This is a genomic window from Arthrobacter alpinus (assembly GCF_001294625.1).
GTDB classification, from domain to species: Bacteria; Actinomycetota; Actinomycetes; order Actinomycetales; family Micrococcaceae; genus Specibacter; species Specibacter alpinus_A.
Genome location: NZ_CP012677.1, coordinates 3,909,681 through 3,967,039 on the forward strand (window position 1 = coordinate 3,909,681; position 57,359 = coordinate 3,967,039).

The 57,359-nt window shown below is 58.8% G+C and carries 57 protein-coding genes and 2 pseudogenes (2 of these 59 cut by a window edge); 30 read left to right on the plus strand and 29 right to left on the minus strand.

Annotation, left to right across the window (positions count from 1 at the left end; genetic code table 11):
- On the minus strand, positions 1–373 hold the 5' portion of the coding sequence (locus AOC05_RS17900) for a response regulator transcription factor (RefSeq protein WP_154604865.1). The gene continues 365 nt to the left of window position 1, outside the view; only the first 373 of its 738 coding nucleotides appear in the window; it begins with the start codon at positions 371–373; its stop codon lies off the left edge, out of view.
- A gap of 131 nt (positions 374–504) precedes the next feature.
- Here AOC05_RS17900 and AOC05_RS20280 point away from each other — a divergent pair, with 131 nt between their 5' ends.
- Positions 505–1,353: an excalibur calcium-binding domain-containing protein gene (locus AOC05_RS20280; RefSeq protein WP_231687144.1), complete on the plus strand. Its 849-nt coding sequence runs from the start codon at positions 505–507 to the stop codon at positions 1,351–1,353.
- Positions 1,354–1,840: 487 nt separating this feature from the next.
- Here the strand turns inward: AOC05_RS20280 and AOC05_RS17910 are convergent, their stop codons facing one another.
- On the minus strand, positions 1,841–2,983 hold the full coding sequence (locus tag AOC05_RS17910; protein WP_082358068.1) for a tyrosine-type recombinase/integrase: 1,143 nt from the start codon (positions 2,981–2,983) through the stop codon (positions 1,841–1,843).
- A 192-nt stretch (positions 2,984–3,175) separates the two neighbouring features.
- Here AOC05_RS17910 and AOC05_RS19890 point away from each other — a divergent pair, with 192 nt between their 5' ends.
- From AOC05_RS19890 to AOC05_RS17935, 5 genes are all read left to right on the plus strand, one after another.
- Complete coding sequence (locus tag AOC05_RS19890; RefSeq protein ID WP_197277852.1) at positions 3,176–3,448, plus strand: helix-turn-helix transcriptional regulator; 273 nt, start codon at positions 3,176–3,178, stop codon at positions 3,446–3,448.
- A complete protein-coding gene (locus tag AOC05_RS17920) occupies positions 3,448–5,388 on the plus strand; it encodes a DNA primase family protein (protein ID WP_062008926.1) in 1,941 nt (646 codons plus the stop codon). The genes AOC05_RS19890 and AOC05_RS17920 overlap by 1 nt, the downstream gene beginning before the upstream one ends.
- Before the next feature lie 163 nt (positions 5,389–5,551).
- Positions 5,552–5,800 (plus strand): hypothetical protein, encoded by a 249-nt coding sequence (locus AOC05_RS17925; protein WP_157375023.1) that lies wholly within the window; start codon positions 5,552–5,554, stop codon positions 5,798–5,800.
- 397 nt (positions 5,801–6,197) lie between these two features.
- Positions 6,198–6,683 (plus strand): hypothetical protein, encoded by a 486-nt coding sequence (locus AOC05_RS17930; protein WP_197277853.1) that lies wholly within the window; start codon positions 6,198–6,200, stop codon positions 6,681–6,683.
- A 278-nt stretch (positions 6,684–6,961) separates the two neighbouring features.
- Positions 6,962–8,599 (plus strand): hypothetical protein, encoded by a 1,638-nt coding sequence (locus AOC05_RS17935; protein ID WP_157375025.1) that lies wholly within the window; start codon positions 6,962–6,964, stop codon positions 8,597–8,599.
- A gap of 1,457 nt (positions 8,600–10,056) precedes the next feature.
- Here the strand turns inward: AOC05_RS17935 and AOC05_RS17940 are convergent.
- The 3 genes from AOC05_RS17940 to relB form a co-directional block, all read right to left on the minus strand.
- On the minus strand, positions 10,057–10,989 hold the full coding sequence (locus tag AOC05_RS17940; protein ID WP_062008933.1) for a metallophosphoesterase: 933 nt from the start codon (positions 10,987–10,989) through the stop codon (positions 10,057–10,059).
- A 2,112-nt stretch (positions 10,990–13,101) separates the two neighbouring features.
- Positions 13,102–13,365, minus strand: a complete 264-nt coding sequence (locus AOC05_RS17945; RefSeq protein WP_062008935.1) for a type II toxin-antitoxin system RelE family toxin — start codon at positions 13,363–13,365, stop codon at positions 13,102–13,104.
- Positions 13,349–13,576 carry a ribbon-helix-helix protein, CopG family gene (relB, locus tag AOC05_RS17950; protein ID WP_062008937.1) on the minus strand — a complete coding sequence of 76 codons (228 nt, stop codon included), beginning with the start codon at positions 13,574–13,576 and terminating at the stop codon, positions 13,349–13,351. Before relB ends, AOC05_RS17945 begins: the two co-directional genes overlap by 17 nt.
- Before the next feature lie 266 nt (positions 13,577–13,842).
- On the opposite strand from relB, the gene AOC05_RS17955 reads away from it, so the two are divergent.
- Complete coding sequence (locus AOC05_RS17955; protein ID WP_062008940.1) at positions 13,843–15,024, plus strand: Fic family protein; 1,182 nt, start codon at positions 13,843–13,845, stop codon at positions 15,022–15,024.
- Between the two features lie 101 nt (positions 15,025–15,125).
- On the opposite strand, the gene AOC05_RS17960 is transcribed toward AOC05_RS17955, so the two are convergent.
- The 12 genes from AOC05_RS17960 to AOC05_RS20890 form a co-directional block, all read right to left on the minus strand.
- A complete protein-coding gene (locus AOC05_RS17960; RefSeq protein WP_062008942.1) occupies positions 15,126–15,692 on the minus strand; it encodes an AAA family ATPase in 567 nt (188 codons plus the stop codon).
- Between the two features lie 3 nt (positions 15,693–15,695).
- On the minus strand, positions 15,696–16,073 hold the full coding sequence (locus tag AOC05_RS17965; RefSeq protein WP_062008943.1) for a TA system antitoxin ParD family protein: 378 nt from the start codon (positions 16,071–16,073) through the stop codon (positions 15,696–15,698).
- Positions 16,074–16,203: 130 nt separating this feature from the next.
- Positions 16,204–16,518, minus strand: coding sequence for a hypothetical protein (locus AOC05_RS17970; protein ID WP_062008945.1), 315 nt, complete (start codon positions 16,516–16,518; stop codon positions 16,204–16,206).
- A 78-nt stretch (positions 16,519–16,596) separates the two neighbouring features.
- A complete protein-coding gene (locus tag AOC05_RS17975) occupies positions 16,597–17,799 on the minus strand; it encodes a Fic family protein (RefSeq protein WP_062008947.1) in 1,203 nt (400 codons plus the stop codon).
- 60 nt (positions 17,800–17,859) lie between these two features.
- On the minus strand, positions 17,860–18,042 hold the full coding sequence (locus tag AOC05_RS17980) for a hypothetical protein (protein ID WP_062008949.1): 183 nt from the start codon (positions 18,040–18,042) through the stop codon (positions 17,860–17,862).
- The gene (locus AOC05_RS17985; protein WP_062008951.1) at positions 18,039–18,290 is read right to left on the minus strand and encodes a hypothetical protein; all 252 of its coding nucleotides are present in this window, start codon (positions 18,288–18,290) and stop codon (positions 18,039–18,041) included. Before AOC05_RS17985 ends, AOC05_RS17980 begins: the two co-directional genes overlap by 4 nt.
- A 200-nt stretch (positions 18,291–18,490) precedes the next feature.
- Positions 18,491–18,910 (minus strand): hypothetical protein, encoded by a 420-nt coding sequence (locus AOC05_RS17990; RefSeq protein WP_062008953.1) that lies wholly within the window; start codon positions 18,908–18,910, stop codon positions 18,491–18,493.
- Between the two features lie 134 nt (positions 18,911–19,044).
- Positions 19,045–19,611 (minus strand): primase-like DNA-binding domain-containing protein, encoded by a 567-nt coding sequence (locus AOC05_RS17995; RefSeq protein ID WP_062008955.1) that lies wholly within the window; start codon positions 19,609–19,611, stop codon positions 19,045–19,047.
- 669 nt (positions 19,612–20,280) lie between these two features.
- Positions 20,281–21,174, minus strand: coding sequence for a Fic/DOC family protein (locus AOC05_RS18000; protein WP_062008958.1), 894 nt, complete (start codon positions 21,172–21,174; stop codon positions 20,281–20,283).
- Positions 21,171–21,443, minus strand: a complete 273-nt coding sequence (locus AOC05_RS18005; protein ID WP_062008961.1) for an antitoxin VbhA family protein — start codon at positions 21,441–21,443, stop codon at positions 21,171–21,173. Before AOC05_RS18005 ends, AOC05_RS18000 begins: the two co-directional genes overlap by 4 nt.
- A 260-nt stretch (positions 21,444–21,703) precedes the next feature.
- Entirely contained in the window at positions 21,704–22,609 is a 906-nt protein-coding gene (locus tag AOC05_RS18010) for a hypothetical protein (protein WP_157375026.1), read from the minus strand.
- 411 nt (positions 22,610–23,020) lie between these two features.
- Complete coding sequence (locus AOC05_RS20890; protein WP_157375027.1) at positions 23,021–23,194, minus strand: type II toxin-antitoxin system prevent-host-death family antitoxin; 174 nt, start codon at positions 23,192–23,194, stop codon at positions 23,021–23,023.
- A 677-nt stretch (positions 23,195–23,871) separates the two neighbouring features.
- Here AOC05_RS20890 and AOC05_RS18015 point away from each other — a divergent pair.
- Both AOC05_RS18015 and AOC05_RS18020 read left to right on the plus strand, forming a co-directional pair.
- Positions 23,872–24,309: a LexA family protein gene (locus AOC05_RS18015; protein WP_062008965.1), complete on the plus strand. Its 438-nt coding sequence runs from the start codon at positions 23,872–23,874 to the stop codon at positions 24,307–24,309.
- Positions 24,310–24,322: 13 nt separating this feature from the next.
- Complete coding sequence (locus AOC05_RS18020) at positions 24,323–25,642, plus strand: Y-family DNA polymerase (RefSeq protein WP_420480371.1); 1,320 nt, start codon at positions 24,323–24,325, stop codon at positions 25,640–25,642.
- Here the strand turns inward: AOC05_RS18020 and AOC05_RS18025 are convergent.
- On the minus strand, positions 25,637–26,341 hold the full coding sequence (locus AOC05_RS18025; RefSeq protein WP_231687145.1) for an SOS response-associated peptidase: 705 nt from the start codon (positions 26,339–26,341) through the stop codon (positions 25,637–25,639). The genes AOC05_RS18020 and AOC05_RS18025 overlap by 6 nt on opposite strands.
- A 1,733-nt stretch (positions 26,342–28,074) precedes the next feature.
- Between AOC05_RS18025 and AOC05_RS18035 the strand changes: the two are divergent.
- The 3 genes and pseudogenes from AOC05_RS18035 to AOC05_RS18040 form a co-directional block, all read left to right on the plus strand.
- A pseudogene (locus tag AOC05_RS18035) lies at positions 28,075–28,335 on the plus strand (DUF4113 domain-containing protein); the annotation flags it as partial.
- A 17-nt stretch (positions 28,336–28,352) separates the two neighbouring features.
- Positions 28,353–28,505 carry a hypothetical protein gene (locus AOC05_RS19625; RefSeq protein WP_157375029.1) on the plus strand — a complete coding sequence of 51 codons (153 nt, stop codon included), beginning with the start codon at positions 28,353–28,355 and terminating at the stop codon, positions 28,503–28,505.
- 363 nt (positions 28,506–28,868) lie between these two features.
- The gene (locus AOC05_RS18040; RefSeq protein ID WP_231687146.1) at positions 28,869–29,042 is read left to right on the plus strand and encodes a glutaredoxin family protein; all 174 of its coding nucleotides are present in this window, start codon (positions 28,869–28,871) and stop codon (positions 29,040–29,042) included.
- 142 nt (positions 29,043–29,184) lie between these two features.
- Here AOC05_RS18040 and AOC05_RS18045 read toward each other — a convergent pair whose 3' ends face one another.
- From AOC05_RS18045 to AOC05_RS18065, 4 genes are all read right to left on the minus strand, one after another.
- On the minus strand, positions 29,185–29,811 hold the full coding sequence (locus AOC05_RS18045; RefSeq protein WP_062008973.1) for a hypothetical protein: 627 nt from the start codon (positions 29,809–29,811) through the stop codon (positions 29,185–29,187).
- Positions 29,812–30,251: 440 nt separating this feature from the next.
- Complete coding sequence (locus tag AOC05_RS18055; protein ID WP_062008975.1) at positions 30,252–30,824, minus strand: DUF6262 family protein; 573 nt, start codon at positions 30,822–30,824, stop codon at positions 30,252–30,254.
- Positions 30,821–32,866 carry a tyrosine-type recombinase/integrase gene (locus tag AOC05_RS18060; RefSeq protein WP_062008977.1) on the minus strand — a complete coding sequence of 682 codons (2,046 nt, stop codon included), beginning with the start codon at positions 32,864–32,866 and terminating at the stop codon, positions 30,821–30,823. The genes AOC05_RS18055 and AOC05_RS18060 overlap by 4 nt, the downstream gene beginning before the upstream one ends.
- A 407-nt stretch (positions 32,867–33,273) precedes the next feature.
- Positions 33,274–34,440 (minus strand): tyrosine-type recombinase/integrase, encoded by a 1,167-nt coding sequence (locus AOC05_RS18065; RefSeq protein WP_062008979.1) that lies wholly within the window; start codon positions 34,438–34,440, stop codon positions 33,274–33,276.
- A gap of 83 nt (positions 34,441–34,523) precedes the next feature.
- Here AOC05_RS18065 and AOC05_RS19630 point away from each other — a divergent pair, with 83 nt between their 5' ends.
- From AOC05_RS19630 to AOC05_RS18105, 9 genes are all read left to right on the plus strand, one after another.
- A complete protein-coding gene (locus tag AOC05_RS19630; protein WP_157375030.1) occupies positions 34,524–34,667 on the plus strand; it encodes a hypothetical protein in 144 nt (47 codons plus the stop codon).
- Between the two features lie 9 nt (positions 34,668–34,676).
- Entirely contained in the window at positions 34,677–34,973 is a 297-nt protein-coding gene (locus AOC05_RS18070) for a hypothetical protein (protein WP_062008981.1), read from the plus strand.
- On the plus strand, positions 34,966–35,232 hold the full coding sequence (locus tag AOC05_RS18075; protein WP_062008983.1) for a ParB family protein: 267 nt from the start codon (positions 34,966–34,968) through the stop codon (positions 35,230–35,232). Before AOC05_RS18070 ends, AOC05_RS18075 begins: the two co-directional genes overlap by 8 nt.
- Entirely contained in the window at positions 35,229–35,774 is a 546-nt protein-coding gene (locus tag AOC05_RS18080) for a hypothetical protein (protein WP_062008985.1), read from the plus strand. Before AOC05_RS18075 ends, AOC05_RS18080 begins: the two co-directional genes overlap by 4 nt.
- A gap of 149 nt (positions 35,775–35,923) precedes the next feature.
- On the plus strand, positions 35,924–36,550 hold the full coding sequence (locus tag AOC05_RS18085; RefSeq protein WP_062008987.1) for a DNA-binding protein: 627 nt from the start codon (positions 35,924–35,926) through the stop codon (positions 36,548–36,550).
- 165 nt (positions 36,551–36,715) lie between these two features.
- Positions 36,716–36,853 carry a hypothetical protein gene (locus AOC05_RS19635; protein WP_157375031.1) on the plus strand — a complete coding sequence of 46 codons (138 nt, stop codon included), beginning with the start codon at positions 36,716–36,718 and terminating at the stop codon, positions 36,851–36,853.
- Between the two features lie 758 nt (positions 36,854–37,611).
- Positions 37,612–38,082: a DUF4760 domain-containing protein gene (locus AOC05_RS18090; protein WP_062008989.1), complete on the plus strand. Its 471-nt coding sequence runs from the start codon at positions 37,612–37,614 to the stop codon at positions 38,080–38,082.
- Positions 38,083–38,715: 633 nt separating this feature from the next.
- Positions 38,716–39,633: a hypothetical protein gene (locus tag AOC05_RS18095; RefSeq protein ID WP_157375033.1), complete on the plus strand. Its 918-nt coding sequence runs from the start codon at positions 38,716–38,718 to the stop codon at positions 39,631–39,633.
- A gap of 673 nt (positions 39,634–40,306) precedes the next feature.
- The gene (locus tag AOC05_RS18105; protein ID WP_157375034.1) at positions 40,307–40,513 is read left to right on the plus strand and encodes a hypothetical protein; all 207 of its coding nucleotides are present in this window, start codon (positions 40,307–40,309) and stop codon (positions 40,511–40,513) included.
- A 158-nt stretch (positions 40,514–40,671) separates the two neighbouring features.
- On the opposite strand, the gene AOC05_RS18110 is transcribed toward AOC05_RS18105, so the two are convergent.
- Positions 40,672–41,253: a recombinase family protein gene (locus tag AOC05_RS18110; protein ID WP_062008997.1), complete on the minus strand. Its 582-nt coding sequence runs from the start codon at positions 41,251–41,253 to the stop codon at positions 40,672–40,674.
- Positions 41,254–41,748: 495 nt separating this feature from the next.
- Here AOC05_RS18110 and AOC05_RS18115 point away from each other — a divergent pair, with 495 nt between their 5' ends.
- Positions 41,749–42,387, plus strand: coding sequence for a ferritin-like domain-containing protein (locus AOC05_RS18115; RefSeq protein ID WP_157375035.1), 639 nt, complete (start codon positions 41,749–41,751; stop codon positions 42,385–42,387).
- A gap of 385 nt (positions 42,388–42,772) precedes the next feature.
- Here AOC05_RS18115 and ligD (AOC05_RS20605) read toward each other — a convergent pair whose 3' ends face one another.
- Complete coding sequence (ligD, locus tag AOC05_RS20605) at positions 42,773–44,356, minus strand: non-homologous end-joining DNA ligase (RefSeq protein ID WP_335337602.1); 1,584 nt, start codon at positions 44,354–44,356, stop codon at positions 42,773–42,775.
- 36 nt (positions 44,357–44,392) lie between these two features.
- Positions 44,393–45,349, minus strand: a pseudogene (gene ligD / locus AOC05_RS20610) (non-homologous end-joining DNA ligase).
- Between the two features lie 110 nt (positions 45,350–45,459).
- Between ligD (AOC05_RS20610) and AOC05_RS20615 the strand changes: the two are divergent.
- From AOC05_RS20615 to AOC05_RS18135, 4 genes are all read left to right on the plus strand, one after another.
- On the plus strand, positions 45,460–46,116 hold the full coding sequence (locus tag AOC05_RS20615) for a Ku protein (RefSeq protein WP_335337603.1): 657 nt from the start codon (positions 45,460–45,462) through the stop codon (positions 46,114–46,116).
- 106 nt (positions 46,117–46,222) lie between these two features.
- Positions 46,223–46,609, plus strand: coding sequence for a hypothetical protein (locus AOC05_RS20620; protein ID WP_335337604.1), 387 nt, complete (start codon positions 46,223–46,225; stop codon positions 46,607–46,609).
- A 123-nt stretch (positions 46,610–46,732) separates the two neighbouring features.
- Positions 46,733–47,176, plus strand: a complete 444-nt coding sequence (locus AOC05_RS18130; RefSeq protein ID WP_062010018.1) for a hypothetical protein — start codon at positions 46,733–46,735, stop codon at positions 47,174–47,176.
- A 481-nt stretch (positions 47,177–47,657) separates the two neighbouring features.
- A complete protein-coding gene (locus AOC05_RS18135) occupies positions 47,658–48,830 on the plus strand; it encodes a zinc-dependent alcohol dehydrogenase (RefSeq protein ID WP_062009001.1) in 1,173 nt (390 codons plus the stop codon).
- 513 nt (positions 48,831–49,343) lie between these two features.
- Here AOC05_RS18135 and AOC05_RS18140 read toward each other — a convergent pair.
- Complete coding sequence (locus AOC05_RS18140) at positions 49,344–49,826, minus strand: pyridoxamine 5'-phosphate oxidase family protein (RefSeq protein ID WP_062009003.1); 483 nt, start codon at positions 49,824–49,826, stop codon at positions 49,344–49,346.
- A 571-nt stretch (positions 49,827–50,397) separates the two neighbouring features.
- On the opposite strand from AOC05_RS18140, the gene AOC05_RS18145 reads away from it, so the two are divergent.
- From AOC05_RS18145 to AOC05_RS18155, 3 genes are all read left to right on the plus strand, one after another.
- The gene (locus AOC05_RS18145; protein ID WP_157375036.1) at positions 50,398–51,498 is read left to right on the plus strand and encodes an FUSC family protein; all 1,101 of its coding nucleotides are present in this window, start codon (positions 50,398–50,400) and stop codon (positions 51,496–51,498) included.
- A gap of 333 nt (positions 51,499–51,831) precedes the next feature.
- Positions 51,832–52,077, plus strand: coding sequence for a DUF4235 domain-containing protein (locus tag AOC05_RS18150; RefSeq protein ID WP_062009007.1), 246 nt, complete (start codon positions 51,832–51,834; stop codon positions 52,075–52,077).
- A 70-nt stretch (positions 52,078–52,147) separates the two neighbouring features.
- The gene (locus tag AOC05_RS18155; protein ID WP_231687147.1) at positions 52,148–53,059 is read left to right on the plus strand and encodes a Rieske 2Fe-2S domain-containing protein; all 912 of its coding nucleotides are present in this window, start codon (positions 52,148–52,150) and stop codon (positions 53,057–53,059) included.
- An 89-nt stretch (positions 53,060–53,148) separates the two neighbouring features.
- Here the strand turns inward: AOC05_RS18155 and AOC05_RS18160 are convergent, their stop codons facing one another.
- The 3 genes from AOC05_RS18160 to AOC05_RS18170 all read right to left on the minus strand — a co-directional run bounded on the left by AOC05_RS18160 (position 53,149) and on the right by AOC05_RS18170 (position 54,932).
- Positions 53,149–53,343, minus strand: coding sequence for a hypothetical protein (locus tag AOC05_RS18160; RefSeq protein ID WP_062009009.1), 195 nt, complete (start codon positions 53,341–53,343; stop codon positions 53,149–53,151).
- A gap of 99 nt (positions 53,344–53,442) precedes the next feature.
- Positions 53,443–54,021 (minus strand): HAD-IA family hydrolase, encoded by a 579-nt coding sequence (locus AOC05_RS18165; RefSeq protein WP_335337605.1) that lies wholly within the window; start codon positions 54,019–54,021, stop codon positions 53,443–53,445.
- A 440-nt stretch (positions 54,022–54,461) separates the two neighbouring features.
- Positions 54,462–54,932, minus strand: coding sequence for a hypothetical protein (locus AOC05_RS18170; RefSeq protein ID WP_062009011.1), 471 nt, complete (start codon positions 54,930–54,932; stop codon positions 54,462–54,464).
- Between the two features lie 1,918 nt (positions 54,933–56,850).
- On the opposite strand from AOC05_RS18170, the gene AOC05_RS18175 reads away from it, so the two are divergent.
- Positions 56,851–57,359 carry the 5' portion of a catalase gene (locus tag AOC05_RS18175; RefSeq protein ID WP_062009014.1) on the plus strand. The gene runs 1,663 nt beyond the window's last position, so only the first 509 of its 2,172 coding nucleotides appear in the window; its start codon is at positions 56,851–56,853; its stop codon lies beyond the right edge, outside the window.

The following is a 57,359-nucleotide window of genomic DNA, read 5'->3' on the forward strand; positions in this document are numbered from 1 at the left end:
TGCTGAACGGCTTGGTCACGTAGTCGTCGCCGCCGGCGTGCAGGCCCGTAAGCCGGTCCGCCACGGCGTCCTTTGCTGTCAGGAACAGGGCTGGGATGTCCGGGTAGATGGTGCGCAGTCGGCCCAGCAGCTCCACGCCGTCCATGCCGGGCATCATCACGTCCAGGACCACTACGTCGGGGTGAAAGGCACGCGCAATCTTGAGGGCGCTTTGGCCGTCGTGGGCCACGGCGATCTTCCAACCTGTCAGTTCAAGACCCATGCGCATCAGGTCAGCCAGCGCCGGTTCGTCATCGACTACTAGGGCGCGAATGGGCTCGCCGCCTGGGCGGGTGAGCTTGGTGAGCGCTGATGCAGGAAGTGGAAAGGACATAGAGCCATGCTCTGACACTTGTCCTGAGAGTTACTGGAGGGTTCCTGAGTGTTGTCTGTGTCTTAGGATATTCGTGTGCGGGCCTATCACGCCGCCGATTTCATCACTCACAAAGAACATTGGGGAAAATCTTGTCCGACACGAAGGCAGCACGGCCACACAAGTCCACGTGGCAACCAGCAAAGTCCTTTTGGATCACGGCAGCAATCTGGCTTTTGATCCTCATTATCTGTATTGCCACCGGAGGTTTGGGAGTCTGGATTGTCCTCTTTGCCTTGTTTGCCATCTTGACCGCCCTCTATACGTTGGTGTCCGGACGTAGGTCGTGGCTGGGGCTGCCCAACCGCAAGGCGGGCGGAACGGCCGTGGGGGCCGGCGTTGCCGCGCTGGTACTCGGGTCCGTGGTCATGTCAGCAACAATGCCAGCTACCGAGCCGGTGGCGGAGGTTGCCGCAACGACGACGGCGACGACTACAGCGACTGCGACGAAGACGCCCAGCCCCTCCGCCAAGAGCGCACTCTACACCAAGTGCACCACGGCGGCGGAGTCAAAGAAGGAATCTGGCACCGCGCTGACATGCACGCTCGGGGATGACGGCACGCTGGTCTGGCTGACGGAAAGCCGGTCCAAGGAAATGGTGGCGGAGCGTGCTGTGGTCACGGCCAAGGAGGAAGCAGCCAAGGCAGCGGCCAAGAAAGTCGAGGATGACAAGGCGGCAGCTGTGGCCGCGGAGGCGACCAAGGTTGCTGCCGTCAACGCAGCGGCGCAGCAGGCCGCATCCGATGATGCTGCCCGTGTTGCCGCCCAACAAGCCGCGCAGAAGGCCCCGGCCCCGCCCGTTCAGGCGCCCCCGGCGGCTGTCTACTATGCGAACTGCGCGGCTGTCAGGGCGGCCGGAGCTGCCCCGATTTACCGAGGGCAGCCAGGTTACAGCAGCACGCTGGACCGTGACGGTGACGGTATCGCCTGCGAAAAGTAGGCGCCCCGCGTTTACCACTTGGTTCCCGTCGAAGCAGCCGGTCCGCGCCGAGACTCGCCCTGCGCTGGGCGCAATCTCGGTGCGGACCGGCTACCTCGGTGAAATGTTTAAAGACAGAAGGCGTCCACATCGCTGTAAATTCTTACGATGTGGACGCCTTCTGCAGTGGCGGTGACGGTGGGATTTGAACCCATTACGCAGGCTATGCAACCGCTGGAGACATTGGATGTGACCCCGTATTTACGGTGTTTTCGACCCGTTTGCTCACATCTGAAAACAACGATTCACAGGCATTCCTGCACCAAAATGCACCACGATCCTCTGGTGATCATTGTCCGGATTCGGTCGAATCAGATCGGTTAGAGACCTTCCGTAGGGGGTATCGGTGACCTACCCAGTTTCCTCTTCGATAAAGACCCTGGCTGGAGCTCAGGGATTCATTGGTTCGATTTCACGGGCGTTTGGTGACGCTGCGATGTACTCATCTTTAGGGCCCCTTGCTCGCCTCTTCGTCGTTCGAAAAAGGCATCGGTTTGCTCTCCAAGTACTCATCGCGCTGCCTGCTGAGGGCATCCACCACGTTGTCTAAGTCGTCGGGGAAAAGAGCCGCATAGGTGTCGAGAGTGACTTTCGCCGACTTGTGCCCTAGCATCCGTTGCACGACTTTGACGTTGGCTCCAGCGCTGATCGCGAGCGACGCGGCTGTATGCCGCAGGTCATGGGGTGTTACTCGCCGGAACGTCTTGTCTGCCGCCTGAGCGCGTTTCACCGCCCCGGCGAACCATCCCGAAGCGGCATTACCGGGCCTGAGGTAGCCGCCCTCCTCGGAGTTCCAGAGGCGGTCCTCCTGGCCTTTGCCTTTACACGCAGCCGTAGCCGCGGCGTCGAGGAAGTCCGGATATGCCACGGTTCGTCTCTCGTGGCTCTTGACGCTCCCTAGAATGGCCTTGCCGTTCACCTCGGCCACGGCTTCGCGAATATTTATGCGGCGCGCCTTGGGGTCCACGTTTCGCACCCGCAGGGCGGTCGCCTCCCCCCACCGCATGCCGGTGTAGGCGAGGAACCGAACGAGATCAGGGTGTCGCGATGTGAGAGCCAGCGCCTCGACCTGGGCATGGGATAGGAAGACCTCGTCAGGGAGCGGTTTCTTTTTAATCGTTAGATCACGCGCCGGGTTCTTCGTGATTCTATTGTCTTCTACGGCGTGGTCGAGGATTCCCGCCAAGAGGTCGCGAACGCGGGCAACGGTTGTGTGGGAACGTCCCTCACCGAGTTCGTTCAGCCAAGCCTGCACCTCTCGCTTCGTGATTGTTCCGACAGCATAGTTGCCCCACTTCGGTTTGACGTGAATGCGCCAGGCGCTTTCGACCGAGTGGTAGCTCGACGCTGTGATCTTCGGCTTGTGCTGTTCAAGCCACTGGATTCCCAGCTCCGAAACGGTGACTTTCGCGTCGGTGCGGTTGACATATGCACCCTTTAGTTTTGAAACCTCGACGGTGGCGAGGTGCGCCTCCGCGTCGCGCTTCAACTTGAAACCCCGGTCGTGCCCACGAGCGCCGTCCGGCTTGGTGTACCAGACCTCGTACAGTCTGCCCTTTGTTTTAGTGCTGTACGCCTTAACTGTGCCCATGTCGCCCCCGTGGGTATGGCTGCTATTGATCAATTGTGAGTATATGTGGCAAAGCGTGTGTAGAATGTATCCAAGTCTGACTACAGTAAAAGGGCCAGAGCCGTTCGGCTCGACAAGTGGAAACGCCAAGCAACTGCTAATGGGTTCGGCTACAAGGTCCTCTTGAAAGCAAAGCTTTCGAGAGGTTTTTTTATGCCCACATCTACCGTCATCAGCACCGCATTGCTCGACTCGCTCGTCACTCCATTCACGGTCATCAGCACCGCACTGCTCGACTCGCTCGTCGCTCCCGCCACCTTGGCTGAGCGCCTCGGTACTACCGAGCGCAGTTTGAGCGAATGGCGCATCAAGGGCCGAGGCCCGAAGTTCATCCGAGTAGGTCGCGGCGTTCGTTATCGGCCAGAGGCCGTCGACGCCTGGCTTCTCGCGCGAGAGCACACGAGCACCTCTGAGGAGGTGCGCTAATGGGAACTGACGAGATCAACGAGTCTAACTCTTCCACGCTTACCGCCGAAGAAACTCCCGTTTTTCCCTTTGCGGCTTCGCAGACGCCGGAAAAGCCATACGAATCCACCCCGTCGCAATCGGCATCCTCCTCGAATTCAGATATGTCGCTTTACGCCCTTGAGATTCAAACGGCAATTGAGGCTCAGCACGGAGCGTTGACCGCTGATGATCGGTGTGAGGTCGTGATGAACAGACCCCTTTCCTACGAGGGCCGTGAGCACTACGCCACGGCCCGTGGAGAGACGGGTGTCCCAATGATTGAAGACGAAGACCGTCACAGCGAGACGAGCACGGAGACGGTGACGACGTTTGATGGCATTGAGAGCGCCATTGCAGCAATGGAACGCGAAATGCTGATCAGTCGGCAGGCCGATTCACTGCGCCGGAAAGCGAAAAAGCACCGTCTCCAAATGCGCCTTGCGTACGAGGTGGCTGCCGACAACCAGTTGAAGCTGATGCGTGTCACCGGGCTTGGCTGGTTCAAATACGACCGCAATCGCTGGGTCGAGGACATAGGCGACAAGGCGGCGACAAACGCCGTCATGAAGACGATTCGCCGTCTGGCGGCGGACGCCATGAGTGACAGGGACCTTCACAGTGATCTGGTGAAGGCACAGACGGCCAGCGGCGCGAGAGGGGTGCTCACGCTGACAGCAAGCCTCCCTGGCATAGCCGTGCAGGCGTCCGAGCTGGACGCCGACCCATATGTGCTGAATACCCCAACCGGCTCGCTCGATCTTAAGACGTTCGAGCTGCGCCCGCACGACCCGGCAGATTGCCTCACCAAGATCACCCGTGGTGCACATGACAAGTCGGCTTGCAGCGTGAGATGGGAAGCTTTCCTGGAACGAATTCTTCCAGACGCCGAGGTACGCGCATATGTACAAAGGGTCTTCGGACTGTCCCTCGTAGGCAAGCAACTTGAGCACATCCTGCTCGTCGCGATCGGTACCGGCCGGAACGGCAAGGGCGTCGCGTACGAGTCCGTCGGATATTCGTTTGGCGACTACACGCACTTCGCGCCTTCGACCCTGTTCGAACAGACCAAAGCCAACGTTAATGGGGCAAGTCCTGCACTGTTCGACCTCCGCGGAGCCCGGTTCGTTGCGCTCTCGGAAACGGAGAAGACTGCGCGGATTGCCTCTTCCCTCCTTAAGAGCCTAACGGGTGGCGATCCCGTGACTGCGCGGAAGCTCTACGGGGATCCCGTAACCTTCCTTCCGTCGTGGCTCATACTTCTTGTGACGAACCACCTCCCCACGTTCCCGGCCAATGATCCGGCCGTGTTTGAGCGCGTCCGCGTGGTTCCGTTCGACGTCTACATCCCAGAGGGCGACCGTGACAGGCAGCTCACTGCCAAGCTCGAGGAGGAAGCCGACGGCATTCTGACGTGGGCGGCGCAAGGCCTGGCCGACTACTGGGAGGGCGGTCTCTGCGAACCCGATGCGGTGAAGCTGGCCACGAGCAATTACGCAGCTGATCAGGACAACGTTTCGCGTTTCATGGAGGTGATGTGCACGGATGCCCCGGTCCACGGTGGCTCCACAACCAAAGAACTCCACGATGCGTACGCGGAGTGGGCGATTGCCGAGGGGATTTTCCGTGAGCACCGTCTGGGACGTACCGACTTTGGGCGCGCGCTCGACAAGCTTGGGTTCGCTGCAGTGAAGAAGAGCCGCGGAATGGTGCGTGAGGGCCTCGAGCTGGAAGCTAGCGGCAGCGTTGTGATGATCGCTTCGCCCGCTGGTCCCGACACGTCTACCTCAGCGCCGGCTACGGACACGTCGATCAGTTCGACGGCTAGTAGCGGCGTCGTCCCTGTGGCGTCATCCAACCCTAATCCCAATCTGTGGGACGGATTCGAAGCGGAGCCGGCGGACCAAACATGGGTCGGATGAACGACTTCCATATTGAATGCCTAGCGGCGCCTTGGACCATCGACAAAGACACGACAGTGAGGATCACACAATGAGTGAACACTACGAGGATCAAATGTCGCTGACGGAGTACTCAGCGTCAGTCAATACAGCTACTCTGTACACGCCCTCGAGGGCTTCGTCCGTGTCTGCAACGCGTCGACGGCCGAAGACCCAGAAAGAGCTTTACGCGGAGGCGGAGGCGCGCGCCAAGTCGTTGAAGGAAAAGCTTCTGGCGCGGCGAGTGAAGAATCGCGATCGACTGATCGAAGACTTGTATCGCGAGCTCGGGGTTGAGGCGATCGACGGCGACCTTGACGAAGCCGATCGGCTGAGTGAGCTGCGTTCGCTTCTCGGCGAGCAGCTGGGTTCCGGCGCTCGGGGGCTGCGGTAGTGCGGCGGTTCGTCTCACTGCGAAGCTTGTGCCCGTTTCCCGGCGGAGCGGGGTGGCCGCGTCCCCGGGGGTGGATCGAAGGAGGGGGCGCAGCCCTCTCCTCGCAAGCAAAGGACAGGGTGAGGAGCGACAGCGACGATTCCTGTCCGACCCGACCGTGTGTTCGAGCGAAGCGAGGAACGTATACGGTCGGGTTGCTTGCCAGTTGGCTGGTACCTGAGGGTTTCATCAATGGGACCAAGACTCCGGTCCTCAGGTACCAGCCAACCTGGAGGGCCCAGTGAGCGAGGCACGAGCGAACAGCGGGTGCCCGACCAGCGAGGTGTCCGTAGCGCTAGCGGAGGATGCCACGCTTCCGCCGGTGAGCCGTCGCGCTGGCGACGGCGAGAGGGCCGAAGTGCGAAGCACGTCGAGCACGGGCGCGAGCGAGGTCGTCACGGTGCGGATGCACCGTGACGGAATCGCCGCGCTCACCGAGGTGCAGCGTCAACTTGGTGGCAGCAGGTCTGACGGCGTACGTCAGGCGGTGCAAATCGTCGCGGATGCCCTCTCCGATGCGACGTCGATCAATGCGGCGCAGAAGTCGCTGTCGAAGCGAATTGCGGCCCGCAGGCCTGTCGTGGTCAAAGCTGACGAAAGCGTGCTCGCCGATCTCCGGGACTCGTTGCGCGAGGTCGCTGAACGGTACTCGCGGCAGGCGTTCCTGTTCCAGAAGATTGGAAACAACTGGAACCAGATCGTCATGGTTGCCAACTCCGGTGGCCGCGTGGATGCAGATGCGATCCGTGGGGTGGAGCGCGCCCTTGACCGGCTTGCGGTGGTGATGGAACGTGACGCAAAGCGGGACGCGACGGTCTCCGTGAAGCTATTGGAGGCGCTCTGATGCCGGTCGAATACGCAGGGACCACTGCTGTTGCATCGCGCTTACTCCGCTACACAGTGAAGCCAAAACCGGGCCAGACTGCCAAGGAGCGGGTACTGCACATTGCCGGCCAAAACTGCCGCCCGGTGACTGCAGAGCGCGAGTTCGCTGCTACTCGGCGCCGGCACGGCACGCAAGGGGCAACGCGGAAGTCTCCTGCCACATACGCGCTACCCGAACCAGGGGATGTCGCCACATATGTGCGCCTCACACGCCCGAACGGGCGTAGATACTGGGCCGTGGCGAAGAACGGCGATGAGGCGACTCACGTTCGGCACGAAGGTGAAGTCGTCCGGCAGGCTGAGGCGCGTCATCTGATCACATCATTCGGCCGCGACGAGGTGAACCCATTGGATCCGGAGCAGGTCGCGAAAGCGTTTGAGTACGTCGTCGCGCGGCACGCAGTTCTGTATCCGGGAGAGCAGGCCACGTTCGTCGGGCAGGCCGAGGGTATCGGTGGGAAGTTCCATGTGCACACGACGCGCAACGCCACGTTGTACCTGGACATGGAGGTGGACGGGAAGCGCTACGGCGCCGGCCGCAAACTTGCCGGTGATCTCACCGATATCGACCAGATGCGTGAGCGTGCCGACCGGTTCCTTGCCGAGCACGGCCACGAGTACGACCTGGTTCCGCAGCGCCTGCCGTCAGTTTCTGAGAGGAAGAAGGAGATGCGCAACCAGCGCGATCGCCGGATGGCGGCGAACGGCGCACTTTCGAACCACGACCAGATCCGGAAGGCCTTCGAAGTTTCGATGGACGACCCAAGGGCCATGGATTTCGAAACCTGGAAGGTTGTAATGGCCGAGTATGATGTCACCGTCACCGAGCCCGGCTGGAGGCGCGGCAAGCCCCCAAAGGTGCCACGGCTGAGCTATCAGTTGGCCAGCATGGCGACGGCGGTGCGAGCGAAGACTCTGGGTGAGCACTATGATCATGCCAGTGCGCTCGGGCAGCTCGATGCGAAGGCGCGCGGCCAGCCTCGAGGACGCCGTCCAGCGTTCGTGAAGGCCGGGAACCCTCGGCCCGCTTCGCAGGCATCGGCAGCGGATCTGGCAGCCGCCCAGAAGGCCATGGCGTACATGGCGCGCGAAGAGCGTGAGCTGCGTGCGGCTGAGGATGAGATGTACGACTGGGTTGCCGCGCGGGCCCATGACCAGGGGGTTGCCTTCGGCGACATCCTGAACCGACTCCCTGAATCCTATGAGGCCCAGAAGCGTGTTATGCATCGGTGGAACCGACTCGCCGAAGCAAGTGAGGCCCAGACGAAAGTAGCGCCAGGCTTGCCGGAAGAACACGGGCCGGGTGCGCCGGTTGAGGACACGACCATGGCCGAGTCAACGTCGTATCGGCCAGGACCAGTGGCTTTCGAACCAGGGCCGGAGGCTCCAGATCACGACCTCTTCGACCATGTGATCGTCGACGAGGCCCTAGTTCAATACGGAATTTACCAGGCTGACTTTGCGGCAATGTACAAGGCTGGAATCGAGCCGCGAAGAATCGGCGTTGCAAGAGAGCTCTGGGCGTCCCTCTCCGAGGACGAGCAGCGTGAGAGGTACTTAGAGCGGAAGAAGGACCTTCAAACCCTCCATCAGGGCGAGGAAGTCACTCCAACTCCCCGAGACCAGGATGAGATGCAATCGCCTCAGAGACTAGCCCCGGGCCTACTGGAGGATATGTCCGTCGAAGAAGGTCTTTCACAGCACACTGGGCTGTCAGGGCGCCACTTGCGTACTGAGGCACCGGAGAGCGAGGAGGGTGCTCACGCGGCAGCAGCCCGCATCGAGCGCAGGCGTCGCGATGCCTTACGCCGTTGGGTGTTGCGCGGTACTGACGAGCCTGTACCCAACGAGGATGAGCGCGAGTTCGGCGCTTAGGTGTCTTATTCGTAAGACTGGCGCTTCTTCTACCCAGGAGCAACGCGCCCGGCAAACGACGGCACGCGCTCAAGGCCGATGACATTTCCTCCGTTCGGGGAGCTCGGCCACGGCCTGTGTCATGCCGTCCATGCAGTTGTGCAATCCAGGAACCAAAGTTCCTATACACACGCGTGCATAGGAACTCTTTGGTCAGAACTTCACAACTGCATGGTGCGTTCCGTTGGACGCATCGCTCCGCCCCATCGAGCCGACGATTTCCATACGATTCTGGCCTTAGATTGGCCATCTTCTGGACAAACGCTGGCCACTGGTGGCCGCGATGTGGGCGTCTTCTGTCCTCGCTCGGGCCGGGACGGGGCCAGCTGGTGGTCCTCAGTTGTCACAGGTCATTTTTTACTGGCGGTGGGCAGGAACTGTCCAGCTCGCGGACTAGTTCTGGCCCCTCGGCGCCCACGATCGTCAGGACGGTGTCCCACAGCGCATCTTCCGCTTCGTTGTGGGCGAGAGTTGACCAGGCCCGGGCCAGAACCTGGACAGCAGTTGTTCCGAGATCATGATCTGGAACAATGGGTCTGCCAAAGCTCGTTTACGAGCACATCGGCGGAGACAATGTGAAGCGCAGATTGTGCGAATCATTTCCTGTAATGAGAGCAAGGCACAGTGAGGACCCCGAAGCCGTCTCCTTGGCCACTCTGGTAAAGCGGGCAAGAATCGGGGAATGGCGATGCAGCGCTACGCCCGCATTGTCCTGCGCTACGTGTCGCCGATACGATCCTGCACCGCCCTGTTCAAGAGATCCGGCGACGCGGCGGGGTACCTTTCCGGCTGCGCAGGGCGGCCAAACTTCCGAACTGTTCAGCCTAATTGCGCTCGTAAACGAGAGGACTACTGTCAGGTTGCACCAGGCGATAAAATCGCTATTACAGGAAAAAGGAACTTCTCCGCTAATAGTTTCCTCGATTTTGTGGGGCCGCGTAAGTTCATACAAAAAGACGGTCTAAACCTGAGCGTAGTCTGGACAAAAAGCGCCGTCCTTTGCCCAGGTTGTGCAGCCTCGAATTCCTCAACGAGAGAGATAGGTAAAGATGATCGCCAAGGATGACGCTGGCATGCGAAATTCTCGTGGTGGACGTCCGTCAAAAGGTCGACGAGTGCAGATTGCCACGCGGACCCTGGTACCTCTTGCTGAGGCAGCCCGTGCCAGGGCCGAGGATCTCAGCATGACCGTGAGTGACTACCTCGCGATGTTGATCGCCCAGGACACCAATCTGCCCCAGTTTGCACCTTGCCAAACTGATCGAACAAAGTGAGGTTGCCTATCAGCCGGGTGTCCCAGCAGAAGAAGTCTGCTGCTTCCCCGACGGGCTTCTTCTGCTTCGTAGCTCAAACTATTGTGCTTTGCCGGCTCTTGGGTTCAAGCTAATCAAGATCAACTGCCGTCAGGTTGGTATTCTCTACGCCTGAGTGCCTAGCTGATTCTGTGCGGGTCTATTCGATACTTTTCTTGGCCCGTCCCCTAATGCCGCGTCCACTCCAGTGATCTCCATCCTTGACATGATTTCTGTGGGAAAGCGTGAGAGGGAATCGTCCATCCCAGCGGATGCCTGATGTTGGGTCTGCACTGTCGCCGTGAGGTATTCGTAGTGGCTAGTGGCGGCCGTGTACTTCAGGATATTCAGGGTGTCTGTCCGCTCAATGGAACCGTCGATATAGTAGTGGCTTGCTCCGTCAAAGAACACTCCGTGACTGCCATCAGGGTGCATCGAGGATGTTCCGATGTGTCCGGCAATGATCGTCTTCGAAAAGGTGCCCACCGAAGCAGGAAACTTGTGGGTGAAGGTTAGGTCTGGTGTCTGACTGCGCCAGTTTTCTCCGGCTTGCTCGTTTACCCCTGCGTGCACGAAGATCTGCTCACTCGTTTCGTAGTACAGCGGCAGACGATTCAGCCAAGCGAGGAGTGCTGGGTGATTCATCTTGATGGCGTCTTTCACAGCACGATTGATCATCGTGAGCCCGTCAACGTCAGTCGGTAACTCGACCCTGTTTCCAAGGATCCGCTGCATCTGATCCGTCGTTAGGAGTGAGCCGATCGTGACGAATCCGAGGTCCTGGAGCGGCCAAAACACATCCTCGTCGTTGCCGGACATCCAGTCGAGGAAGTCCACCTCGTGGTTACCAAGCAAAGCAATGACCCTATTCGGCCACTGATCCGCGACTGCCTTGATCGTATAGAGGACCTCAGCGCTTTGCGCGCCACGGTCAATGTAGTCGCCGAGGAGGATCAGGCTTGCACCTTCGTCGGAGTCGATGTCGATCATCTCGAGCGCGGTGAGTAGACACGGCAAATGTCCGTGAACATCGCTGAGCACGTAGGCGGTATTGGGCAATGACTTCTCCTTGATCTGCCTGCAGACGGTTGGGTTCCCTACTTGGTAGAACGAATGCGATCGGCCTCAATTCCCTAAGGTGCGCGAGAGTCGGATGTCACGAGCGGCAGTAAGGAGAATTGGGAATACGCGAATCGAATTAGGTCAGCTCACTCTGGTCTGCACCAGCCGTCGCCCTTATTGCGAGACGGTCGCCCTCACGCTGAGGCAGTCTGAAGAAGGCTGAAGACATAGTGAATCTAATGGGTGAGACCCTTCAGCGTCTTCCAGTAGATTGGGCCAGAAGATAGCGCTGCGTCGAATTTGATTCAGTGAATCCGGACGCCACTGAAGAGCTTAGTCGGGGGGCTCATGAATTCGTCGAGTAACCCGGCGATGAGTCAGTGGTGATAGCTCATCGACGGTTTCCTCGGGGCGAACATCAACGGCGCTGGCTGGCGAGAATTTCGAGGAATCGATGGAGTGGGGCAGCGCGTCGCTGCCGCTATTTATTAACTCCGCCATGATGCGAACACGCACCTTGTTTCCCGCCGCTCTGGGACACTGTCCCGTCGCGACAGGTAGCAGAATATCCGGAACTGGCACCTTCAAGCAGTGGCCTGAGTGAGGAAATATCCACACCATATGTTTTTCCGTATTGGACGATTTCCCGATCGTAATTGAGGATCCGTTGTCGGTACGCATTGTCAGCTGACTGTCGTTCTGAAGACTCTGAGTAGGCCAAAGAGGCGGAAAGTGGCGATCCGAAATAGCTAGACTTCCATTCCGGTAGTCCCTTCGCATCGGGACAATCGGAGAGGATCGCACCGTCCAGATTCAAATCTGCGAGTTTTTGTTGGTTTTCCGGTGATAGAACTCTGGCGGCATTCGGGGTCCACCGGCCTGTTCCGCCCTTGGATAGATCGCCACAAATGTATTCGCTCAGATTATGCCACTCAACGGAAGTGATCTTGACGCCGATGCTTGCGGATTTTTCGAGAACTAGTTCTTCAACTCGCTCCGCCCGGGTTCTTGTACTTGGTCGGGCCGGCGGAGAGGGAAGTGGGGGCAAAGCGACCTTTGCGGGCTGTGCGGTAACGCGGGTCCTAGCAGTCGGATCAACACCCAATCTGCTGGTGGAGCTACAACCGGTCAACGCCATGGCCATCAGAAGAACCCCAGCACCAATGGTCCTGAACGATTTATGCATTGCATTCCCCCAGCTCGGACATCTTCAATGAAAAATTGGTAATCGAACAACCACGACTTTGGCAGCGACCAACGTGCAAAGCCACTCAGCTATGAAAAATGAAGAGGACCTGCCCGTTCCGCCAAGAGGCCAGTTCGCTCATCCCCAGAGAGTTTAAATGGCTCCAGTGTTTGGATCACCATCTAGGAAGCGACTCCAGCCGGGTTGCCCACCGCGGAGTTGAGTTTACCTCAACACCGCGGTGGGCAACCTAGCTGGCGCATATTCCCCAAGGTCTTCGACTGCTATTCGTTTCGGTCAACAAAGGGACTTGTGCCTTACGTCTTCCTAGACGCAGGCAGGCGCTCAGTCCTATATTTCGTCCCCAAAACCCGAAAAAGACCCTGCTCGCCGATAGTGGGGATAACTGTGATTATCGTGGGTAAAAAACCACACCCTTGAAGTGAGATGGGGCTGAGTTGAAAAAACGGGTTGTGAGCGCGTTGAACCGCGCAGTTACGGGGGATTGGGGCCGCTGCATCGCAGCTTGACGCTTGGCGAATCGTGGCGCATCCTCCGCCTGGAGCCTCGCAGTGGCAGCGTGGTCCGTCTTGACGAACTATTCACCGGCGGATACTGCAAGGCCGCGGTAGGGCCGTGATTGGTGGCGAGCTGCCGGGAGCAGCGTCCAAGCCCGATGTTGCGACAGCAGGGGGTCCCTACTGTTTACTTTTTCAGGCGCTGTCGTGTCGTTTTGGGGATTCTGGTTCGACCACCTTGGCTTCGAACCGCTCGCCGCAGATGCAGCGGTGAGATCCGTCATGCTGGGGCGTGAGCGTGCAGTCGTGCCCGTACCATTCGGAGCCCATGCGGCCTGAGCAGCGAGGCGTTGCCATGGTTTTCGCGGTGTTCATCTGGGATACTTCATTAGTCTGTGAGGAGAATTAGCCGTAAATATCGGAACGGTGGCCCAGATCTACTGCCACGATCACGAGCTGGTCCTCAATTAGGTCGCAAATTACTCGGTAGTTACCAATCCGGTAGCGCCACAGACCAGCAAGGTTTCCGGTGAGAGCCTTTCCCTGGGTGCGGGGGTCCTCCAGCAAAGCCACATCATCGAGGTAGTTGATGATCTTGGCTGCAACGGGTTTATCAAGCTTTTTGAGCGCCTTGAGGGCGTCTCGGTCATACTCAACCGCCCAGGCCAAGTTCAACCTTCACGTCGTCGCTGGAGACGGTCTCGCGGCGACCAGCACGAATGTCAGTCGCCTTCTGGGCCACTGAATATTCCCACTCCAGCTTGTCAAGGCCGTTGGTGATCAGTTCGCGCAAGTAGAACGACTTGGGCCGGCCAGTGCTGGCCGCCAGTCTGTCCAGGCGCTCTTCGGTTTCATGGGGTAGTCGAACGGTGGTTGGCATCCGGGGCGCTCCTGGGTTGAATACATGTATTCACAATATTACGCTGGCAATTGGCGTACGTCGAGGCGTTGCTCCCTTTTGGTGATGGGATGGACCTGTTGGCATCCTCCCTCCCTTTCGGAAGGGGTCTGCGCGAGCAAAATTCGGTCAGCCGACGACCAGCTATGGTCAGCCAGAAATTCAGTAGTAAGGCAACCACTATTACGATTTGTACCCATAGAATCGTAATAGGACGATGCTTACTACTGATTGCGAGGAGAGGTGCGATGGAAAACTGGCCGGCCCATACTTCCGAGGAACGAGCATGGAAGAGTTCTGGACGGGCCCCCCGCGAAGACCGGGAGCTATCCAAGATCGACGTGTCGATCCCTCCTCACATCGCTGAGCTAAGTTATTACCCGTCCCACGACACGATGGTCCTTCTTGAGACTGCCGCCATCAAGATCGCAGCCCTGGATGCCACGGCCGGCGCCCAAATGGCCGCCATTAGCGGATTCCTTCTCCGGAGTGAATCTGTCTCTTCGTCCAAGATCGAGCACGTCGAAGCCAATCGTGAGGACTATGCCAAGGCCATGATTGGCATCAAATCCAGTGCAAACGCCCGCTCCATGGTGGCTGCGACGGATGCAATCCAAGCCATGATTACGGCTGCGGGTAAGACGGGGGCCGTAGGCCAAGACGCCATGTTGGTCGCCCACGGGATTCTGATGAAGGATGATCCTACCCACGCGCATTACGCCGGACGCATCCGCGATGTTCAGAATTGGATCAAGGGCAGTGACTACTCACCTCGCGGCGCCATTCACATTCCGCCGCCACCGGACTTGGTTCCAGCCCTGCTCGATGACCTCTTTGCCTTCGCCAACCGGACGAACATCCCGGTCCTGGCACAGGCGGCTATCACCCATGCGCAATTCGAATCTATCCACCCGTTTACTGACGGCAACGGACGCATTGGCAGGGCGCTCATTGGAGCTGTTTCACGCCGTCGCGGACTGACCTCGACCACTGTTACGCCCATTGCTTCAGCCATGGTAGCCGATGTGAAGCAGTACTTTAGCCTGGTGAACAACTACCGTGCGGGGGAGGTTGACGCGTTCGTGGGTTATCTGGCTGAATCGGCAATTCGGGCCACAGACGCAGCGAAGGTGTCTATCGCCGCGCTGCAGGAGCTACCTGATATGTGGACCGATATGGCCCGGCCTCGGAGAAACAGCGCCGATGAGAAAATCATTGCCCGGCTTCTGGAACGTCCCGTTTTCGAAGCTCACACAGCCGCCCATTTTGCCGGCGTTAAGGAAAACTCGATCTACGCTGCCCTGGACCGACTAGTGGATTCAGGGGTGCTGAGCCTGGTCTCGTCGGCAAAACGTAATAGGGCCTGGGCCGCGACTGAGGTGCTGGACGAGGTGGACCGTCTCAACAAGCGGCTCGGGTTCGTCGAATAATCGTAAGTGCCGTCGGGCCGCCGCCGTGCAATTTACAGTTCGGGCGCAATGCCCAGATCGGGTGGGATGTCGGTAGGCCAGCATGGAAGCCGAAGCGCCCGTCAGGCGGTGAGTATCCTCGGCGTCCATTTCGGCCAGGCGGGGTCTCCCACTAGCTGACCGTGCTGGTATTCAGCGACATGTCGGAAAGGGGTTTTGGCGGTGCTGTTGTCAAAGAAATCCGTGCGGTCTGCAACCGAGCGTGCGCTGACGATCAGATCCCACAACCGCGCGTAGCGGTCTCGAATCTTCTGTTCAGGCACATCATGGCCGCCGTCCTGCACGCGTTCGGCAACGCGGTTCACGGTCGCATCGACAGGGAGGAGCATGACGTGCAGATGCACAAGGTAGCCGCGGGAAACAGCTTCGTGGACCAGGTCAACCTTGCTGGGGTGGCTGAACACGGTCTCGGTGATGAATGAGCTTCGGGCCGCCAGTAACTTTGCGCGTTCCGCAGCGGCGGCAAGTGAAGCATCGTAGGCGTGTTCGACCTGGGAGTTCGGCCAGCGTTCGGCAGCAATCACATCCGCGTTCACAAAGGGAAGGTGAGTCACTGGTTGCAGGATGCGTTGGACATAGGTGGATTTACCGGAACCATTTGGCCCAGCAAGGAGGTGGAGGATCGGCACCGGCTAGGCGTCCGCGCTGCTGCTGTGTTCGGCTCCGCCATGCACGACTGTGTGGCCATGCGCATCAGCCTCGGTCCAGGAACGTCCCGCCTTCGTGAATTCAGCCGCGAGATCCAGGCTGGCCAGACGTTCGGCTACTCGCTCATCCCAACCCACTCGCACTACAGCCTGGCTGACTTCATTGAGGTTATCGTAGGTTTTGTCTCCGGCGAGCACGCGCTGAATATCGCGCGGGCTTATACGAGGGTCCGCTTCGAGCTCGCGTCCGATTCGGGCCCAGTGGTTGAGCTGCTGGGTCGCGCTTCGACTAACGATCGAGCCGACCGATTTGGCGGCCTCGAACAGTTCTACCTCTACCCGCATCGGAATCGTGTTGCTCATACCTCGATTGTAGCAACTTGCTACAGATGGGGATAGGCGCTGATGGGTACCAGGGAAATGAGAGGTTTTTGCCAGTGTTTCGGTCATGTCAGAGGGCTTCCTGTCGAAGGTTATTGGTTGGTCCAGACGCTTAGCTGTACCCCAGTGCCTGGTCGTCGCAGAACAGGTCAGCGACCTGGTAATCCGATCCAAGCCGGCGCAGCACCTCAGTGATGGCACGTGCATGAAAGCCCGCCAGTTCACCGTTTATCGTTTCGGAAAGCACCTCCACGGGGTCGGTGATGTCGGCCTCCAGGCCGGTGCCGTCTAGATCGCTCACCCAGGTGCGGACCACTGTGGCCTTGAACCGGACACCTATTCTCCAAGAGGTGAGAACAACGATCTCCTGACCGGTGGACGGCGCACAGCTGGGATCGAGTTGCCAGATGGTTTCCATGCGCTCCATGGGGACATCCTGCACCCGCGGGTTGACATGGCGCTAGAGGTCGAGAGTGCGGCACACCCGTTGTCAGCGCAGTTGGTCTCAGCCGCGGCGGCGTCTGGCCCTTGCTCCGAACGCATCGAGGGCTGTGAGGATCTCCGGCGCCTGCCAGATGCGGTTCCGGCGACCGGTGCTGCTCTGCGTGAGTATTCCAGCGTTGACGAGGCGGTCAATGGCGTTCTGTGAGGCAACTTCGCTGATCTGCAGCTCACCCGCGATAGTCCTGGTGTTCACCACCGGTTGGCCGAGCAGGTACTTCTTGACCAGGTGTACTGAGGAGTCGCTTCGGGCGACGACCGCGCTGTCCCAACGCGCAGCGGCAGCCTGGATGTCCGTCACGAGCTCACGGCCGTTCCGGATCGCAGCGAAGGAGGCTTCAGCCACGGCAGTGACGATGGCTTCGGCCCTTCCTGCCCGGTACTCGGTCAGCGCACGGAAATATGCCTCAGTGTCGTGCAGGAGCCCCGCTGACACGGGAACAGTGACATTGCGCGTCAGGCCGCCGTGGCGGAGCATGCCTTGCAGGAGTGCCCGTCCGGTCCTGCCGTTGCCGTCTGGGAACGGGTGAATAGTTTCAAATTGCGCGTGTGCGATTGCTGCCTGGATAAGTACGGGCACGTCAGTGCGCCCGGCGAATGCGACAACGTCGGCCATGAGGTTGGGAACGCGCGCGTGGTGGGGCGGCACAAATGACGCGGAGTGCGGCGAGATACTGCCGCCGCCGATCCAGACTTGTTCGTTGCGCCAATGGCCCACATATTCCGGGGCACTATCCCGCAGCAGCGCATCGTGCATCGCGATGATCGAGTGCTCATCCAGTTGGTCTGAGAGCGCGATGGCCGCAGTCATAGCGCGGACGTTCGCGACCACTAGGCGTGCGTTCCCTGACTTCGATTCGCCGATCTCTGCCAGGGCCACCTGCTTGGCGCTGGAGGTTAGGTTCTCCACCTCCGAGCTGGAGGCAGACTCGCTGCGCAGCAGGATCGACGCGAAAGGCGCAGCGATCATTCCGGCTTCGGCGTCGAAGCGGGCGAGCTCCTGGCTCGCATCATCGGCCAGGGCAATCGTCTCTGCGGGCAGCACGAGCTGCGCAGCGGCAATGAACGGTGGGACGGCAGCCTGGTAGTCGCCGCGGGCTTGGAGCAAAGCCCTGCGAGAGGCAATTTCGTCGCCGGTACGCACCCAGGGGTGCACTTCGTAGCTGGTTGCTGGCCAGGCGTTAGGCTGGCGTCTAACTGTCGTCATTGGTCGAGTATACCAAAGGCTATGCGCTTAGCCTTTGGTATGGCGGGGTTACATTCCCATCTAGTGGATAGCCTGCGCAATCTCCAGAACGCCTTCACTCCGAAAGCGGCTGTCGCCATCTGTCACCAAAGTGAAGGTCCCGTAAACACCCGAGAAACTGTCTGAGACCAGAGTGCCGGTGGTCCGCATCTTGTAGTTGGGATCCACCAGCGTTACCCGGGTGCCGGCTACCAGCTTGCTCATGGCGTGCTCGATTCTGAGTCGTAATTTCCAAGGCTGCCGGCGGCAAGTGGCTTGCTCGCAGTCATCTGTACCTGGAACGCCGCGAACAAGGCACGGTGGTCTAACCGGCCGCCGGTGATGCCTTCGATGGCTGTCTGGACGTCGTCGGCGGTTCCGTACCTGTCGGGGTCAAACAACTCCGTGTCCCATTTCAGGGTCGTCTCGCTGGTGGAGTAGTCGTGGGTGAGCAGACAACCTGTCTGATCCATGGTGCTCAGGTCAATGGTGGCCGTGGCTGGCGTGCCTGTGGCCGCGTCAGATTGTGCATAGCTGGCTCCGACGATTTCGTAGTAGCCGTCGCTGGCTCCGGCGTTGAACAGGGCTTCTTCGGGGTGAATGGTTCCAGTGATGGCGTGCTCCTTGCTCGGGTGATTCGGGATGAGTGGGTGTGATGGTGCCGGGGGCTAGTTCAGTACTTTGTGATCTGATCGCCGCGTTTGAGGCGGTTCAGCTCGTGGGGGCGCAGTTTGCGGCAAGGCTGAGAAAGACGTCGCTGGAGCCCGTGCCCGGTGCAGTAGGCCCAACCGTCCTGGTCCAAGTGGGTAACGGGCTCGGGGCAACCACGTTCCATCTGGCAGGAGACACGCTTCTCGGAGGTCGATGCAGCGGCCAGCTGCTCGTCGATGAATCGTTGTGCGGCTGTCTCGCTGCGGTAGAAGTCATCGGACGCATCCACAAGAAGCTTGGTGTTCTCGTTCATGACTCCGAAACCATGGAGAACTTCATCATGCGGATGAGCCTGGAGGCAGTCCTCGGAGCTGTTGTAGATGTCCCCGTAGATCCGGTCTTTATTCGAGTTCGCAAACAAACTGACAATCTTGAGTTTCATGGGGTTTCTCCTGGGGTCTGTGAGTGGCGGGGCGTGCAGAGACAGCAAAACCCAGACATCGACGCGGTAATCGATCCATCGTCGGTGCCTGGGCAGAATGTGGAGCGCAGCGCTGGGCTAGTGCTGAGCCGGTGCTAGACACCGCTTCTGCGCAGGCCGTAGATAGCTGCATCGGAGCCGTCGTGGCTCCACCCGGGCACCCGGGCTGTCAGAGGTTCAGATGCATGCATCAGGGTGCCGGGGCGAGCACGGGTGTGGAACCAGTTGCCCGACGTGGCTGAAGCTCTCTTCAGGCGGCGGGTGAGTGCAGTCTTCGAAAACGCCACTTCTTGCGGGAATTGCTCGGCCATCCAGTGCGCATAGAGCGCGTGGAGGAAATCGACTGGTAGGAAGTCCCAGGCGAATCGGTCAGCGAAGGCATTCCAGAACATCAGGACCTGCTGGTCGGCTTCGCAGTGCACGGTCTTCGGCTTAGAGAATCCCTGTTTCCCCTGCAGCTTGATGGCCGCGGCCATGGCCTCCCACATCGGTGCGACCCGCGGATCAGAGCGAAGTTCGTCCGTACAAGAACGGAACAGTGAGTCGATGCAGTCGCGTGCAACGCTCAGTGCGACGAGATCATCCAGCGTGGCTGGCTGATCAGTGCTCAGCTTGGCGAGCTCAGCGGTGGCTGTGACGAGGTTTTGGGCAGCGTTCAGCATGACCGGAACTCCTTAGCTTGGATGATTTCAGTGGGTTTTGGGTGGCATTTGGGCTCGGTTGGAGTAAAAACGGGCAAAAGTACCACCGAATGTACCTTTTATTTTTTCGAGGAATTCCCTGCTCAAGGGGGCTATTGGCCTAAGAACACGGGGTTTTTGGGTTGCTCGGAGTGAATGGAGCGTACCGGCGATTTTGGGTGGATTTTCAACATAAGGGGCGCTCTTTGGGTGGTTTTACCCTTATTTATCAACAAAGAGAGAGATATATGTACCGCATGTACCACCTGATTCCAGAAAGTACACACACACGCATGCATGTATAGGGGTTCTTTGAAAGTGGCGGTACATACGGTCCAAGGGGGGCTTTGCCCAGCACTGGCGGGGATTTGGTGGCTTTTGCGCTGGTACACGCGCTGGTACGCCCCTATCGTCACAACCTCCCTCTGAGCAGACATTTTCCGCGAACTCTAGGGGTTCATGCAGCGTTGAATGGGTAATTCGGGTGGACCGCCGATTGGTTTCCAATCGGCGGTACTTTCCCAGACGGCTGTGGTGGGTGGTTAGGGGCGGGACCCGTGGTGGGCACACAGAGTCGCTGTGCCTGGTGCGCGTTCGACCTAGGAGTAGCTGTTCAGATCGGTGCTTGCCACAGCGATCTGAGTGTGAGTCTTAGAGCTGGTAGTCGTCGCCGGCACTGTGCTCCACGTTGTCGGCTAACCCGTAGGGGTCCAGCTTCATGTTGCGCAGTTCAGGAAACCTAGCCTGCGGGGTTGCAGGCTGCACTCTGTGGGCGGGTACAACCTTAGGTTCAGCCTCTCCGCGCCTCAGGCATCCCTCTGGTGAGCGATCGGGCATGATGAGGCCCAAGAGCACACCCGAGAGCTGCTGGGCTGTTTGAGGGGCACTCAGCACGCCTGCACTTCCTGGAAGCCTTAGGCTTCCGGGCGCCACAGCACCTCCCGACGCATCTCTGATGCGCTGATATTCGAACCGGGCATCAACAAATTCGCTGTACACCGAACGCGGGTGATGCGGCGAGAGTCTGGCAACGTCCAGGCTCCAGCCGGCATGATGGGCGAGCTGCTCAAAGAACACAGTCTGGCTGCGGGTGTTTCCTTCGCGGAAAGCGTGTCCGTGGTTGATCTCAGCCCAGAAGCCTGCGAGTTGCTTGGTGAACTCCTCGCGGCTGTTGATCTGCTGGAGAAAGTTCTGCTCTGCCAGCGCTGCGTACTGCTCACGCAAAAGAGCGTTCATCTCGGCTGGTTCAGCGTAGGAGGTGCTGTTTTTCGTCATGGGCACACGGCGGGGCTCTCCTGCCCAGGCGTAGACATCCTGGAACAGATGCTGGTGGATCTTGCGCATGTGCGCAAAGGAGAAGGGTTTTACCCCGGGGCCCAGCAGATCCTGCCCGTTGCTGAGTTCAGCCAGTCGGGTGGGGATGTAGAAGTTCTCAGCCTCATCCAACACGCGCTGGTCAACGGTGCCATATGGAAACTCGGCACCGTTGCGTCGCACCAGGTTTCGGATGACCTGGGTCCCTGGGATGTAGTCCTGCTCGCTCACGGGCGCCGTCCTGTTTCCAGGTATTGGCGACCAAGCTCCCGGGCCTCATCGCCGGTGATTTCACCTGCAATCTGCTGGTGGACCAGACTCCTCAGATACGGGTCATCCAGGTGGTGTCCAGCGGAGCCATTGACACCATCGATGTACGCCATGCGCTCGTCAATCTCGGCTTTGGAGAGTGGCTGTGCTGCTGTGCTTCCTGACCCTGCCTCGGGGTCAGGCAGAGTGGGCTGGCTGTTATTGATGCTGTGGGGATTCTTTTGGGTCACGGTGAGACCTTTCGTTCAGTGTTGGCGAGCAAATCAGTGTTGGGCATCAGGCCTGGCTGGGCAAGACAAGAAAGAGAAGAATCCCCCGAGGAGCACAAGGCTCCTCGGGAGATTCTAAGTCGCAGGAAATCCTGCTTGGCACTGCCGGACAGGTCCTCACGGATCCTCCGTCCAGCAGCGCCGGGCGCGCCGGGCGGATGGCGACGTGGCCCTTTTCTCATCCTACCGTCGGTGGGTGAGAGGTTGATGGGCCTGCATTTTTAGCAGGGTACTTGCGCACCGTTCTTGTCAACGGTCCAGCAAGCTCCATTGTTGCCCCCGCCGCTGCCGACACCGCCACCGCCACCGGGCTTAGGATTACCACCACCACCTTGGTTGCCACCCCCGGAGGGGGCCGGGACATAAGGCGCTGGGGCCGGCACGTAAGGCGCAGGAGCGGGCACATAGCCGCCACCATTGGGTCTCGGAGCTACGTATTGAGGCACCTGCTGAGCAGCGGCCGCAGCGGCTTCTGCAGCAGCGGCCGCTTCGGCTGCCGCAGCGGCTTCACGCTCTGCTGCGGCCGCCTGTTCGTCAGCAATGCGATCGGCTTCAATCTTTGCCTTCTCGGTTGCGATACGCGCTGTCTCGTCGGTCTGGAACACCGTGAAGTCAGCCAAAAGAGCCGAAACGCTCGCGTCGAGGGTCTTGGCTGCTTCTTTATTCTTCGTGGTCGCGGAACTGATCGTTTCAGCCTGACCACGATCGGTGCACTCGGTAGAGATCTTGATCCCGTCCAGCACGGAACGGGCCTCGGTTACGCCACTGATCAAAGCAGCACCGCTCACGCGAGCGGGCGCAGCCGAGGTCGCCTCGATTGCGGGACGCTGTTCGAAAGCTGTGCTGGTTCCGGCATCGTTGGGTAGAGCAGTGATCTTGATGGCATCAAGCGCCTTGTCTGCGCCAGTGGTGCTCTGCACAGCGTGCTGGGTGGCGCCACCGCCCTGGACGAGGGCAACAGCGCACAACTTGGTCGTCTCCTCGGCGCTGGCTTTCGCCGCGGTCAAGGAGACGACAGTGATGCCGCCGGCAAGAATCAGACCACAGGTGGCGATCATGGCTACGAGCTTCTTGCGCGACCTTGGTTTCTTGGTGTCGATGCTCGGAGCACTGGTCTCGTCGGTCATGGCCATCATCTCCTTCGTTGGGTTGTTGGTCGTGGGGGCGCCACGGTCGTGAACGAGGCAATCGTCGTAAACATCGGGATTGTCTGTTGAGCCCAGTCGGAGGGTTAGGGCGCGTGTTCGTTCATTGCTGCAAACGATCATCCACAAGCCACGTCCGTCGTTAGTGACGATCTCGTACGTGAATTCGGCAGCTGCGGCATAGGCGACAACCCACGGGTCACTGAAACGCTATTTTCGCTTCGGTCACCTGTCCGTCACACAGGAACATATCGGCAGGAAAACGCGAAGCGTTCGAAACCGCTGGTCGGGGAGGTCGATATGAGCTGCAGAGAGTGCTTCGGTGCGGATTCGGGCTTCGCCTACTTAGCCTTCCCGAGCGGAATTCAGAGCTGACATGAGGCGTTGCGCATTCTACCGTGAGCCCCGCAGGTAGCTTGTTTCCACAAGTGCATCGTACTCACCCTTGGCCATCAGTACGACAGGTCCAATCTCGGACGCGATCTCAACTTCAAAGTGATCGTGGTGGACCTGCTCGATGAGATCAGTGAGGTCGCGTCTAGCTTCGCCTGATCTACATCGATCCACCCTTCGATTCGAAGGCCGACTACCGCTCAAAGATTGTCTTGCCCGGCGTCACTATCGAGCAGAAACCAACGGTCATTGAACTGTTTGCCTATTCAGATACATGGTCTGATGGGGCGGCTTCTTACCTCGGCATGATATTGCCGCGCCTTATCCTCATGCGTGAGTTACTTTCGCCGTGAAACGTGGCAGTGAAGACCTTCTCGGAGGGCCGGAGCAGCGGCAAGCCGTCGATGAGATGCACGCCCGCGCTCGGGGCGTAAAGCTGTTCCCGGCCGTCAAGAGCCATCTTTCGGTCGATTGCATCGGATGAATGAAACTTTCATCTGATGCGATCTCCTTGCAAACGCGCAAGTCAAGCGTGTATCCGTTGCTGCCCGGGAGTCGGCGACGGAAAGCTTACCCGAAGAAATATCAAGCGGCATTGAGGTCCTGACCTGCATAAATGCTGGCAAAACTCGGATTTTTCCAACTAACCGCAATAGACCACTAGATGAAATTGCGGTCAGAATGTGAAAAAGGGAAATATTCGACGCTAAGGTTTTGATGGCCCGACTCTAAGCACCCATGGCTTGGTTTCGACTCAGCACAAGGCGCCATTCGACGCCCTGACGTGGATGTTGTCAGAGGGGGGGCCTACAATCAATTAGTAGAACTTTATTTCTAGTAGTTGGTGTGTCATGGCTCATGTATCGAATATTTGTTTAGTAGACTTTGCGGTTCCTGCCGAGCATCCACTACTTGCCCCGGTCAGCGTTGCGTGTGGTTATCCGTCGCCATCCCAGGATTATTTTGACGGCCGGATCAATTTGAACGACCACTTGATTAAGGACGTCACCAGCACCTTCGTTGTAAGGGTGAGTGGGGATTCCATGGAGGGCGCCGGAATCAGTGACGGCGATGAGCTGATCGTCAATCGGGCACTCACGCCTCGACACGGGTCAATTGTGATTGCCATTCTGGATGGGGAGCTGACCGTCAAGCGCCTGCAGCTGACGGCCGGGGGAGTGGTCCTCCATGCCGAGAACCCCAAGTACCCGGATATTCAGGTGAAAGACGCCGCTTCCTTGATTGTGTGGGGCGTCGCTGAAACGTGTTTACACGACCTCCGGAGATAGGCCAGGTGCTTTGATGCGTATCCGCACCGCTGAGACCTCAGGGCCGGCCTTGATGCCAGGCAGTGACTACATCGCCCACGTAGATGTGAACTCCTTCTACGCCAGCGCCGAACGTGCCTTCAATCCCTCATTGGAAGGCGTCCCCGTGGTCGTGTTATCCAACAACGATGGATGCGTGGTTACACGCACGGCCGAGGCGAAGGCGCTGGGGATCCCGATGGGGGAGCCCTGGTTTAAAATCGCCCCCCGCGCCAAGGCTTGGGGGCTGGTGGCCCTTTCCAGTAACTACGAACTCTACGGCGATATTAGCTCCCGGGTTATGGAGCTCCTGGGCCGCTATAGCGCTTGGGTTGAGGTGTACTCCATTGATGAGGCTTTCCTTGGAGTCAACGGCACCCCGATCCAGATACGCAAGCTCGGCCGGACCATCAAGGATGCTGTCCGCCGGCACGTCGGCGTGCCCGTGTGCGTGGGAATCGCCAGGACGAAAGGCTTGGCAAAGCTTGCCAATAAGCTGGCCAAGCACAATCCTGACTTCGCGGGCGTTTGCCACTGGGAATCCATCCCGGAAGATGTACGGGAGGGGTTGATGTCCAGGTTATCCGTGGTGGAGTTGTGGGGCGTGGCCGCCCGCCTGACGAAGCGGCTAAATGCCATGGGCATCCACACCATCCTGGATTTGAAGAACACCAACCCGGTGTTGATCCGTGACCGTTTCTCCGTCGTGCTGATGCGCACCGTGTTGGAGCTGCAGGGCACTGCCTGCATTCCCATGGAAGAGGAACGAGTGGGCCGGGATCAACTCATTTTCTCCCGCTCCTTCTCAACCCCGGTGACCACGGCGGCTGATATGGGTCAGGTCATGAGCGTGTACGCCCAACAGGCAAGTGCCCGCCTAGCCAAACACGGACTCCAAGCCAAGGTACTCACCGCTTTTGCCGGCACGTCCAACTACAACCAGGACAGCATCTCCTACCCCTCGGTGTGTGTCCCGTTGCCGTTGCCCACTGCGGATCCGGTGCTGCTCCACAGGGCCGCCAACAGCTTGTGTGAACGGATCTACGAGGGGGTGAAATACGTGCGCGCCGGGATCATGGTCACCGACCTGCGCCCCACCGGCAACCAATCACCCCTGGAGCTGTTCGAGAACCCGCACGAGGAACGCGGCATCGGGCCGTTGTTGGAAGCCGTATCCAAAAGATACGGGCGCGGGAGTATCGGCTTGGGAAGTGCAGGGGTCCGAGGCGGGCCGGACTGGTCCATGAAGCGCGAGATGCTCTCACCCCGGTACACCACCCACTGGGACGAGCTGCTGCTTGTCAAAGCCTCATGAACTGACGGGTTCGACGAGTTCCGGCCCGTCCCCGGTGAGCGGGGCAACTTGGTAGAACTTCAGGGCCTCAGTCACTGGGGTGGCGGCTGCCACAGCAGCATCAACCAATGATTGATCCCCTTCCTGGCCGGCGTCCAACCATTTATCCCAAAAACTCGGCGGCAATGTCACCGGTGTTCTGTCGTGGAGCTGGGAAACGTCCCCGACTGCTGCCCGGGTCAAGATCGTTGTCGTCAACGTCCAATAGGTCGGATCATCCTCGGGAAGTGACTTGTCCGGCCACCACGTGTATAGCCCGGCGAAAGCCAGCAATTCGTTGTTGGGGCTGTGGATCGCGTAAGGGGTTTTGGTTTTGCCCTCGGTGTGCCATTCATAGTAGTAATCGGCCGGTAGAATAGCCCGTTTACTCTTCACTGATCCGCGGAATGTGGCTTTCTCGGCCGCAGTCTCGGACCGGGCGTTGAAGGTAGCGAACTTCGTCTTCAGCTCCTTGGAATACGACGGTGTTAGTGACCAGCGGGCAGGTTCTAGCCGGCGCACCGCCTCATCTTCGCCCTTGGCAGACTCAAGAACCACTGGAACCCGGCTCGTGGGTTTTATGTTCCACGCCGACCGCGGCAGGGTTTCCGCCGTTTGCTCGACGTCAAACATGCTTACCAGGTCACCGACTGCCCGGGCCATCACATATCGTCCACACATGAGCCCATTCTGCATGGGTGGGGCCATGGCGTAAAGACTCTACGATGATGCGGTTAAGATCATCGGAACCTTGGAAGGGGTCGCCTACGGAAAATGGGAAGAATCGTCCGATAGGGGCGCGTGGAGCCAGGTACCCACTGGACTGCGGCTTGCCAATAGAAGCCACCTAGAGCCTGCCCGTAAGGGGAAGGCTCTGCGGGACTAGGCGGAGACATCTGATGCGTTTCCTTCCAGTGAACGGATAGGGGTGGATTGTAAATGAAGTGGCAACGCAAGTCTCAGAATGCACCGGCAGTGAGGACCAGCGGTACAGCAGTTGGCGCTAACCGCGTGAGCGCGGGCATTGACCGCTGGGCCCCAATGTCGGTTACATGAAATATCCGACCCTAGTTGGGCCAGTTTTGGACGTTCTTGTGGATATTTTCGATTTCGTCTCCCCACCAGACAGAGCCAATGTCGGATTCATCGTCAGTTCTACCGCTGTAGATACCTAACAAGGCTGAGTCCTCAGGGACGGTGACGCCCAACCCGCCTGTAAAGGAGTAGCTCTGCGCGCGATAGAAGATGACAGGGGACCCCGATTGCCCCGGGCGGGTACGGCTATCAATGAAGAACCTTTCGATTGGTCCCGCATTCACTTCATTGGCTACTGACCCGGTGGTCCAAATTGGCATAGTAGGGCTGAAGGGCTCGACTGAATGGGGATAGCCAAGAACATAAACACTGTCCGTGGGTCGGACACCCGTGTGTTGACCGTTTGGCGACGTGAAAAATCTACTATCCCACTCCCATGCAACCTCTCTGAGACCGTATTCTTGGACGGAAGCTTCGGGCATCGGTATTACCGCAATATCGGTTACAACGCGCTCCGGGTAGTCACCATCATGATCGGGTCCCAGGTACTGGTGTCGACGCCCTGTCGGCCTAGTCTGAAGTCCGATCGGATTTTCATATTTGCTGAACCAAGCCCTTCGGAAAGCTCCCGGCTCCCCAACGAACAGCGGTATTTCTATGCTCGGTAGCGTCTCCCGACTTGTTCCACGTTCAACAGCTACCGAAGGCCGTACCTTCAGGAAAAATGGTCGCCTAGCGTGGCTACACCCACCGGTCCATTCCCCGGTGGTCCGCTTCCCTGCAACTATGTGGAAATTGGTGACCAGGGAAAGCCGCGGTTCCGGGTCTTCAACATAGTCAGCGGGAGCGCCAACAAAATGATCAGGTGAGGTGAACCAAAACCCTGTCCCCCACCCGATCTTCTCCTTGAGATGGTCAAGGACTTCAATGCGGACAGTCTTCAACGAAACAGGCGAATGATCTGGCGTGTTGTAGTCATACATCGCACAATCATATTCAACGAGCTCGCGAACCTACTGATTAGCGGGGTGCGTCAAAATCAGGCTACTTCGACGCCTGGCAGACCTTAGCATTGGATATTTCCCCACCAGTAAAGCCACCTCTTTAAGGCCCAGGACTCCTAGAGCTGCCCCTAAGTGACATGTAAGGCGCTTGATGCTTCTTACAAACCTGTAGATTTCCAAGACCCACCCGACTTCTGAACTCGGACCAGGCAAATACCCGCAATCTAGGCCAGCACCCTGTCTCGAAAACTCGTCCCCCACTTGTGAAGCGTCTCATTGATGCAGAAGTGGTTTTCTGAGACAGTCCAGACTCTCGTTTTCGCTTGGTGCCACGACGTACTTGTCACTTGAAGACAGCTCTAGGAGCACCAGGCCAAATATGTGCGTGCAGGGATCATGGTCACCGACCTTCGCCCTACCGGTAATCAATCACCGCTGGAACTCTTCGAGAACCCCCACGAGGAACGCGGCATAGGCACGCTGATGGAATCCGTCTCTAAGAAGTACGGACGCGGAAGTATCGGCCTGGGAAGTGCAGGTCTCCGAGGCGGACCTGATTGGTCCATGAAACGCGACATGCTCTCACCGCGTTACACCACCCACTGGGACGAGCTGCTGTTTGTCAAAGCCTCCTGAAAGAAAGAACCTGGCCCATGATCATCATCGCTACTGTCGAAACCATCGAGACTGGCACCTTCGGAACCGTTGAAATGGAAGTAAAGGACTACGCCGCTGGCTTCGCCCAGCTGCGCACCACAGTCCCTGACGGGCAACGCATCATCAACGTTCGGGTACAGCGAGCATGAACTGATCGCCTACCGAGAGTTCACCGAACCTCCTGCAATGTGTTTGCCACAGGAAAAAGCGGGCCGATGACGACACCTGTGGGGGAGTGGGGTCCGTTTACGGGGCACAGGATCCTTTGGGGGGCGGCCAGGTTCGCAAGCGCCTGGGGGGATTACCAGCGGGGTGCTATCCGTTTTTACACCACACTCACCGAGCGCCGCGCACGCCATAAACGACACCCTAAAAATGTTGTCTAATTGGTCAAAAACCGCTAAATGTAGGCCCAAAACACCTTTTTATTCATATGAATGAGGAGTATAATTGAGGGTATACAGCAGTACAGACGAACGAAACTTTTGACCATACGAAACCAGGTACTGACCATGCTGAGAATCACCCTCTATTCAAAGCCAGGATGCTTCGGATGCCGCAAGACGGCAGAGAAATTCACCGCATTGGGTGTCCCCTTCCAAGAAGTCGATCTGACCGCCACCCCGGCCGCTCTGGAATATGTCACCGAAGAACTCGGCTACTCACAGGCACCCGTCGTTATCTGAGGAAAGCCCTAAGTATCAATTGATCGCGCGACGCGCACTGTCCTTGACGTCATCGAGGCCCGCAGCATTCACTACCTGGGCTTGAAAGACCCGATACGGGAAGGCATATTAGTGACCCATCGATGTTGATCGCGGGCCTTAGCTACGTGCTGGTGCCTTGGGAAACTTGCTGCCTATTTTGAGCCCGTCGCGGGGCCCAATACACTCCGTCGATTCTCATGATGGCCAAGAGTCCACCCGTCCACAAAAGTGTTGAGGCAAGAATCAAAACATCCGCTAAGGTGCCTGTACCAGCCAGAATTGACAGCACCGTCCAAATGGTTGCACCAATGGCTGCGAGGCAGAAAACTGTTGCCGTCATAATCATGGATCGCTGCGTCGGTAGGTGAGTTCCTTGGCTGGCAGGAAGCTGCGATTCTTCTTTGAAGAGATTCCCCATGAATATGCCAGCGAACGCAGGGTAGTAGGCATAGCCTGCTCGGGGGTCGATGAACTGTATGGCTACCGCTATAAGAATGAAGACACCCACGACGGCGTAAAGGAAGCGCGAGGTGCGCCTGACCGATTTCACGCCAAAGTAGTCGTTCCGAAGAAGCACGATGGCCCTAGCGAGGACAACCCCCGCCAACACTATTCCAATGACCACGCCCACTGCCGTGTCACTGCCAGACTTCGGTAAGACAAGCAACAGGACCAGCGTGAACAATGACAGCAACGCCATCACGACAGCGCCGCCAATCCTGAACTGAACCTCTCGATTTGATCGCATGCCCCATCGTCACCATGAACCTGGGCACCTGTCAACGATTATCAGTGTCGGCATCGACCCTGTCTGCAGCTAGCGACCTCGATGCCGCCTTGACCGTTCCAGGAGAAAGACAATTACGAATGCGGCGACCATGACTATGAACATCCCGGTGATCAGTGGTTGCACCAGATCTGGAACCATTAGGGCGAGAACGCCCAGAACGGCTATTAGGAGGACGGCAGGGCCAAGGATCGACAATCTCAGTCTTATCATGCTGCTCTCCTGAAAATCCCGAACGAGGACCGGCTCTCACGTGCGTTGGTGCCAACGGTAACCCGGTGGCGAGGTACCCCGCTACGGTGATGTCGCCAATTCACTTCCTTGAATCTCCCGACCGACGAACCAGCGTCTCGCAGAAGGTTCCGCTTATGGGCCGGTGAAGAACGGGATGCGCAACTTGCTCAAGCTCGTGGGGCAGCTGTCCAGGGAATCGTCCCTCGGCGTTCGGCGGTGAGGTCGTCGAGTAGGTCGTCAATGCGGTGGTTGAAGGTGGTGACTTGTTGGTTGAGGAGTCGGTTCTTCTCGCGGAGCCGTTCGATTTCTAAGTTCTCCGCCGTCGTTGAGGGGGCTTCTGTTGGATCCGCGGTGCGGATCTGTTCCCCGAGGCAGTGCTCGTGGCGCTTCTTCAGTTCGGCAAGATCTTGGCGTAGCCGTTTGATGGTCTGATGCGCTAGGGCTATTTCCGCCTGAAGTGCTGTTCGTCCGGGTGCACCGTTCGTTGGGAGTCTTTGTCCTGGGGTGTGGGCGTCGGCCTGGGTCTGGCGGGCGGCTTCGAGCTGGTGCAGAAGGGTCTCGTGGGAGTAGATGAAGTTGCGGCTGACGCCTGCGGCGCCTGCAACGGCGGTGATGGTGATGAGTGTCCCGTCCAAAAGAAATCTGTTGATGGTAGATGCAGTCGCGGCCTGTTTTCTGTCGGCTTCCCGCTGGCGGGCAGAGACCATGTTGGCGAACGGGGCGCCCTCCATTCTTGTCATGGTCGATCCTTGACGGTCAGAGGGAGGTGCTGGCCTGGTCGCGCTATTAGCCGGGATGTTCGCAAGATGGTTGCCGCCTCGGTTATTGCCTGCCTGTCGGGTTCTGGCAGGAGGGCAAGGTCTGTGCGCATGCGGTCAACGATTTGCTTGAAGTCTTCTACTTGGCCGTCAAAGTTCGCGATGGCGTAGGGCGGGGCGTTGAGGCGGCGGGCTTGGGCTGCGTTGGTTTTCAGCTCCACGAGGTGTCGTTCGATATCGGGAAGGTAGGAGGGATCTGGGCGATAGAACGTGCACCCGGAGCATTGAAAGCGGATGGGGCAGGCGTTGCCGCCAGCCTTGACGTTGGATGGCTCGGTGCACCCACCGTAGGGCACCGCGATGGAGGCAAGGCCGCGCCGCCCGGGTGAGAGGCCTATTTTGTCGCCGTTCCGGTCATAGGTGAGAGGGGCGAGGAGGTTTGCCGCGGCACGTTTGCGGCTGTCGTTGACTTGGTAGTAGCCCATGGTGGTGCGGACGTCTTCGTGATCGAGTAGATCCCGAAGTTCGTCCGGGGCGGTTCCGTTGTCGACATGCCGCTGGGCATAGGAATGGCGGAAATCGTGGGGACGGATGCCACCGAACCCAAAGTCGACCGGGACCCCATGGAGGTCTTTGATGGGCCCCTCCATTGTCGGGACGTCGTGGATAAGCCGCCGCAGGGCGCCATAGAGCAGTCCGTAGCTGGCGAACTTGTCAGATCTGGCGGGCATTGGGCTGGGAAACAGCCATTGTGATTCAGCCACGGGACCGTTCATCCTGCTGTCGAGCCAGCTAGTGATGGCGTCGGCGGTTTCTTCTTGGATTGGTAGTCTGCGGTTCAGCCGTCCTGCTTTGTGGTTGTCATAGACCAATATCCAGTCACCGTGCCGGTCACGCTGGAGACAGCCCCGGTGCAGACTGACCACTTCGTTGGGGCGGCGACCGGTGTCGATGAGCACGGCCAACATGGCAATGGCCATGTCCCTGTTGGGGTAAGGGGCGAGGTCTTGAAGATTGTTGCGAAGATGTGCAACGGCGGCCACGGGCAGGGCCCTGCCTTGGTCATTGTCCCCGCGATAGGTGCGGGAGTGGGTTGGGGGTTTATGGAGGCGAGGGTTGTAGCTAAAGGCGCGGGGAACGTGGTCCCAGACGCTGGATCGGTGCCCGGTTTCCAGAATGTGCCGCCAGAGCCGGAATACCCCCTTGGCGCCTCCATAGTTGGGCCACTGCCTGTTCATAGCGTTGATGATAGCGCTCATATGCGAGGGTCCAAGGAGGCGTGGATCGTGCCCCTGATCAGAGCATTGACCACCCAGGACTTCCGAGGCCAGCACCGAGATACGGTATCCGGTCAGGGCGTCCCCTCGTCTGGGCAAGATCGTCAGCAGCCAATTCCGGTAGCCGTCACGGAGCCAGCGCTGCGTGATTCGAGACAGGTCAAGGGGAGGCTTCTCAAACATTTCCCGCCTCACCGAGGCCGTCGTTCGCAGATTCAGATCGTTGAGGTAGATCAGGTTTTCATGATGAGGGTCGTAGCCTTTATAGCGACGTTCCTCCCTGACAAGGACTTCTCTGATGAAGCGGTACACGGAGCGGCTGTTCTTGTTGACCGATCCGACTGCCTTCTCGATGGTTGCAAGGAGGGAGACGGATTTCCACTGAGCGCCTTTGTTAATCAGGTCCCGGTAGGTCCTGACCTGCACTGGTCCACGGGCGAGGTCGAGGTGTGCCTGGATGACGTACTTGACTTCTGTCTGCATGCGCGGGTTCAAGCGTCCGATCCGGAGCATGAACGGAGGATCTACATGGTCTGACAGCCATCGGAGTGCGCTCTGCTCGTCGAGGATCTCTCCGCGGCTGCGTCGGGCAGCGAGCTGGTAGCGGTGGTTCCAGCACAGAAGCAGGTCGACCCGGGGGTTATCAGCGCTGATCGGGCACCCGGCGGCCACGCAGGGTACAAAGGCCTTGGGCGTGGAGGTGGTGAAATTGAGCCAATCCCGAACGTCGGCTTGTGTCTTGCTCACCTTGAACAGGGAGTAATGAGACCGACACAGGCCCTGGCTGAACTGGTTACGGCCGCAGCGGATCCCGTTCCGGGCAAGAACACAGTCCCGCTGGATTGGCGGTTCATGCCCGGTTTTTGATACTACGAAGGCGGCATCTTTTGGATTCGCACCGTATTGCTGGCAGCTGTGGCATGTCCTTTGGCCGTCAAGGAAGGTGTGACACCCACCCTTGGAACAGGTGACGACGGAAAATCTGCCGGTATCCGGCAGCGGCGCCAGAATCCCGGTATTTGCATCCCATTCCCCCGCAAGCCAGTCTGAGGGAAGCTGATCTTCTAAAAATGAGATCCAGCTGCGGCGGTCCGGAACAATATGCGGCTGCAGCGGAGTAACGCGGGCGACAGCGGCCGCGCCGTGGCCGGCCATCAGCGGCCATTCTCGTCACCAGTGCCGGGCAGGGAAGCATTGCCAACGGCAGCGCGCAGATCTTCCGCGCGGGAATGAGCATAGATGCTGGTAGCTTCCAAGGAAGCGTGTCCGAGCAGGACCCTCACGGTGTCAAGGTCCAGCCGTGGAGTGTCAATGCCTCGTAACCACATAGTGGCCCGAGTATGACGGAGCATATGAGGCCGGACCCTGGTCGAGACGGATTTCGAGATGCGGTGGAACAGATCCACTACGCCCGCATAGCTCATGGAAGCTCCGCGCGAACTCCGGTAGAGATTGACGAACACGTGAGGATTGGCGTCGATACCCAGAATGTCCCGGCGTTCCAGAAGGTAGTCCTCGTAGGAAAAAACCACCCGGTCAGGCACCGGTACCCAGCGATGCCCGGTTTTCGCACGGGCCCCGTTGAGGACCTCGTTCGAGCGGACATGGATATGTGGGCCCCTAATCCGACAGCCCAGGCCGGAATTTTCGCCTAGGAAATGGAGATCCTGCCGAAAGAGCGCCAGTGCCTCACCGATCCGCAGTCCTGTGAAAAACAACAAGTCAACAAGGAAGCGGTCCCGAGCAGCCAACTCCAGATCCAGCAACGCCGCCCGGGCTTGCGCGGATTCGATCCATTCCGGAGCCGGAGTTTCCTCGTTCCTGCGGGCCTGCAGTTCAGGGACTTTGACCTGGCGGACCCGTCCCTGCTCACCGCCATAGACGCCGGCAGCAATATACCGGGATTCATAGATCAACCCGGACAGGGCCGGCTCGACCACGGCGGCGGCTTCGGCCCACTTGTAGAACTCGACCACCGCCGTCATCCAGGCGTCCACTGTTCCTGCCTTGCGGGGCCGTGGCCCGCCCTTCGCTCCCGAGCAGGGGGTGGCGACCACCGCGGTTTTCCACTCGACGAGATCAGTGAGGCGCACCTGTCGCCAGTCCCTCCCGGAAGCGACCGACCAGCTCAGATAGGGCGCAAGACGGAGTCCGTAAGCTCGGACCGTATTCGGTGACTTACCCGCCGCGGCAAGGAACCGCAGCCAGCGCGTGGATTCCTCGTGAATGTCACCCTCGGATGATTCGATGATCAGTACCGCGTCCCCCGTCGAGGGCAGCACGGCGCGGCTTAACATGAAAGCAAGGGCGGAAGATGCCATAGCAATATCAGTACCAAACCCCGATGACGGCAAGAAGACGATCGAACGAACGTGAGGCAATCAGCTGGTGAACCCTGACGTGCATGACAGTCAACCAACACCCTCAGATAACCATCATTGTGGTGGATGATCACTTCCACTGGGCCGGCCTGCAGCCAGAGCGCATCGCCGAAGCGGCAGCCCTGCACGCAGCCACCCTCACCACCGCAACCGGTAGCGGAAAGTAGGGGAGTGGCATGGACGAGGAAGAGCTGGCCGCTTTCATTACCCGCGACGCTCTGGCCTGGCGTATCTGGATGAATGGCTACGAACACGGTTTGGCCCATGGACATCAGGACGAGCGGGCCGGGATGGAAGACCTTGCCGACCTGGTAGCGCGCCGGCAACTGGTCCTGGAGCAGTGCAGGGACCACGTTGTGGCGGAGCGGGCCAACACCCTAACCATGGCTGAGGTCCGCCAATCCAGGGACCGCACCAGTATCGGCAACTACCTCGGCGGAGAGGTGCCGTGGGATAAGGAAAGCCATGAGTAAGAACAAGCCCTCGTCCTTTGCACCCTATTTCACTGCTACTGATGCGGATCAGGTCCGGGCAGCCTTCCTGGCCACTGGCCAGCTCGAGGGCTACGCCTCCCTCTCCGAGTTGATCGAGGCCGCCACTTTGAAGGAAGTCCGGCGTCTCCAGCGCAAGTACCACAAGGGCCGACCCTGGGAGGGTGCCAGTCCCGGGAGCCTGCGCCCGGGACAACGCACCCGAGCAGAACAAAGCACAGAGCACCAAGACAGGCCATGAAGATCGAACGGGCCCGCCTGTCAGAGACACCCGTCCTGGCCTGGACTGCCGCCCAGGCCCTCGCGGCTGAATCAGGCAAGGACGGCATTCGCCGTCGCGCCCAAGGCCAGTACCTGATGCATCTCTACTCACTTGCCTTGCTGGTTTGCGGTGGAAGGCTGTGGCATTGGGAGAACAAGACGATCATTGCCATCCAGCACAAGAAACCACCGACCCGGTGGAGGTGGCTCGCACCAGCTGGCCTCTGTGCGATCGCGGGAATAGCCCTGTCCGCGTGGATCTCCAACGCGGCCACCATCCGGCACTGGAGATCATCGCTGCCCGAGAGGGAGGCGTACAAAGTCTCCTACCTCGCCATGTACCCGCAAACCCGTCAAGGACTCGCCTTCGCCAAGGCAGCCATAGAACACGTGGCCCCGGCAGGAGCGTCGCTCTACGCCGAAACGCGCAGCGAAAGTCACCAAGCCATCTACGCCCGCCGCGGCCTCCACCTGCTCCCGACCGCCGACGGCACACCCATCCTGGCCATGGGCACCCGCTAAGCAAAGCAGCAGACGGCCGCCGCAACAGGCACCCGGTGCTGGTGCGGTAGACGGCGGATGAGTCCCCAAAATACTTGCGCCGGAATGACGCCCATTAAGTAGTATTCGTAGTAGTATTACTACTACGAATACTACTAAGGAGAGACGCCGTGGCCGAACAGTCAGTCAAGGATCGCGTGTACGCCGCCGCCGAGCGCATCAGCGCCGAGCGCAACCCCACGGTCGCCACCGTGCGCGAAGCCGCCGGCGTGTCCAACGCCGACGCGACCCGGTTCTTGAAGGAATGGCGGACCGAGCGCGACAGCGCCGGCTCGAAGATCGCCGCCACACCGACCAGCATCACCGAGCAGGCGTTGCGCCTTGCCGGCACCGTCTGGGAGGAAGCTGTCCGCACCGCGACAGCCGAGCATGCCATCATCGAAAAAGCATGGCGGGACGAGAAAGCCCACAAAGACCGCGAAATCAACGAACTCGCCACCGATCTCGACACCGCAACCCGCATACACCAAGAAACCGTCAAAGAACTAAAAACTCAGGTGGAGGAAAGCAACCAGGCCGCCCGCGACAACGCCGCCGCCGCGGCAGAGGCCCGCGAACAACTCGCCGTGGCCGCCCGTGAACACGCCGATAAAATAGCGGAGTTCAAGAGCCAGCTCGCCGAAGCCCGCGCAACCGTCACAACGCTCCAACAAACACAGGACGCGCTCATCGCCCGCATCCAACCAACGACGGAACCGACGGCCGTGCCGTCGAGTGGCGATTCGCAGAGAGAGTAGCTCGGGACGCCAGCGTGGGCATTGGTCGTCACCGAACGGGCCAGCTGCCGCAGTCTCGCCTTCGCTGGCAGAGCGGTTGTGTCGGGGTTCGGGCCGTGGAGTACATAAGATCAGAGGTACACCATTGAACAGGTGTCCACTGTTTCTTTTTCTGGGGGGTTTTCCTTGTCCACGACGTTTGATGTGTTGCTTGATTCTTACCGTGGTTTGGCTGACTCGGAGAGGATGAAGGGCAGCTATTTTGAGCAGCTCGTTGAGCAGTATCTGAAGACCGTCGAGGCTCAGACAGCCAGTGCTGGTTAAGGTTCCTCTTCTTCGTCCCTTGTGGCTTGGATTCGTTTGAAAACCGCCTAAAACGCCGATTCTGGGTCTAATTGACCTGATTTTGGGCAGACTTCTCCCTACCCATCAGTTAAGTGCGATTTTCGCTTACTTACTCTGCTTGCGCTTCGCCTTGGCCAGGCGGACAGCGCGAGTGTTCACGCGGTCCGAGACCAAGGGAAGTAGCCGGGTCACAAACTGTCCGGCAGCGATTAGCAGAGCAGGTACGGACAGGTTCCCTGCAATGTCTGCGAGGATTTCCAATGCGCACCCTCCCCTCAGGGTGAAGTCCAATTTTGGTTGGACGGTGACCGCAGCAGAATCGCTGCGGAGTCGGGAATGAACGAGGGCATAAAAAAGGCCGGTCAGAGAGACCGGCCCAGGTTGCCCAAACGTTCAGAAAACAGAAAAAACCCGATCAAAGATCAGGTTTTTTGCGCAAGAATAGCGCACTTGTCAGTGTAGCAGCTTTAATGCGGAGTCGCGATGCAAGTTTCAAGGTAAGAATTTGATGAGACTTCTCGGAAGCGGCAGCAGCCATTAATGACCGTTTTTGACTGCGCAATCTGCTAAAGACGAACTTGATTGTGTTGCCGTCATTTACAGGTATCGCGGATTAGACGGGCGTTTGCGTCCTTGGACATGTATTGGTGCACGGCCTGGGCGGTGTTAATGAGGTATTTGATGTCGGTGAGTAGCTCGCTGTAGCCATCCGAGGCCCCCTCTGCAAACATGGCAGCATGAACGTCGTCGCGCTTGTGGTTTCGGTTCTTGCTTTTCTCGCGGCTGCCGTGAGTGCCCTGTTCGCGCGCCAGCAGGTGCGTGTAGCGCAGTCCGCTTCACGTGCTCAATCGCTCCTCGCTGTTCTGGATTACCTACAGCGGCCCGACATTCGCGATTCAAGGCGGCAGATCCTCACAGTCTTGGTCACCATTCCCGCGTCAGCGTGGACGGAGGAACAATGCGCCACGGCCTCCAACGCAGCGGCCTCATATGACCTTATTGGGACACTGCTGCGCAGCGGAGTTGTCGACAGAGGTCCAATCATCCAAAGCTACGGAGCCAGCATCATTCGTTGCCACGAGGTATGTGGCCCCATGATAGAAGGCTTTCGCGGCAACATGACCGATGCCCTTGCTCGAAGTTACTGGGACGACTTTGATTGGCTGGCCGATGAAGCTCGCAAAGAGTTCGGGCATGCGGGTCTGTGACTTTTGCTTGAACATGGTGGCGTTCTCTGGATGAGGAGCCATGATCTAGCATTTAGCAGCAAAAGCCGTGTCGCCTTTACATGGAGCGATGCGTGCCACGCACTGAAAAACCGACACCCTCGGATGCAGGGTCTCCGGCGTCCGACGCGATGACGACTACGTGGATTACGGGGTACCTGCTGCATTGTGTCCATTGGGGTGTACTTGGGTGGACAGGTCAGACAATTCAATAAACAGTGTCTATCAGGGTGTGATTGTTGGCCGAGATGGCGATTATGAGGCGGCTCAAAGTGGCGGCCTGCCATTTCTTTAGAGCAGGTAAGAGGCAGCCGGTAAACCCTCTGGTGACTGTCCGTCTCTGCCCTGACAGGACATGAAATCAACGAACTCATTACGACCACCGGCGACGTTATTGAGGCCGCACGCTCGACCTCGTCATCGGAATCATCTAGACCGCCAAACCAAGCTGTGAAAAAACCGCCATTCCGAACTGACAGTCACACAGGTCCTCCAGAAAGTTTCGGCAAGGCCGGTTATTCCCGCTTCGCCGCGTCATATCGTGCACGGTCGAACCGGCGCGTCCACTGTCGGTACTATCGCCAGTACAAGAACATTTTCTCGGAGGCCAATTCTATGAGTTCAGAGATTCCAGAACATCTGCTCGGTACTGAACAACACCGAAAGTCACGAGACTTAAGTGAATATCTAGTACACATGACGACCAGCCCTCAGGCTCTCGCAAGTATTGTCACGTCTGGCCGCGTCGAAGCCCGCAACCGCTTCGGGATCGGGAGAGGACTAGATATGGTGGCTGAGAAGCATGAGGCTGCCTGCTTTACAGAGATGCCGCTGTCCGAACTCGATCGGTTGCGAGACCGCGGCAAATCATGGGGAATTGCCTTCAAACGAGACTTTGTGCTCCAACACGGTGGACAGCGAGTCTGGTATCTCGACATAAACGGGTCCCCATATCAGGCGCTTCATGGACTCAAGGAAGTTGCCTTTGATCACCGTGACTGGACTAATCCCGTTTGGGATATCACTCCCTTCGTTGATCAGCGGAATCCGGGCTCGTATGCCTTCGAGTGGGAACGTGAATGGCGAGTGGTTGGAGGCCTAAGGTTTGACCTAGAAGACGTTGTCTTGCTCATAGGACTCGACGGTGTTGAACCGCTTCTTCACGAGAAGTTCTCCGTTGGAGCGCCTTACTACGATGCGCATGACATGACCTACCAATGGGATGGGGGGACCATCCCGGAAGTTGGTGCAAACATGGAAACTACTCTCGACGAATTTCATAGCACCTACCTCACACCGGATAACGCCGGGATTCCCTACGAAAGCGAAGACGGCTACATGTGGCTTGGTTGCGCCATCTCAATTGAAACTGAAGACGCACTTGAGGACCTTCTTCCCGAGGCTCCTTGGGAAGTCAAAGCAGCATTGGCCGACCATCTCAATCAGATCAGTGTGGAGTGGGCACTGCCCGAGGAAGTAGACCCCCGCGACGATGAGACTACCAACAAGAATGAAGATACGCCGGTCAACTAAAGGTTGGTCAGACCCAAACTGAAGGACTGAATTCAGTACTTGGGTGTGAACTGATTACCGCAGAGATCGGCGAGACGTCTAGACGCTTCAAGACTTGCGTCGAATTTCGCCGATGTTTGATCATCATCGGCGCTGCGGCCGTCGGACCGTACCCAGTCCATGATGTCTTGGTACTCCAGCGCAGGCTTGGCGACTGCTGAATGCCAAGCGGGGGCTGCTGCTCGGATGTCTTCTGAGACGCGCACCAGATCAGACTTTGGACCGGTGGTGTCAAGAGCTATGTATTCTCTGCAGGAATCTTCGAGGGACATTTGAGTGGATTGTGAGCACCCACCAAGGAAAATTGCCGCCAATAATAATAGGACCGTGCATAGAGAGAGTTTCGGCAGCTTCATGAATTGAGGATATCTTGTGGATGATCTTTTCCTTGCTACGGCAAAGATATCAGGGCTCCTGAAGTCGTGGAAGACGAGGATTGTTTAGCAGCTTCCGTGGACGCCGCCTAACCTGGTCTTGCCGGTCTCGATGGTGTCAGCAGCAACAACTTCACACGCGACCGTCAGTGCGAATACGGAAAATCACGATCGACCAGACAGGAGCTTTCATGGTCCCCAAAGGTTCATACTCCTGAGTGTATGGGGGAGATGTCCGTGCCCTGTTCGGTACGCTTCCCGTGAAAGGCAAGGTCAACCACGGCAAAGGCGCCTACCCTAAGACCACCATCGCTGACGATAACAAAGCCCTCAAAGACAATCCTGCCATCGTTGAGTCATCGGCCAAGAACCTGTTTAACGAATCCCCTTTCCCTCGCCTTCCTGATGGCAAGAAACGACCGTTTTGGCAGATCCCGGAAAGACTATTGGGAGGTGAAGAGCGCTAGGGCTCTGACTAGGGGTGTGACTCTGTATCTCTGAGTCAGAGATCGAGTACGGTATTAGAGTTTGTCAAGGGCGCTCGGGAAAGTTTTGAGCGGTGTTTTCGCCGTAAGTTATGAGCCGTAGGGAATGGTCTCCGTAACGCGGCCGATCGGCTCTGCCGTCAGGTGATTTCCATATTGAGATAGCGGTAGACAGTGGCACGGCTTGCACCGATGACTCTTCCGATGTCGGCCGGCTTTAGCCCTTGGTCTTTTAGTTTGTGGGCTTGCTTGACGTTTACGTGGTCGGCGGTGACTTCCCGCCGTCCGGCCTTCCGGCCATGGGATGCGGCAACAGCCATGCCGGCTTTGGTGCGTTCGGAGAGTTGGTCGCGTTCGAGCTGGGCGAAGGCGGAGATGATGGTGATCATGGCCTGGGCCATGGCCCCGCCGAGTTCGCTGTCGGGGTCGGTGATGATGCCGTCGCGAAGGGAACGGAATTTGATGCCGCGTGCTTTGAAGGCGTCGAGGAGTTCGAGCAGGTGGCGTGTGTTCCGCCCGAGGCGATCCAGCTTCCAGACGACGACTTCGTCTCCCCGGCTGAGGCGGTCCAGCATCTTGTCCAGTTCTGGTCGGCTGGCCTTGGTTCCACTGACGCCGTGGTCGCGATAGATCCGTTCGCAGTCGGCGGCTTCGAGTTCTCGGATCTGCAATTCGGTGTCTTGGTCGTTGGTGCTGACCCGGGCGTATCCAAGACGCGTCATGAAGCTCCTCCTATTACTTCCCATCAAAGGTTATTTCCATCTGATATTGAGAATATCAGAGTGAGACACGTTGTTGAGAATTTTCGAGGCCAACACAGACCGCGGATATTCGGCGATCTGCATCTCGAGTGGACGGTGCGGGGGAGTGGCTGGTGTTTGTCTTGTTATTGGTTCCATTTTTGAGATTTAGCTATCTCGTCACCCGTCATCCGTAAGTGCGGGCGCGGCGTCTCAAACTGATGCCTTGCAAGAAAACTTCGGGTTTGGCCTGTGACGCCTAGCTTTCACAGAGAACCACTGCGTCCTGCCAAACTCCGTGATGGTGGGTTCGTCTGTTGCTATTTTTGTGCCATGGTCCGTTTCTTTAGGGCCACTGCTGTATCTTCCGTCGGCGAGAGGGATTGATAGTGCCCGTTGGGTGTCGGTGGTGGCTCGGAGGCGGTGGGCCGGTCAGGCGGAGGGCCTGGTGGCCACCACGTTCGTGGCGCCTCTCCCGTGCCGGACACGCCAGAAATCAACGAGTATGGAGGTTATGCCGTGTTTGAACATTTCACCAGCGCCGAGGAAATCTTTAGCTACAAGCTCGGAGCTGCGCTGACCATGGAGCATTACTCCTTGGAAATGCTTGGCGATCTGGAGCAGACGGCCGTGCGGCGCGAACTTAAGGATCTTTTTGCCGAGCACGCCCACGAGACCCGTCAGCAAATAGAGAATTTGAAGCAGTGCTTTATGCTGTTGGGCGAAGATGTGAACGATTCGCCCTCGCCGATGACGAAGGGACTGGCCAAAGAGGCGAAGTCAACCACAGTGACGACGGATGAGTCCCTGGTCGATGCCGTGGTCCTCGCCGGTGCCTTGGAGACCGAGCATTACGAAACCGCTTTCTATGAAACCCTGATCGCCCATGCCCAAGCGCGTGGCGCCGCCGACGTGGTGGCATTGCTACGACAGAACCTGGAACAGGAAATGGCTGCCATCGTCAAGATTAAAGAGGTCACCAAGGCCATCGCCCGGGACGGCATCGCCATTTTGGACATGCGCGCCGCGGCCGGAGAACCACCGGCCGGCGACGACGAAACAGGGCACTTCACCACCACCGGAATTCCGCCTTTCGTGCCGCCCTCCAGCTTTTAGAGATGTGCAGGGCAGCATGGACTCCGCCCCACCGGGGGCGTCTCTGACCGGCCTCAGTGAGTACCGGGCACGATCGGACAGCCACGGACTGAACGAATCCAGTCAGCAAACTCGGTCAACCAGGTGCCGTGAGTCGTGCTCAATCGCGCTGCGCCGGAGGAAAGGTGAGCCACGGCCGTATCGTTGGCGGTGTTGGAAGGAACGCCTGTCAGCTGGACACATCTTTGCACCCACAGCCATCGCTTACATGCCTGAAGCTTTGTAGCTGCAGGATGGGCTCCGGACTTCGTTTCTCACGGCATCGGGGTGCGGGCGAGTACGTTTTTGGACGTCTCGTGCCCAAGGCCCCGGCGACACTGCCTGGTTGATGCGTGGGGACGGATGGCTAGAATTCCCAGTGGACGTCTTCTGCGGCTTTGTCCGGGCGCCAGCCGCGCCAACTTGGGTGGCGGAGCCTGCCATCGCGGGTTTTCTCGGTGAACTTCACTTCTCCGACGAGTCGTGGGGTTACCCAGACAACGTCGCGTTGTGATGCTGCAGGGACGTCGTTCGCTGGAGGGGTTTTGCGTCTGATTTTCTTCAGTAATACAGCTGCTGCTTTCAACTGGGGTGTGGAGAAACCCGACGCGACCCTGCCCACGTAGTGAAGGTGTCCTCTGTCATGGACTGCCAGCAGCAGTGATCCGAGGGTGTCTCGGCGGGATCCGGATCCCTTGTGCCAGCCGATGATGACGACTTCTTGGTGCCGTTCGTCCTTGATCTTTCGCCAAGCCGGGCTCCTTCGGCCTGTGGTGTAGCGGCTGTCGTTTCTCTTCGCAACGATTCCTTCGAGTCCAAGGTCATGGCTGGTGGCCACCGCTTCTTCGATGGTTCCGGTGTGGGCCGGGGGGAGGTGGACGTGTGTGCCTTCCCTTACGGTGGCAAAAAGTGCGTGCCGTCTTTTCGTATAACTTTCTTGGACCAGCACTTGGGGAGCGGACCCGTCTTGGGCCGCTTTTTCAGTGCCAAGTTGCAGGGCGTCGAAGACCATTAAATGTACGGGGACCTTGCGGACCTTTTTTGCAATTTCGCGTTTGGAAGTGAGTTTCATTCGCTGTTGCAGCAGGCTAAAATCTGGTCTTCCCAAGGTGTTGAGTGCGATGATTTCGCCGTCGAGGACTGAGTCATCGACCGTCAGCGTAGCAAGTTCTTGTAGTTCGGGATATTGTTCGGTCACGTTGTTGCCATTTCTGCTAACCAGTGTCACTACGCCGTCGGCCACGCCTGCGATGGTCCGCATGCCGTCCCATTTCATTTCCAGGGACCAGGAGTGTTCTGGATCCATGTCGGCCGTGGTGGCGGCCGTGGCGAGCATGGGAGCGGGTAGGTCATGGCGTTTCCCAGACCAAGTCGTTACCGTGGCTTCAGGGATCTCCACCTGTGACGGCGTGCCCGCGGGTGCTTGGCCAGCACGCCCGTGGACGTCTTCCCGGTTGGCTGCGTTGTTGCCTGCCTCATCGGGGCTTGGTTGGGCTTTCATCAAGTGGATGAGCCACTTCTTGCCTGCTCCCATGCCAGGGGTGTGTATCAATGCGTAGCGTCGGGGGACTCCGCCCAGGCCCCCCTTGGGCTTTCCATGGAGCACTGCGATGATTTCCGTTCCCTCCCGCCATTTTTCCAGTGTGCAGGTGCCCGCGTCCCAGATGGTGACGGTCCCTGCCCCATATTGTCCCTTGGGAATGGTGCCTTGAAAGGATACGTAGCCCAGTGGATGGTCCTCTGTCATGACGGCGAGCCGGTTCTCTCCGAATGCCAGGGGCGGGCCTTTCGGCACAGCCCAAGAGACCAATACTCCGGAGTGTTCCAGACGAAAGTCCCAGTGCAACCGGGATGCGTGGTGTTCCTGGATAACGAAAATCGGTGCATCGGAGGACGAATGGGGGGAAGGTTTATCAGGTACGGGCTCCGGTGTCTTCCCAGCTTGACGCATTGACCGGTATTGCACGAGCCGGTCGTCACGCCTCTGCTATGGCGGTATACCCGGCGACTGCTTCCAGCCCAGCGGAGCGATGGGGTCGATACCCTCCTTGACCCGTGTCACAACCTCCCGATAATCCAGCTGATCGAGATCGGGTGCGGCTATCTCTTCCCAAGTACGCGGGGCTGCCACTGTGGGCCGGGCCCGACCCCGCAGTGAGTATGGACAGATCGTGGTCTTGGCGTCGCTATTTTGACTCCAATCCACCAGGACCCGACCCTCGCGTAAGGTCTTTTTCATGTCAGAGACCACCAAATCCGGGTGGTCTGCTGCCAATGCCCTGGCCAGTTCGTGGGCGACCTGGGTGATCTCCTTGGACGTATGGTCACCCGTCAAGGGAACATAGACGTGGATGCCCTTGGAGCCGCTGGTGACCGGGTAGGAATCCAGTTGCATGCCCGTGAGCAAGTCTCGGCACAGCAGCGCTGTCTGAGCGCATTCTTGTAAGCCGGCGCCTTCTCCCGGGTCCAGATCCAATACCATCCGATCCGGAGGGGAGGGATTGCCATCAGGGTCGAAACGCCACTGGGGGACATGGATTTCCAGTGCGGCCACCTGGCCGAACCATGCCAGCACGGCGGCGTCGTTAGCCAGCGGGTAGTTGTTGACGCGATTCTTGTGGGTGATCATGCCCCTGGGTATCTAGTCGGGGACTGACTTTTCCAGATCTTTTCGAAAGAAGAACCGGCCTGGAACGTCCGCCGTGCCCACCCCGTTGACCCACCGCTTGCGCGTGGCCGGGCGCCATGCTGCTTGGGGGATTAGCACGTGGGCAACGTCGGAAAAGTAAGCTAGGACCTCGGCCTTGGTCGTTCCAGTCTCGGGATACAGGACTTTTTCGAGATTGCTGACCTTGAGCCTTCGGCCGGAGACGTTAACTAGCTGATCTTTGGAACGAGTCATTTGGTTCCCTTGCGTCCATGACTTTGCCGTGTTCTTCTTCATTCTGTCCGCCCCATCCCGATTCCACCACCTTGGTGAACCGATGGGAGGACTGCCGCAGCGTCCGCGATAGGGCCTTGGTTCGGAGCAGGCAAGGGTGTTTCACTAGAGCCATGAGATCAATTTGGGCTGGTTCCATTGCTTTCGGACTCGTCAATGTTCCTGTCAAAGCCTACGGGGCGACCGAAGACCATGATGTGAGCCTTCATCAGGTCCATGACGCAGATGGTGGCCGCATCCGGTACCAGCGCCGCTGTGATGTGTGTGGGAAAAAGGTTGACTATGACGACATTGACAAAGCCTTTGACGATGGTGAGGAAACAGTCGTCCTCACTGATGGAGACCTGGAATCGCTGCCGTCAGAAAAGAGTCGTGAGATCGATGTGGTTCAATTTGTTTCCAATTATCAAATAGATCCCATCATGTTGGAACGCAGCTACTACCTGCAACCTGATTCCAAATCTCCCAAGGCCTATTCCCTCTTGGTCAAGACACTGGAAAACACCGAGCTGACAGCGGTCGTAAAATTCGCCTTCCGGCAGAAGACCCGGCTGGGAGCCTTACGGGTCAAAGACCACGTGCTGATCCTCCAGGGGATCCTTTGGCACGATGAAGTACGGGACGTAGACAGCATAAAAATACCTACCAAAACAAAAATCAGTCCCCAAGAACTCAACATGTCAGCAGCCTTGGTGGAACAATTCCGGGGAGACTTCCGACCGGCTGACTTCGTCGATGACTATCAACTCGAGTTGAAAAAAACTCATTGAGGAAAAGCTTAAGCAAGGAGAGGCACTCGATACCGCCGCCACCTTCGGAGACCTTGAAAATCAGGACGCCAACAACCATACAGCGGGTGGCAACGCCATAGACCTCATGGAAGCCCTGAAGAGAAGCATCGACGCAAAACGCACCCGTGAGCCGAACTCGCACTTGAGACAGACACAACCGCACAAAAAGGCCAAGGGTTCCATGAAGACCACCAAAATCACGGCTAAAAAATTGGCTGAGATCGAAGAACCCGGCAACAAGAACACCGCCAAAAAAAGTGGCAGTAAGAAGGCGGACGCGAAGAAGCAAGCCAAGCAAAACAAGGCCGCCGGCAAGAAGACGAAGAGTAAAAAGGACACCGCCAAACAGGGGGACAGCAGAAAAACGAACGGGGAAAAGACTGCGCCCGATAGGGCTACGGGCAAGAAATCCCCCGCCTCGAATGTTCCGGTGCAGGCCTGTGTCACGCCGTCGACCAAGAAACGCGCTTGAAACTGTAGCCGGCAGCCGTTGGATGGTTGAGGGGCATAAGAGACGACAATGGATCGGCACTTTGCCTTGGAGTGACATACCGCTCGCTCGCGCAAGTCCTTGAGTCCATTTATGCTGTGGGATATGGGAACGAGATCTCTTCATGACGGCCCGGACGAAAGCCACGTGCGAGGAAACGACGTTAGCGATGCCACTGTGGAAGCCTTGGGGAAACTCTCCGAGGCGCTTGAAGTGGTCGAACATGCCAGGGGCCTTTTATATGGGTTCCACCGATTGACTGGTATGGCCGATTTGGCCTTGGGCGAGGCGGTGCAGATGCTGCGCGACGCTGGCCATGAGGAACTGGCACAGGACATAGACCAACGCATCGTGGGTCGCAATGTCATCACCGGACGATGGACTTTCCAAATCGTTGAAGAGTACGACGACGGGTACTACTCCGCGTTCAAGGCAGCCGAGGAACAGGCGCGTGCCCTTCTTGCTGAAGGAAAGAGGCACTTGTTTGAAGCGGAGATGAAAGAAGACCGTCGTACCCACGGCCTTGCCCACCACGAGGCGCTGCCCTAGGGCACCAAGCCCTCACCCACCCCCGCCACGGACTGAGGCGCATCCAATGTGAACCGACGCCCATTGTGTTGACCTCCAGGGAAGGGCGGCGGTCGATGTTGAGGGTGGGGCGGGAATCGTCTCCGAAGGATTTCAGGCGGTGTTGAATCTTGGTTGCCCCGACCCGAGGACATTCTCGGACAGACGTCTGGACCGACCCGTGGTGTGATGCTGTGAGAGTGGCACTGCCAGCTCGTTTGACCGTGGAGGGTGGAGGACTTGGGCCACGGTCGGCGTATCATCTTCCGAGCGTTTACATGGTGCCTTCGGCGTGGCTGTCCTGGTCTTTGGCCCGCCGTGGGTCCTGATGGCCGGTGGATGTCATGTAGTGCGGGCCCGGAGTCCGGTGTGGTGGTGGGCGGCGCCCACCTGAGGGTCTTGCCATCCTCGGCGGACCGGTGTTTGAATGTGGTGGAAACGTGACCGGGAACGGAGGGATGAGATGAAGGCGCTGACTTGGCAAGGGAAGCGGAGCATTGAGTATACGGAGGTCCCCGACCCCCGGATCCAGGAACCTACCGATATCATCATCAAGGTCACTTCGACTGCGATTTGCGGTTCGGACCTGCATCTTTACGAGCTGCTGGGACCATATATGCAGGCGGGGGACATCGTAGGACACGAGCCAATGGGCATTGTCCAGGAAGTTGGCTCCTCGGTGCACCGGGTCAAGGTCGGGGATCGCGTGGTGATCCCCTTCAATGTTTCCTGCGGCCATTGCTGGATGTGCGAACGCGGCCTCCAGTCCCAATGTGAAACGACGCAGGTCCGCAGCCAGGGCAAGGGTGCGCAGTTCCTGGGGTACTCCGAGCTGTACGGTAGTGTGCCGGGCGGGCAGGCAGAGTTCCTTCGCGTGCCCCACGGCGATTACGGCGCGATGGTGGTCGGCAAGGAACTGCCGGACCACAGGTATTTGTTCCTCTCAGATATTCTGCCGACCGCCTGGCAGGGCGTCGACTACGCAAACGTGCCTGACGGAGGGACACTGGCAGTTTTCGGGTTGGGGCCCGTTGGACAGCTTGCCGCACGGATCGGGGTCCATCTGGGGCACCGGGTGATCGCGATCGACCCTGTCCCGGAGCGGAGGGCGATGGCGGCCCGTCACGGCGTGGAGGTCCTGGATTTTTCCAAGGACCTGGTTGCCGAGCTGCAAGAAATGACCCAACGCGGGCCCGATTCGATCCTCGATGCCGTGGGAATGGAGGCACACGGATCCGCGGGTGCGAAGGCAATGCAGACAGCAACCGGACTACTGCCGGACAAAGTCGCTCAGAAGGCCATGGAAACCATTTCGGTGGATCCAACCTCGGTCCTCCACAGTGCCATTGCCGCGGTTCGCCGAGGGGGAACTATTTCACTTAGTGGAGTCTATGCCGGGCAAGCCACCCCGATGCCCTTGGTTGACATGTTCGACAAGCAAATCCAATTGCGAGAAGGACAATGCAATGTTCGCAGCTGGACCGAGACGCTTCTCCCCTTTGCCGAGGATGCCGCCGATCCACTGGGGCTTGATGATCTGGTCACACACACCGTTCCGCTCTCGCGGGGGCCGGAGTTGTACGAAACGTTCCAAAAGAAACAGGACGGCTGTATCAAGGTCGTGCTCCAACCCTGAAAGTCGCCTGCTCCCATTCTTGCCCGGCGCGTTGGTGAGGGGGGGGGGCTGACGCAGCCTGGCGTTCACGCCCCCAGGGGGTGGGGTTCTCCTTGGTCCAAGCGCATAATTCCGGAGTGCTGTAAGGCATGTGGGTACGTGTTTGATGGCCCACGAGGGGGCTTGGCCTGAACCGGACGTTCAAGTCCTGCAGTGCTCGTTTCATTCTAGAGTTGCTGGATCCGACGGATTGGTGTGAGGGCCTGCAATCTGCGCTCCATGCAGGCGTGATCTCCAGGTTCAGACGGCATCGGAGCAGTCCAAACGGGTGAGCATTTTTGTTGGGGATTCCTCATGGGCTTGCCACAGCAGTTGTCGTCGTGTGGATGAGGGCTTGGGATGCGGAGAATTCCTGTTGGCCAAGCCATCATCCTAGGCAGTTCCCGACCGGAGGCGGCGGGTTTGTTCTTTGCTGACGGGAGAAAGCGGTCGGAGTGCCTTGCCGGTCCCCGTGGCGGCAGGCTGAGTTGGGCTCTACAGGTCCACGGTGTTGCTTTCCCCTGCATTGATTTGTGTCCCTGACAGCCGTGACTTGGCCCATTCGACGGCCATGGTGACCGGTCCGCCGGGGGAGTCCCAGTATTGTGCTCCTTCGGGACGTACCCGAATCAACGACACTGCGGGTGATTCAGGCCCTTCCGGGAAGAACGCGGCAACTGCTTGGTTCCACATCTCGCGAGCTTTGGGCTCGCTGGTGATCACGACGGCAGAACCATGCACGGAGAGCCATTCGCTTTTGGCGCTAAAGGAGAGGTTGACCTTTGATTCGGTGCCGATCTCTTCCACGGCTGCGCTGGTGGAAGAGGTGAAGAACCACAACTCCCCGTTATCTTCGGTCTTGACCACCGTCATGGGGCGGCTGAAGAGGGCGTCCTTTGACCCGCTGACGGTAAGCATGCACACAGGGTTGTCATTGATGATTTTGAATACTTTTTGCCGATTCTCGTTCGTTGACATGTGTTCGATCCTTTCCTCGCGCTGCATTATCAGGGACCACAATAGCGCGCTCCGTACGGGGGAGGTGTACGGGCTCAACTGGGTGCTCCTCTTTTCGTTTGGGTGGTATCACCACCAACTCCGGCGACGATATCACCCACGCTGGCCAACAGCCAAGATCCCGTGTTCGAGAACGGCGCTTGATCCGGGAGATCAGCGGGTCGCCCATGCATAAAAAATGAGGTTGGCCACCCTCATACCTGTGACGAACGCAAGCACAACGGCCGGCTTGGAATCTGACTTTGCGGCAGGCCCAGACGACGTGGAGGGGACATTTGCGGGGCACGTGGAGGGCAATACTTGCCGAGCGCGGTTGGGGGAACGGGGTTCGACGGACGAAGGCCACACAAGTGGAAATACAGGCATCGTTGAAGCTTCTTAGGCGTCGCCCAACGATTTGCAGTGTTCCAGGGTGCTCCAGTCCCGCTTGACGAACGAGCGGTTCTCCGGTCATCGTGGTAGTGGCCCGGCACGGCCACATTGCTGCAGGACCGGGTGTCGGATTAGAGAGTGGTCTCCAAAGGATGCCCTGGTGAGTGTTTTTAGAGTGTGGGCGAAGTCCACTGTCAACGGACAACGGGTCTTGCTGTCGATCAAGGCTGCCCTTGCCGTGGGGATAGCATGGTTTTTGGCGCCCCACATGCCTGGCGTGGCTGACAAATACCCGTATTACGCCCCGCTTGGGGCCTTGGTGAGCATGTACCCCACGTTCATAGGATCCGTCCGGACTGGTTTTCAGACGCTCCTTGGCCTGTTGCTCGGCATAGGGGTGGGCGGTGGTGTGCTGCTGCTTGGCCATCCCAATATCGTCACCATCTCTCTTGCCGTGGGGCTGGGCGTGTTGTTGGCTGGTTCGCCACGGTTGGGGGCAGGGCGCGAGTACGTACCGGTGGCGACGTTGCTCGTACTGATCATTGACGGCCAGAGCGGCGTTGACGCGTTTTCCGTTGGCTACGCTGTGCAAATGGGGATGGGCGTGCTGGTGGGACTTGCCGTGAACGTGGCGATTTTCCCCCCGTTGACGCATGGTGCTGCGCTGGCACAGATTTCACGGGGACGAGAGGTACTTATTCGCCAACTCCAGGACATGGCAAAGGCTCTCGTGGAGCAGTGGCCTCCGGAACATGAGGAATGGGCCGCGCGCGGGTACGCCTTGGAAGATTCCGTCAGCGAGATCCGTGGTGCAGTCCACGAAGCGAGGGAAAGCCATCGGGCGAACCCCCGAGGCTTGTTGAGGGCCACGCATCGTGTCGTCAGTGAGGGCTATAACGATCTCGCAGTATTGGAAGTCATCACCTTCCACATCCGCGACCTTTCGGAAGTTTTGGCGGCCGCCATCTGGGGGACCCCATTGGATGTGGCATTGGATACCGAATTGTGCGGGCCGTTGAGCAACTGCATGGAGGCCACCGCAGGGGTGTTACTTGCTTGGGAAGAAAACACCAAGGTCCAGGACGCGTTTGAGGCAGCCCAACGACGCCTTGCAAACTTCACCACTGTTCTCGCTGCCCGAGAATCAAACGATGTTCCGTCGCTCGAACCGGGAGTCGCGATAGCCCTGGACATCCAACGGATACTGGCGGCGCTTCAGCAACGGCTACTGGCATCGGAAACCGGCCTCATCCCTGAGTGACCGTCGTGGATTCCAGAAAACTGTCACCGCCGGTATTGACAGCCAGGAGGAATAACAGGAGGAACGTTTCGCGGCTTCACCGTGCTGGTGAACCATCGTCGACAGGAATCAGCGGGCACTGAGTACGACCGGGTACCGTGTATCAGGCCGGCAACTGGTTAAGCGTGGGCGCATCCGATCGCCCCCACGTATCTAACTTGGGCCTGTGCAGGGTCTCGGTCCCTCGGTGCGTGGCGTTGGTGTTCATCCTCAATGGAGGGACCTTGTTTACGAGCGGGATATTGGCAAGGATGGGAGCATGAACCAACAGACCGAACGTAGGGGAGAAGGCCTATGAAAATTTTGATTAAGCTCCTCAGCTTCGGGGCGAGCCTGGGAGCCGGCGCTCTTGCCCGGAAAGGGCTCGAGACGGCATGGCGCAAAGGCACCGGAAACGCGCCGCCCAAAGATGCCAAGAACCTCAACAACTCCCTGCCAGGAGTGCTTGTTTTTGCGCTTTTCACCGCTCTCACCGGAGCCGTCATTGAGGTCCTGACACAACGCGCAGCCAAGAAAGCCACCCTAAAGCTCGAGAAGTAGCGACAGCTACGCAGGATAGGCCGCACAGTCACGGTGATCACTGAGAGCATTTCTGTCTAGACCACCTGGAGTGGAGATCACGCCAGATAATTCGGAGGTCATGATGAAAGTATTTTTGCCCTTCAAAGCGCTGGACGCCTTGGAGAACGCTGAATACCTCGACGGCGTGGCCGCGGTCCTTCAAACGGCGCTCCGGAAAGTCATTCGCACCGGGAACGTCAAGGACGTGCTCCACGGGGTGCCGACGGGCCACCCCCTCCACCCCATGGCGGTGCAGCTGCCCATCGGGGCGTGGACTTCGGCCGTCGTCCTTGACTTCGTCCCTGGGGCCGGAAAAGCCTCGCGTGTCCTGATCGCCATCGGGGTGCTGAGCGCGGCGCCAGCAGTTCTCTCGGGGTGGGCGGACTGGCTGGAACTCCACCCACAGCAACAGCGCGTGGGAGTGGTCCATTCAGCCGCCAACGCCACAGGGACACTGCTGTTCGGCACGTCCTTGGTGTTGCGGTGCTGCGGGCGCATCCGGGCGGGGACCATTGCATCGACTCTGGGACTGGCCACCATTGCCGTCGGCGGGACGCTGGGCGGACAGCTGGCCTACCGCCAGGCCGCAGGTGCGAACCACGCCGAAGCGGTCCCGCACCTCGTTGCCCCGGGATGGCACCGTGTAGGAGAGGTAGGAGAATTTACGACGGGGAAGCTACAAAGACGCATGGTCGGCAACGTCCCTGTCATAGTGTGGCGATCCGCGAACGAGAACATTGCAGTCATCTCCAATGAGTGCTCCCACCTTTCCGGCCCGCTCAGCGAGGGCACGGTTACGGACGTCAACGGCGACCCCTGCGTGGAATGCCCCTGGCACCACAGCCGATTCTCCCTCGCCACAGGCCAAGTTATGGGAGGGCCGGCCACATCCCCGCAAGCGGCCTTTAAGACCCGGGTCGTGAATGGCATGGTGGAAGTTTCCCTCCCCCACGCGGGCTAACTCGGGTCCGGGCTCTGCCCAGCACGAAGGCCATGAGGGCAGCACTGGAAGCTTGCACTCGTCTTGGAGGTCGGCCGACTTCCGGCCGGCTACCCGGCATCGAAGCCTTGTTCACCGCTTTCCTGACCTTGGTCCCCGCTCTCCCGTGGCTTATCGGTGCCCGATCCATCGGGCAGCTCGGCAGCGTCCTTTTGACTTGTTTTCCGGGGCGCGGTATTCGTTGACTCCGGCGTGTTCCCATCATCCGGGGTAGTTTCCTTGGCTGTAGCGTCTAACGGTGTCATGTCACTCCTAGATGTGAAGGTGGATGATGCGCCTCGGTCGGCGACTCTATCGGTGGTAGTGGTGACGGTCGACTGTTCAAGTCGTCCTTATGTCGGGGCTTACGGCCGTAGGGTTCGGGAAATCAGCTGTCCCAGCGCACTGGCGTCAAAGCTGTCGAGGAGGGCCTGTACATCACGGTAGACCTCCACGGCACCGGCCTCAAGCAATTCACCCGCGCTGGTTCCCCCGCTGCTCACACCGATCATGGGAACCCCCAATTTCTCGCTGGCGGAAGCGTCCCAGACGGCATCGCCAACGAAGACGGCATGATCGGCGTCAACCCCAGCTGCCTCCAGCGCTGCGGCAATGATGTCAGGGGCGGGCTTCCCCAGCTCCGCATCTGAGGAGCTTGTCGCGGCTGATATGACAGCATCCGCGTCCATGACCTTGCGCAAAACCTCGAGTTCTTCCTCTTTCGCTGACGAGGCGAGGACGACGCCCAGTCCCGCTTCGGAGCACCGGATCAGAAGATCCTTAGCTCCGTGGAAAGCAACCAGCGCAGGCCAGTGGGTGGAGAAGATCGCGTCATGGGAACTTTTGAGCTTCTCCACCTGCCCATCGGAGACCTCGCCCAAAAAGTGCCGTACCAGTTCATCGCCTCCCATGCCAATGGCCCGGTGGAGCCCGGAAGATGGCACGGTGAAACCGTAATGGCGAAAGGCCTGCCACCAAGAAACGGCATGGAGCTAGGTGGAATCGACAAGAGTGCCATCAACGTCAAACAAGACAGCACACCGGGTTTTTCCGGTCATGTTTTCTTCCCTTCATCGGTGCGACTCTTTCGTCGGATCCATTCGCCAGCACCCGATCAATGGCGAAGGCTTACACCTCGCTCCTGTCCGACCACGGGGCGTCTCTTGAGTCTTCGTCGGATGCCTCATCCTGCCAAGAACAACACATCAGCTGCGGCACATTACGCCCCCACCAGCATCAAACGATCCATAGCTTGAGGAATTCTCAGAATCGTCCGTCTGTTTGTTCCGGGGCAGCAAGAAAACCCAAAGCTGTGATCCGCCCCCCGCCTGCGCCGTGGCCGTGGTGCGTTTTGCTGTTGACGAGTACGAGTTGGTCGGGCGGTCTATTCCCCGGAGGCGTCCTCGTCGGTTTCCGAGGAAAAGGACTCCCGCCCGGCTCGGGTCGGCCCGGCGTTATCCTCCTTCAGGGGAGCCTCCGTGGAAGGGGCCTCAATCGGCGTGTCCTCGCCAGCTTCACTGCGCGCGGCATCCGGGGCCATGGCCATTTCGTCGCGAAATTGCTCATCGGTACCGCCAAGCCGGCCGGCGCCCAGTTCCCCATCGCTCCCGGCATCCTCATTGTCAGCGAAATTCGGCTCCGGCATACCCAGGCCACGGTCGGCGTCAAGTGCCTGCTCATCCGTCTGCTGCCCGTCGACTCTAGGGTCGGCCGGTCCTGGGTTCGTGGCCGCATCGGGAGCTACTTCATCTTCCGGGGCGGGGGCGCCGTAGCCGGATTCGCGGGGCGCCTGTCCCTTCATGTGTTCATCTTCGGCGGGGGAAGATGCGGATTCGGTGCCGTTGTCGTTGCTCATCGTGCTCTCCTTGGTCGTCTCTGATTTAATGTGAAGGACGCCTCAAAGCGGCATTCACCCTTCAAAGGTCCGGAACCTGTTCCCACTGTAACCACATGGCAGGGGTCCTTCCAGTGTTCCGGGCACAGACATTTCCCCTCGGTGCGCACCGCTTTATACCTGAACCGTCGGAGGTGGCATCAATCAGGGGCGTGCCAGGCTGGATGGTCAATCAGTTTTCGGGGATGGACAGGGTCATCTGTCAAGACGACGTCCACGCTGTATTGCCGACGCCGTTACGCGGCGGCACTTTCGGCGGGGTTTTTGTTGCAGTATCTTGCAACAAGAACTTGTTCAAAAATGTCAGAGCTCAGACAGGCTTGGTGGAACCATTTCCGCCAAGCGTGTCGCCCACCATGGAGGGCAGCATTTACGTCCACTGATTATGTTTCCGCCCGGACAGGGGACGATGGGCTGCGCACGCACCTGACATTGGTATCTCCGGACCGCCAGTGATGCGCGGTGAGTTGCTTGACCTGTATCAACTAGCGATGAAGGCCTACCCAACCGATTCCAAAGGAAGTCCTCATCAAGCCTTACGAAGACACAGAAGATCTCGCACGAACAGCATTTGAGCTGATGGAACAGGCCGAAAAGCTTTACCCATTCCATGAATCCCTCATGGCCACCGAACCCGAAGACCTCCGGGAGTACTGAACGTTCGGGGTCTCTACTGCACCATTCAGCCGTCTCCTATTCCATCCTCAAGGAGAACCTTGCCGGTCCTGCCCGGGGGCTAAGGCGTCCCCGGCCCTCTCAAAAATATTTGATTACTGCGAGTACCGCCCAGGATAGTACGAAGCAGCATTTTCACAGCGCGGACGGAGGGGAGATAGCAGCTTCTGGCCCGGTCTGGGGATTCCAAAGGTTGGGTTTGGTGTTTGATCCGGCTGGCGTGGGGAGATATTATTTTGGCACAATCAGGATGGTGTGGGAAGGGGCGGGCTCTGGTCATAGACCGAGTTTTCCCATCGTGTGTTGGATTTTTGCCTTCGACTTTCACGAGAATTGGGCAGGTCTGAAGGCAGGCTCGTGGAGTCGTTAATAAGGAGGAATGATGGTAACAGTGCCAGTTGCTAATCTTTCCGGTGGAACCGACGATGCTGCGTTCCCGGCGTTGGTGTGCACGGGGTGTGGCAGGGCGGATGATCTGATTATCGAGAGACTTGAAGCCACCAAGCCGGCAGTGCCTGGGCTGGTCTCCGTTGAGTATTCATGTTCGGCCTGTGATGCCTTTTGCGCCCATGACGCGACTGTCCGTCAGGTCGCACAGTTGCTCAACAAGTGCGATTCATCCCGGGGAGTGCTTTATTTTAGTCATCACTACGTTCACTGCGGGGAACCCATGAATGAAGTTGGCGAAAACGTTTCCGATCTCGGGAACCCGGCCGGCACTGGTGGGAGCCCAGATGTCAGGATTCCGCTGGAAACCCGCGTGCTCAAATGCCGATGCGGCTTCCAGCTTGACGTACCGCGCTGAGCACTAAAAGGCGGCGCACTTAAGAGCCTTTTACTGACTCTTTGTCCTGCCAACGGGAGCTCTTTCGATGGTTGGGTGACCACGTTACCCCCAGTGCTGCCCCGAGGTATCCCCGCACCATCCAGTGTCCCGGTACAGCAGAGCCTGCCTGCGGCAATGTTTGCTGACGGTCTCTCCGTCCCGTATGGTACACGTGTTTCGTGGCGTTGCCTCGACCGCGGGCGCGAAGTTCGAAGGCACAGCCGGGGTGATGGCGGCTTGTTGGGTTAGGGACGACTTTGGCGTGGAGAGCGCCCCAGAGCAGCAGAGCAACGAGGCTGGTCAGGCCCCTTGACGCCGGGGCCCTTGGGGTACATTCTGGAGCTGTTGGGCACCTCGAATCCACGTTATGGAGGCAACATGACCAATCCCAAAGAGAACATTCCGGGCGCACCGTCGGTCCAGACGCCCAAGTTGGAGGAGCCAACGGAGCCCCGTAAGCCGGTGCCGCCAAAGCCTGACCAGCACGGTCCGGAGCTTGTTTCACCTACTGGCACACCGACTGGAGAACCTGAGGGTTCACGAGCCCAGGCCGGAGATTACCTCACCACGGCGCAAGGCGGTCGGCTGGCGGATACGAATCATTCGCTCAAGGCTGGAAGGCGTGGGCCGACGCTTTTGCAGGACCATCATCTGCGGGAAAAGATCACCCACTTCGACCATGAACGGATCCCCGAGCGTGTGGTGCACGCACGCGGAGCTGGCGCCCACGGTGTCTTTGAGTCGTACGGTACCGGGACAGGATTGAGCAAAGCGGGTTTTCTCGCTGCCGGGGTGGAGACTCCGGTGTTCGTCAGGTTCTCCACCGTCGTAGGCTCCCGTGGTTCAGCTGATGCGGTCAGGGACACCCGGGGCTTCGCGGTGAAGTT

Coding starts and splice junctions, on each gene's coding strand:
- AOC05_RS17910 (WP_082358068.1), bottom strand. CDS start 2,983: ATGGGCACAGTTAAGGCGTACAGCACTAAAACAAAGGGCAGACTGTAC.
- AOC05_RS18090 (WP_062008989.1), top strand. CDS start 37,612: ATGAACGTCGTCGCGCTTGTGGTTTCGGTTCTTGCTTTTCTCGCGGCT.
- AOC05_RS17985 (WP_062008951.1), bottom strand. CDS start 18,290: ATGGATCAGACAGGTTGTCTGCTCACCCACGACTACTCCACCAGCGAG.
- ligD (WP_335337602.1), bottom strand. CDS start 44,356: ATGCGTCAAGCTGGGAAGACACCGGAGCCCGTACCTGATAAACCTTCC.
- AOC05_RS19625 (WP_157375029.1), top strand. CDS start 28,353: ATGATCATCATCGCTACTGTCGAAACCATCGAGACTGGCACCTTCGGA.
- AOC05_RS18160 (WP_062009009.1), bottom strand. CDS start 53,343: ATGACACCGTTAGACGCTACAGCCAAGGAAACTACCCCGGATGATGGG.
- AOC05_RS18070 (WP_062008981.1), top strand. CDS start 34,677: ATGGACGAGGAAGAGCTGGCCGCTTTCATTACCCGCGACGCTCTGGCC.
- AOC05_RS17965 (WP_062008943.1), bottom strand. CDS start 16,073: ATGAGCAACACGATTCCGATGCGGGTAGAGGTAGAACTGTTCGAGGCC.
- AOC05_RS18065 (WP_062008979.1), bottom strand. CDS start 34,440: ATGGCATCTTCCGCCCTTGCTTTCATGTTAAGCCGCGCCGTGCTGCCC.
- AOC05_RS20620 (WP_335337604.1), top strand. CDS start 46,223: ATGGAAGCCCTGAAGAGAAGCATCGACGCAAAACGCACCCGTGAGCCG.
- AOC05_RS19890 (WP_197277852.1), top strand. CDS start 3,176: ATGCCCACATCTACCGTCATCAGCACCGCATTGCTCGACTCGCTCGTC.
- AOC05_RS17970 (WP_062008945.1), bottom strand. CDS start 16,518: ATGGAGCGCATGGAAACCATCTGGCAACTCGATCCCAGCTGTGCGCCG.
- AOC05_RS18075 (WP_062008983.1), top strand. CDS start 34,966: ATGAGTAAGAACAAGCCCTCGTCCTTTGCACCCTATTTCACTGCTACT.
- AOC05_RS18055 (WP_062008975.1), bottom strand. CDS start 30,824: ATGACAAGAATGGAGGGCGCCCCGTTCGCCAACATGGTCTCTGCCCGC.
- AOC05_RS18135 (WP_062009001.1), top strand. CDS start 47,658: ATGAAGGCGCTGACTTGGCAAGGGAAGCGGAGCATTGAGTATACGGAG.
- relB (WP_062008937.1), bottom strand. CDS start 13,576: ATGCCAACCACCGTTCGACTACCCCATGAAACCGAAGAGCGCCTGGAC.
- AOC05_RS19630 (WP_157375030.1), top strand. CDS start 34,524: ATGACAGTCAACCAACACCCTCAGATAACCATCATTGTGGTGGATGAT.
- AOC05_RS18040 (WP_231687146.1), top strand. CDS start 28,869: ATGCTGAGAATCACCCTCTATTCAAAGCCAGGATGCTTCGGATGCCGC.
- AOC05_RS18015 (WP_062008965.1), top strand. CDS start 23,872: ATGGCTCATGTATCGAATATTTGTTTAGTAGACTTTGCGGTTCCTGCC.
- AOC05_RS18080 (WP_062008985.1), top strand. CDS start 35,229: ATGAAGATCGAACGGGCCCGCCTGTCAGAGACACCCGTCCTGGCCTGG.
- AOC05_RS18150 (WP_062009007.1), top strand. CDS start 51,832: ATGAAAATTTTGATTAAGCTCCTCAGCTTCGGGGCGAGCCTGGGAGCC.
- AOC05_RS18010 (WP_157375026.1), bottom strand. CDS start 22,609: ATGACCGACGAGACCAGTGCTCCGAGCATCGACACCAAGAAACCAAGG.
- AOC05_RS17995 (WP_062008955.1), bottom strand. CDS start 19,611: ATGCTGAACGCTGCCCAAAACCTCGTCACAGCCACCGCTGAGCTCGCC.
- AOC05_RS18170 (WP_062009011.1), bottom strand. CDS start 54,932: ATGAGCAACGACAACGGCACCGAATCCGCATCTTCCCCCGCCGAAGAT.
- AOC05_RS20615 (WP_335337603.1), top strand. CDS start 45,460: ATGAGATCAATTTGGGCTGGTTCCATTGCTTTCGGACTCGTCAATGTT.
- AOC05_RS17975 (WP_062008947.1), bottom strand. CDS start 17,799: ATGACGACAGTTAGACGCCAGCCTAACGCCTGGCCAGCAACCAGCTAC.
- AOC05_RS18025 (WP_231687145.1), bottom strand. CDS start 26,341: ATGTGTGGACGATATGTGATGGCCCGGGCAGTCGGTGACCTGGTAAGC.
- AOC05_RS18110 (WP_062008997.1), bottom strand. CDS start 41,253: ATGACGCGTCTTGGATACGCCCGGGTCAGCACCAACGACCAAGACACC.
- AOC05_RS17980 (WP_062008949.1), bottom strand. CDS start 18,042: ATGAGCAAGCTGGTAGCCGGCACCCGGGTAACGCTGGTGGATCCCAAC.
- AOC05_RS18020 (WP_420480371.1), top strand. CDS start 24,323: ATGCGTATCCGCACCGCTGAGACCTCAGGGCCGGCCTTGATGCCAGGC.
- AOC05_RS18045 (WP_062008973.1), bottom strand. CDS start 29,811: ATGCGATCAAATCGAGAGGTTCAGTTCAGGATTGGCGGCGCTGTCGTG.
- AOC05_RS18140 (WP_062009003.1), bottom strand. CDS start 49,826: ATGTCAACGAACGAGAATCGGCAAAAAGTATTCAAAATCATCAATGAC.
- AOC05_RS18095 (WP_157375033.1), top strand. CDS start 38,716: ATGAGTTCAGAGATTCCAGAACATCTGCTCGGTACTGAACAACACCGA.
- AOC05_RS17955 (WP_062008940.1), top strand. CDS start 13,843: ATGGAAAACTGGCCGGCCCATACTTCCGAGGAACGAGCATGGAAGAGT.
- AOC05_RS17920 (WP_062008926.1), top strand. CDS start 3,448: ATGGGAACTGACGAGATCAACGAGTCTAACTCTTCCACGCTTACCGCC.
- AOC05_RS17990 (WP_062008953.1), bottom strand. CDS start 18,910: ATGAAACTCAAGATTGTCAGTTTGTTTGCGAACTCGAATAAAGACCGG.
- AOC05_RS18130 (WP_062010018.1), top strand. CDS start 46,733: ATGGGAACGAGATCTCTTCATGACGGCCCGGACGAAAGCCACGTGCGA.